Below are 56739 nucleotides of genomic sequence, written 5' to 3' on the forward strand. Positions count from 1 at the left end.
CATCAGCACCTGGTTGTTCCCGGGATCGCCGTTGTCCCACATGATTCCGAGGTCGGTCCCGGTGATCGCGAAACGCTTGATGGTGTCGTTGGGGCTCTGTGGTCCGGTCACCCAGCCGACGAGCGACGTTCCCGGCGGCGGGCCGGGCGCGGGAGCGGGCGGCGCGGGTGCCGGCGCGGGCGCAGCGATTGCCGCCGCGTCAGGAACCGGCTGAGGTGCCGGCGGCGGCGCCACTCCCGCCTGCTGTTGGACCCGTTGCTTCTGGGGCACGAACGAATTGAGGATAGATCGTGACAGCCGGCCCAGGTTGGGCAGCGGCGCGCTGTCGTTGGCCTTGGAGGGTCGATGCCCGATCGGCGGGCCGCTGACTCCCGGCACCTCTGGAGTCGCCGCGGCGTTCGGCGCCGAGGGAGGTTGGGCCTCCGCTGCAGCTCCTGTGCACGGCTCCGCAGAGGCCGGTGGTGCGACGACGATCCCGAACACGAGGCCGACAGCGGCCGCCGACGCCACCGGTATCGATGCGATTCGAGCAAACGGCGACATGTCACACCTTTCAAGGAGCAGAACGTCGCAGTTGACGTCCCGCGCTAGCTGATGTGACGATAGTGATTGTTGGGGCTATAGGGATCAGTGATGTGCTGAAAGGTATGTTTCCGTGACCGTGTCGAAACCCTGGGAGGCTCCGCACGCGGTCACGGGCACCCCTTCGCGTCTTACATGGATGTAATTCAGCTAGAGCTTGCTCGCCGCGAAAGCCGCTGCGCGGTCGGTCATTCCGTTCTTGTTGTAGAGGCTGTGGTTGGCGCCGTCGCCGGTGCCCGAGCAGATCGGGTCGTCGGCGATACACAGGTCGATCGTCTTGGCCGCATAGAGGTCGCCGATCTCAACCGGCGGGGTCCCGATGAGCTCCATGAACTTCGGCGACGGCTTCCCGAGGAGCACGACCGCGGCAACGTGGTCGGCAACCTCGGGCGGCATCGGATCGGGCACCTCCGACGCATCCGCTCCGCTCGGCACGGCCTCTGAGGTGACGAAGCCGGCTACGGCCGCGCCCTGGGAGAACCCGCCAAGGACGATCTTCGTGTCGGGACAGCCCGCCGCCGTTGACTCGATGCGATTGGCCGCATCCCTGATGCCCTGGACGGCGGTGGGGAAGTCGGTACTGGCGGGGTAGTTGACCGGATAGACCGATACCGACTTACCGGCCGCCTGCGAGCGAAACGCATCGACGAACGACTGCCCGATCCCACCGAGACCAGGAGGTTCGAATGTGCCGCGGGCGAATACCACCTCGACATCGGGACACGGGTCGGCGGCCGCGGATGGGAAAGGTATGGCGGGCAGCGCCCCGGTCATCACCGCCGCAACACCAAGCATCCGGGTCAGTTGGCGTGGGCTCACTCTTGCCACTCTGACACACGCTGCAGGACGCCCATCATCGAACTCTGGCTGCAGCGGTGCTGTCTTTCGTCGCACTTGCCGGTGCGCCGTCGGCGCACGCCGACCAGGTGGCCTACCTCGTTAACGTGACGGTCCGTCCCGGGTACAACTTCACGAATGTTGCCGCCGCGCTCGGCTACGGGTAGAGCGTCTGCGACCGGGTGGGCGCGAAGAGGGCCTACACGCAACTCGTCGACGAGGTGAAACGCGACTTCGACACCATGGACTACTACCAAGACGCCTATTGGATCAATCAGGCCGTCAACGAATTGTGCCCGGCGCAGATCTGGCAACTGCGGCAATCGGCGGCCGGCTACACCGTGCCTGCCTGAAACGCCGAAAACGGCGGCGCCCCAGGGACGCCGCCGCCGTGCGAACCTAAAAGCTAGCTGATTACGGGCAGCTGACCTCGATCTCGAAGGGCTTGTTCACTGGCTGCATCGGGTTGGCCATGTCCATGCCGATCGCGTTGCCGGAGATCTTGTAGGTGCTGCCGTCCTTCTCGGCCTTGGCGTCACCTTGGCCGGCATTCTCCTGGAAGCCCAGCGTAACGCCGTTGACGTTGCCGAGGCCGACCGAGTGGACGGTCGGGCTGTCGCCCGAGCTGACGACTGCGCCGATACCGGTCGTGGCGTCGCCGATCGCGATGTTGACGTTCTCGCCCATCGTGCTGCAGACGACTGTGCCCTGAACGGACTGGTCTTTACCGTCGATCGTTACGGTGCTCTTGCCCTCCGCTGAAGCAGCCGATGACGTATCTCCGCTGGTCGACGACTTCTTGTCCGATGAACAGCCGGATAGTCCGGCGATGACAATCGCCGCGCCGCCTATCGCGACCACGAAACCACGTTTCACCACTGTTCTCCTTTAGTTGTCGCGGACCGTCAAGATCGGCGGACCGTCCCACAGAGTATGGGGGCTGCCCACCTGCGGTCTCGGGATTACAAGGAATTTGCCTCGTGACCGCCTGCTGATTGAATACACGTCGTGGCGGAGCCGTCTTTCAGCGTCGAAGCGGAAATTCCGGGGCGGTTGGGGCGTGCCGGTGTCATCCGAACACCGCACGGCGACATCCACACTCCCGCGTTCATCGCCGTCGGCACGCAGGCCACGGTGAAGGCCGTCCTTCCCGAGGCGATGAAAGAGCTTGGCGCACAAGCTCTTCTGGCCAACGCCTACCACCTGTATCTGCAACCCGGTGCCGAGATCATCGATGAGGCAGGGGGACTGGGCACATTCATGAACTGGCCCGGTCCGACATTCACCGACAGCGGCGGCTTCCAGGTGCTGTCGCTGGGCGCCGGCTTCCGCAAGGTACTCGCGATGGACACCGAGCGGGTGCAGGCCGACGACGTCATCGCCGAAGGCAAGGAGCGGCTGGCCCGCGTCGACGACGACGGCGTGACCTTCACGTCGCACCTTGACGGATCGACTCACAGGTTCACCCCCGAGGTGTCGATCCGGATCCAGCACCAGATCGGCGCCGACATCATCTTCGCGTTCGACGAGCTGACCACCCTGGTGAACACCCGCGGCTACCAGGAGGAATCCGTGCAGCGCACGCACCGATGGGCGGTGCGCTGCCTCGCCGAACACCGCAGGATGACCGCGGCTCACCCGGATCGCCACCCGCAGGCGCTCTTCGGCGTGGTGCAGGGCGCGCAGTACGAAGATCTGCGGCGAGAAGCGACGCGCGGGCTGGTGTCCATCGTCGACGACGAGGGCCGTGGCTTCGACGGCTACGGCATCGGCGGTGCGCTGGAGAAGCAGAACCTCGCCACGATCGTCGGCTGGGTCAGCAGCGAGCTGCCCGCAGACAAGCCGCGCCATCTGCTGGGGATCAGCGAGCCCGACGACCTGTTCCATGCGGTCGAAGCCGGCGCCGACACGTTCGACTGCGTGTCACCGTCGCGCGTCGCGCGCAACGCCGCGGTGTACTCCGCGACCGGCCGCTACAACATCACCGGCGCCCGCTACCGCCGCGACTTCACACCCATCGACGCCGACTGCGACTGCTATACATGCGCGCACTACACCCGCGCCTACATCCATCACCTGTTCAAGGCCAAGGAAATCCTGGCCGCGACCCTGTGCACGATCCACAACGAGCGGTTCATCGTCAGGCTCGTCGACCGGATCCGCACGGCCATCAAAGCGGGTGAGTTCGATGAACTGCGCAGCGCTGTGCTGGGTCGCTACTACCAGTGACGCCCAAACTCACAAATGGGCGAAAAAGTGCGAGTAAGGCGCGCCAAAACGTCGATCTCGGCGCCCGGCGGGGCACCCGTCTAGAGCTGCACTTCCTCCAAGACCCGCGCAGTCGGAGGGCCCACCAAAGCCGGCGCCGAATTCGGCGATGCCCAGATCTGGTTGATCAGGAATTCACGGAACGTCGTTGCCGCATCGAGATTCCCGAAACTGAGATTGATCACGACGTAATTCGGGTCGTCGCTCGGCCGGTACACCTCGGTGCGTATGACACCCGCCGCTTCGCGGGCGGGCGCCATCTTGTTGAACGCATCGAGCCAGACCGCCAGTTCGCTGATCTCATGCTCGATATGCAAAACGGGCATGTCAACAGTGTGGACTACCTTCGTGGGTATGACTTCCACCTTGCTTGATGCGCGAGTCGCGAGCACCCTCGACCGGATGTTCGCCGAGGCGGACGCGCAGATGCCGATGCTGGGCGAGCTGTTCGGCCAGCACGCGGTGCCTGCCGAGTCCAGTGCGCAGGACCGCGCCGACGCGCTGAGCGAGTTCTACCTACCGGTCACTCCCGAGGCGGGCCGTCTCCTCTACACGCTGGTTCGGGCGTCGCGTCCGACGACCGTGGTGGAGTTCGGCATGTCGCTGGGCATATCCGCGATTCACCTGGCGTCGGCAGTACGCGACAACGGCGAAGGGCGGGTGGTGACCACCGAACTGAGCGCCGACAAGGTCGCCGTGGCCACCCGCAACTTCGCCGACGCGGGATTGGACGACGTGATCACGGTGCTGCACGGCGATGCGCTGGATACCCTCGCGTCGACCGAGGGTCCGGTGCAGTTCGTCCTGCTCGACGGATGGAAGGACCTCTATATGCAGGTGCTCAAGGTGCTCGAGCCCCGGCTGTCGCCCGGGGCACTCGTCGTCGCCGACAACACCAGCATGCCGGGCCTGGAGCCCTATCTCGACTACATGCGCGATCCCGCCAACGGCTACGTCAGCGTGAACTTCCCGGTGCGGGATTCCGACACCATGGAGATCTCCTGCCGGGCGTGATCACGTGACCAGTTCGTCGATGACCTCTTGCGCCGCGCGCTCGCCCGCGTCGACCGCGCCCTCCATGTAGGCGCTCCAATACCTGGCGGTGTCGGTGGACGCCCAGTGGATGGTGTCGATCGGCGCGGTGAGCGCAGGCCCGTACTTGGCCCACACGTGCGGCCCGTGGTTGGCGTTGTAGCAGCCACGCGTCCACTGCCGATCGGACCACTCCCCGTCGACGTAAAACTCTGGGCGCGAGGCTTTCTGGCCGTAATGGCGTACGAGTTCAGCGGTCAGCGCCGCCCGGCGCTCCGGCTGGGGCAGCCGGCCCACAGTGCGGGCCTCGTCGCCCTCGAGGAACAACAGGATGACGCCGTGATCGTCGCCGGGAATGCAGGTGTCGTTGGACATTCGCGCCGGGCCGACATCGGAGATGAGCTGACCGTTGAATCCGTCTGCGCGCCAGAAGGGTTCGTCGTAGACGAAGACGCCTTCATCGCGGACCCGTTCGGCAGCCGCTGCGTCAGCTGGTCACGGACGCCGGAAAGTGGTGGGTCGTAAACGATCCGGGCCGCCAGCGTCGGTGAGATCGCGACGATGGCCCGGCGGCCACGAGCGACCCGGCCGCCGCGGCAGTGCACGGTGACGCCGTCGGCGGCGTGTTTGATCAGCAGCACAGGCGTTTCGAGCACGATGTGGTCTTCGATGAGCGCAGCCAGCCGCTTCGGGATTCGCTCGTGCCGCCGACGAACCGGGTGGTCTGGGCGCCGCCTTCGGACTCCGCGAAGAGGTCCGACGTCACCCCGCACGTTTGAATGGTGAACAGCAGATGCAGGAACGACACCTCGGCGGCCAACACGTCGAGGCGGCGCAACACCAACTCCAGTTCCTTGCGCTCGGAGGCGAACCGCGCGTGAAACTCGTTCTCCCGCAACACCCCGGAGCCGGCCAGCTCGTATGACGTTTCGCCCTGGTCGTACTGGGGATAGGTCTGCACGCCCAGTTCGGCGGCCAATCGGAACATCCGTTCATGGGTGTCGCCGATCATTGCGCGCCGAGTTCGACGGGCACCCCGGCGATGACCTCCTCGGTCAGAATCCGCCCGCCCACGCGCTCGTCGGCCTCCAACACCAGGGGCGTGAGCCCGGCCTCGAGCACTCGCCGGGCTGCGACCATGCCGGATATGCCTGCCCGACGATGATGACGTCGGCGTCCCAGTTGGTCGGTTGCACCATCGTGGCCTGAGCTCTCCCGCCAGCCGGGGGTACTCGCGCTTCAAGCTGAGGAACGTGTCTGAAGCCGACACGCCGAGGTCCTTACCGTAGATTGCGCATGCCCGCAGTGGCCGGCGCCGAGCGCGCGCAGAATGCCACGCTTTTACGCGTGTCGTGCAACAGACACGCACGGTCGCGGAGTGGGAGGTAGCGCCGGAGCGGGAAGGTTGCGGCTCTTACAACGGGTTGAGGATTCGGTCGAGGAACTGGCGCGTCCGCTCCTCTTTCGGATCGCCGATCACCTCGGCGGGCGGCCCCTTCTCGAGGATGACCCCTCCGTCGGTGAACAGCACCTGGTCGGAAACCTGCCTGGCGAACTGGATTTCGTGGGTGACGATGACCAAGGTCCAGCCCTCGACGGCGAGGTCCCTGATGACCGACAGTACTTCGCCGACCAACTCCGGGTCCAGCGCCGAGGTCGGCTCGTCGAACAACACCACCTTGGGCTTGAGCGCCAACGCCCGCGCGATGCCGACCCTCTGCTGCTGGCCACCGGACAGCTGGAACGGGTACTGGTCCCGCTTCTCGGCCAGCCCCACTTGTTGCAGCAGTTCGACAGCCTCGGCCACCGCCTGGTCCTTCGGCCGCTTCTGCGCGATCACCGGTCCCTCGATGACGTTCTCCAGGACCGTCTTGTGCGGAAACAGATTGTGGGACTGGAACACAAAGCCGCTTTGCGCCCGGTACCGCTGCAGCCGGTCCTTGGCGACCGGCTTGGAGAAGTCGATCTCGACCCCGTCCTCTCCACCGACGCTGATGACTCCGGCATCCGGCACGTCAAGTGCGTTGAGCGCGCGCAGCAGCGTCGTCTTGCCAGAACCCGACGGGCCGATGATCGCCGTCGCCGATCCGCGCGCGACGGTGAACGAGACCCCTTTCAGCACTTGGTTGTCGCCGAAGGCCTTCTGCACATCCTCGGCGACGATCCTGTTCTCACGAGGCTCCGTCATCGCGCCACATACCTTTCCAGCCGACGTTCAAGACGGCTCTGACCGAACGAGAGCACCAGGCAGATGACCCAGTAGTAAACCGCGGCGGTGCCGTACAGAGCGAAGAACTCGAAGGTCGGCGCCGCGATGATCTGTGCTTGCCGCAGCAACTCGGTGACCAGAATCGTCGATGCCAGCGACGTGTCCTTCACCAGCGAGATCAGCGTGTTCGACAGCGGCGGCACGGCGACCCTGGTGGCCTGCGGCAGGATGATGCGCCTCAGCGAGTCGACGTAGTCCAGGCCGATCGTCTCGGCGGCCTCCCACTGTCCCTTGGGAATGCTTTGGATAGCGCCGCGAATAATCTCCGCGGCGTAGCCGCCGACGTTGAGCGAGAACGCGATGACCGCCGCGGGGAAGGGATCGATTCTGACCCCGAGCTCCGGCAGTGCGAAGAACACGATGAACAACTGAACGAGCAGCGGCGTGCCCCGGATCACCGATATGTAGAAGCGGGCGATGTTGCTGACGACCACATTCGACGACAGCCGGGCCAGCGCGACCACGAGCGCGATCACCAGCCCGATGACGAAACTGATGATCGTCAGCGGGATCGTCTTGGTGATCGCGGCCTTGGCCAGTGGCCCGAGGCTGTGGAGGATCAGCCGCCAGGTCGATCGCGGTTCGGCCTGCGCCCCGGAGGCGGCGGGCGCGCCGGAGGCGTTGGTCTTCAAGTACTTCTGCGAGATCTCGGCGAGCGTCCCGTCGTTGCGCAGTTCATCGATGGCCTTGTTGAGATCGGGCAGCAGCCCACTGTTCTTACGGGCGGCGAAGCCCTGTTCGCTCTTCTCGCCGACGTTCCCGGCGATCTTCACGGTCTTGTCATCGGTCTCGGCCAGATACGCGTACACCGCGATGCTGTCGTTGACGACGACGTCCACCCGGCCCTGGTTGAGCAGCTTGATGGCCTGGGTGAAACCCTCGACGGCTTCCACTCGGGCGCCGGCTTTACGCGCGATCTCCGACCAGTTGCTGGTCGCGTTCTCGGCGGCCACCTTGCCCTTCAGGTCGGCGAGCGACTTGATCGAATTGTCGTCGGCGCGGGTGACGATGACGCCCTCGCCGACCGAATACGGTTCGGAGAGGTCGTATTTCGCCTTGCGTTCGTCGTTGATCGTCACCTCGTTGGCGACGACGTCGAAGCGGTTCGCCTCCAGGGCCGCGAACATCGAATCCCACGGCGTCTCCACGAATTCGACTTTCACGCCGAGTTTGTCCGCTACCGCCTTCGCGACGTCGACGTCGTAGCCGACGAGTTCGCCGGTGGCGGCGTCGTGGTAGCTGAACGGGGAGTAGACCCCTTCGGTGCCGACCCTGAGCACACCCGAGGATTTGACCTGGTTCTCGCCGGACGAGCCGCCGCACGCTGCGAGCGCCAAGACGGCGACCAGCAGCATCAGGGCCAGCACGGGTTTTCTGACGAAGCGCACCGGCGGACGCTAACAAGTCGCTGCAGGTTCACCAAGGGTTCTGCTCAAACGCGACGCTATATATGATCCGGCTCGATGCCAGAGGAACTGTCCGCCGAGCAGGCCGCGGCGCGTCTCGACACCGATGACACGTTGGGTATGCCGCTCGGTCCCGGCCAGCGGCCCGCGTTCCTGCGTGCGCTCGGCGAACGGGAGGACTGGACCGACCTTCGCGTCTACGGTGCGCTGCTGGCGGTCGGCACCGAACTGTTCTCGCGGCCGGGCGTGCACTACGTGTCGGGCTTCTACGGTCCGCTCGAGCGGGCCCTGCGCGACATGGGCGGCGACATCGAATTCACCCCGGCCGACTTCCGACGATTCGGTCCGCTGCTGGAGGCCCAGTCCCCGCGAGTGATGACGACGGTCGCTACCCCGCCGGACGCCGACGGCTGGTGCTCCCTGTCGTTGCACGCAGGCGGCACGATCGGCGAACTGCACCGCGCAGGTGACGACCCGCAACGGCTACTGGTCGTCGAGGTGTCCGAGGCCTACCCCCGGACGTTCGGGCTCGGCGACCAGCATCGGCACGCCCTGCACGTCGACGAGATCGACGTCCTGGTGCGCTCGACCGACGCTCCGCTCGCGCTGCCCGGCGGGGAAGCGCCGCCCACCGACGTCGACAAGGCGATCGCGCGGCACGCCCTCGACTACATGCCGTCCGGCGCCACGTTGCAGACCGGCATCGGCTCGATCCCCAGCCAGATCGCCACGCTGCTGGCCGAAGGCGACGGTCGCGATTACGGGCTGCACAGTGAGATGTTCACCGACGGCTGCATGAGGCTGCACAGCGCGGGCAAGGTCACCAACGCGGCCAAAGGGCAGTACAACGGCGTCAGCGTGACGACGTTCGCATTCGGTTCGCCGGAGCTCTACTCATGGCTCGACGGCAACGAGGAGGTGGCGTTCCTGCCGGTCGAGGTCGTCAACTCGCCGGAGGTGATCGCCGCCAACAATTTGATGGTCACGATCAACGGTGCGCTCGCCGTCGACATTCAGGGCCAGGTGGTTGCCGACACCATCTCGGGCGGCCAGTTCAGCGGGATCGGCGGCGCCGAGGATTTCGTCGCAGGCGCCGGCCTCGAACTGTCCGACCGCTCGCTGATCTGCCTACCCTCGACGTTCGAAAAGGACGGCGTGTTGCAGTCGCGGATCGTGCCATGGTTCGGCCCCGGTGCCGTGATCATGACGCCGCGGCATCAGGTCGACGTGATCGTCACCGAGTACGGCGCGGCCGAACTCGAGGGGAAGACGGTCCGGGAGCGTGGCAAGACGCTCGCGGCGATCGCGCACCCGCAGTTCCGCGACGACCTGTTGGCTGCCGCGGAGCGGGCGGCGAAGGGACGCTCGCCGGTCACGTAGCCGGCGAGTAGATCCACGGTTCGCGCGGCAGCCTGGCCGGCTCGAAGCGCGCCAGCATCTCGTCCAGCGATGTCGTCTGCCACCCCAGCGATGCCGCGATCTGTTCGAGTGCGCGAGGCACGCCGATCTCGGCCAGCGTCACCGCGCCGTCGCGCTTGGCCAGCCGCGCGCCGTCCGCGTTGAGCACCAACGCGACGTGCGCGTACGTCGGCTCCGGCAACCCGAGCAGGTTCGCGAGGTAGGCCTGGCGCGGCGACGAAGCCAGCAGATCGTCGCCGCGGACCACTTGGTCGACGCCCTGTGCGGCGTCGTCGATGACGACCGCCAGGTTGTATGCGGCCACCCCGTCGCCGCGACGGACCACGAAGTCGTCGACGATCCCGGTGTATTCGCCGTGCAGCACGTCGTGGACGCTGTAGGTGGCGACGTCGGTCCGCAGGCGCAATGCGGGCGGGCGGCCGGTGGCGTGCCGTCGGGTTTCCCGCTCTGCGTCGGTGAGATCGCGGCAGATACCGGGGTAGGCGCCCTGCGGGGCGTGCGGCGCTCTCGGTGCCTGCTGGATATCCCTTCTGCTGCAATAGCATTCGTAAAGCAAACCCCGCATCGCCAGCGCGTCGACCGCATCGTCGTAGCGTTGCGGATGCTGCGTCTGCCACTCGGCGGGCTCGTCCCACGTCAGGCCGATCGCCGCGAGGTCGTCGAGCTGGCGGGTGGCGATGTCGGCATGGGTTCGGTCGTCGAGGTCGTCGACGCGCATCAGGAACCGCCTGCCGGTAGAACGCGCGAAGAGCCACGCGAGCACGGCGGTTCGCAGATTGCCGATGTGTAGGTCGGCCGACGGGCTGGGAGCGAACCGGCCCGCGCCGGGTGAGGTCACGCCCGCAACTTAGCGGACCCGCGCGAGGCCGGCGTTATCGCTCACGCTCCCACGGCGGGGTTTCGCCCATCTTCTTGTAGTACTTGGCCAGGTGGTTTTTCACCTGGTCGACTTCGTCGGCCGGAATGTTGATGCCGCCGCGTGCGCCGTCGACGACCGCGGCTGCGGCCATCACCGCGCGGGGCACGGCTTTCAGCTCGCCGTCGACCACGTCGGCGATCAGCAGTTTGTAGGCGGTGAAGTTGTCCTTCTTGTCGCTGTCGTACCAGACGTGGGCGTTCCGGTACTTCTCGTTGGGTTTGTCATCGGCGCCGGCCCACTTGCGGACCCGTTTCTCCGCCGCGTCGCCGTCCCACTCGCGGTCGCGATCGGCGAGCGGCAGATCTTGGAATGCAGTCACAGCCATGCCCGCAAGCGTGCCCGCACCTGATACCGGTTAAACCGCGAGTGCGTTGGTAAAGGCGCTGCAGAACCAGTCGACGTCGGCCATGGAGAAGACCAGTGGCGGTCGAATCTTCAAGACGTTGCCGTCGTGCCCGCACACCGAGATCAGCACCTGCTTCTCCCGAAGCGCGTTGACGAGCCGGCGGGCCTGCGCGCGGTCGGGTTCCTCGCCTCCCGCGGCGACCACCTCGACGCCGACGTAAAGGCCCGCACCGCGGACGTCGCCCAACCGGGGGTCGTCGATGGCCGACAGCCCGGCCCGCAGCGCGTCGCCCACCGTCGCGGCATTGGCCATCAGATGTTCCTGCTCGATGACGTCGAGGACAGCCGACGCCGCGGCGATCGACACCGGGTTGCCGCCGAAGGTGTTGAAGTAGGGCACTCGCGTCGCGAACGGTTCGAGCACGTCGGCCCTGGCCGCCATCGCTGCTATCGGAATGCCGTTGCCCATCGGCTTGCCGGTGGTCACGATGTCGGGGACCAGGCCGTGCCGGTCGAAGCCCCACATCGACGTGCCCGTGCGGGCGAAGCCCGGCTGCACCTCGTCGGCGATGAACACCCCGCCGCGGCCGCGCACCTCGTCCACGGCGGGGCTCAGCACGGACGTGTCGGCATAGATTCCGTCCGACGAGAAGATGGTGTCGACAATCAGGCAGCTGACGCCGTAGCCCGCCTCGATCAGGTCGTCCGCCGCGCGTGCCACGTCCGCGGTGAAGCGTGCCGACAGCTCATCGGCGGACTCTCGGTAGGTGTCGGGCGGGTCGACGAGACGCACGTTCGCGCCGACACTGGTGGCGCCGCCGAGCGATGGCGAGATCGCAGTCGTCGAAGCCGTGTTGCCGTGATAGGCGTCGCGGGCGATGACGACACCCGTTGCACCGGTGCGCATTTCGGCGACCCGCAGTGCCAGGTCGTTCACCTCCGACCCGGTGCAGGCGTACATCACCTGGTCCACGTCGCCCGGCATGGTGGCCAGCAGCCGTTCGGAGTAGTCGACGATGCCGCGGTGCAGATACCGGGTGTGCGTGTTCAGCGTCGCCATCTGCCGGGAGACCGCAGCGACCACGTGCGGATGGCAGTGCCCGACGCTGGCCACGTTGTTGTAGGCGTCCAGATAACGGACGCCGTCGGCGTCGAACAGGTGGCTGCCCTCCCCGCGCACCAGGTGTACCGGCTGGTCGTAGAACAACCGGTAAGCGGGTCCCAGCAGCCGCTCGCGGCCGGCGATCAACGGGTCGTCCGTGCCGCCGGCCCGATAGCTGTTGGAGTCCATGATGTTCGAAAAGCTCACGGCCAGTGCCTCCGGCATCGCAGGTGGTTGATGCCAGTCTGCTGCATAAGCGACGGTAGGTCACACTGTGGGAGTGTCAGGACTGCCGCCCGATCACGATCTGTACGCGCGCGGCGCGTTGCCGTTCTACGGGCTCGATGCCGATGCGCCGCTGCGACTGCTCAGCCTGTCGGAGAACGCCACGTACCTGGTCGACGATGTCGACCCGGTCGTGCTGCGGGTACACCGTGCCGACTACCACTCACTGCAGGCAGTCCGTTCAGAGCTGGCCTGGATGGCCGCGCTACGGGAGCAGACCGATGTGGTGACGCCGCAGCTGATCCCGGCCTGCGATGGCAGTGAGGTGGTCACCGTCGTCCGCAACGACCGTCCGCTCAACGTAGACGCCGTGACCTACGTCGCCGGTTGCACCGCGGAGGAAAGACCTGAGGCGGTCGGGTTCGACCAGCTCGGGCGAATCACCGCCGCCATGCACGACCACGTCGAGGGCTGGAGGGCGCCGAACTACTTCACCCGCTTCTCCTGGAATGCCGACACCATGATCGGCCCGGACGGCCGATGGGGGAACTGGCGGCATGCGCCGGGGCTGACCGAAACCGGGGAGGCGATGGCCGGAAGCGCTGTGACGGAGCTGCGACGCAGATTGGCCGACTTCGGTTGTACGCCTGACCGGTTCGGTTTAATACACGCTGATCTGCGAATGGCGAATCTGATGATCGATCCGGACGTGGCCGCAGGGCCCATCACCGTCATCGACTTCGACGACTGCGGATGGTCGTGGTATCTGGCCGATCTCGGTGCCGTGGTGTCGTTCATCGAGGACACTCCCGCGGCCGAGGCGATGATCGCGGGATGGCTGGCGGGATACCGCGAAAGTCGGGAACTGCCCGTCGAGCATCTCGACATGATCCCCTCGTTCGTGATGCTGCGACGCCTGCAGCTGACGGCATGGGTGGCGTCACATGCCCACGCCGACAGCGCCATCGAGTTCACCGAAGGCTTCGCCGACGGGACGGCGCGGCTGGCCGAGCGCTATGTGAAGGACAGGGACTGGCTGCGCGACGCCGTCTACCCGTAACGACCCGCCGAATCCGCCGCCAGACCGTCCAGCGCCTCATCGACGCAGTCCTTCCAGCATCCGGGCTGGATGCGGTGCACCGCCGAGTCGCCCTGAAAGGCGCTGGAAACCACCACATCCGGGGTCAGACTGCGCAGCAGCCGCAGGCTCGCGGCCAGCGCGTCGGCGTCGCCGATGCCGGGGATGTAGCCGGCCCACCAGTTCCCGTAATCGCCGAACACCAGGGTGTCGCCGGTGAACAGGTAACCGCCCTCGGCGCCGTTCACGAGATAGCAGGTGCTGCCCGGTGAGTGGCCGGGCGTCGGGATGACCTCGATCCCGTTGACGTCGATATGACGGCTGCCGATCGGCACGTCGACATGGGCGTGCCGGCCGATCTCCAGCAGCTCGGTGACGGGCGCGTGCAAGGACGAGTCGAAGTGGCCGGCGATCTTTGCGAGCATCGGGCCGGCTTCGTCGCGGTGCGAAAGATACTGGTTGGAGACGCCGCCGAGCTCATCGAGTTCGGTGAAGTCGGCATCCGTTGCGGTGGAATAGAACAGCGTGTTGCGGCCGGTCCACAGGAATGCGTGAGTGGTCAGCCCCGGAAACGGTGAATCGGTGCGGGTCTGCCATAGATCACTCAGAACTTGTTGCATACGACCACCCTGCGACCTGAACCGAAGTTGAGGTCAAGCGTCACAAACCGGGGACGATATCGTCGAGGGCGAAGGTGACCGGCCGATCGAGTTGGGCATAGGTGCATGAGCGTGCTTGGCGGTCGGGCCGCCAACGGTTGAATTGTGCGGTGTGGCGGAACCTTTCGCCTTCCATGTGGTCGTAGCGGACCTCGACGACCCGCTCGGGCCGCAGCGGCACGAACGAAAGATCCTTTCCCGCGTTCCAGCGGGAACCTTCGTTCTTGCGTGGGGTGCGTTCCCCGGCGAAATGGGCGGCCCAGTTCCAGGGGTGCTGTTCGAAGGTGGTGACGAGCGGCTGCAGTTCGATGAGCAGTTGCCGTCGCTTCGCCATCGGAAAGGCGCCGATGACGCCGACGGACGCGAGTGTGCCGTCGTCCTTGAAGAGTCCGAGCAGCAGCGAGCCGATCGCGTCCGTACCGGACTTGTGCAGCCGGTAGCCCGCGACGACGCAGTCGGCGGTGCGCTGGTGCTTGATCTTGAACATGATGCGTTTGTCCGGCTGGTAGGGGATGGTCAGCGGCTTGGCGACGATCCCGTCTAGACCCGCGCCCTCGAACTCGGAGAACCATCGCTGCGCCGTCGTCATGTCGGTGGTGGCGGGAGTGACGTGGATCGACGGGCTCGAGCCTGTCCTGCTCCTCGCGTGTTCGGCATCGGCCAAGGCATCGACGAGGGTGGCGCGGCGCTCGGTGAACGGGCGCTGCGTGTAGTCCTCGTCGCCGAGGGCGAGCAGATCGAACGCGATGAACGATGCCGGTGTCTGCCCGGCGAGCAGCCGCACCCGTGATGCGGCGGGATGCAGCCGGAGCTGAAGCGCCTCGAAATCCAGCCTGCCGCCGGCGGCGATGACGATCTCGCCGTCGATGACGCACCGGTCGGGCAACTCCGCGACGGCGGCTTCCACCAGCTCGGGGAAGTAGCGGGTCATCGGGCGCTCGTTGCGGCTGCCCAGCTCCACCTCGTCACCGTCGCGGAAGAGAATCGACCGAAACCCGTCCCACTTGGGCTCATAGGAGGCGTCGGGCGGGATCGTCGGCACCGATTTCGACAGCATCGGCGACACCGGCGGCATGACGGGCAGGCGCATCGGCCCATTCTCGCTCGGCTGCCCGATGACATTGCCCGGTGTCGGCTGTCTACAGGAGTATGGAAAGTGTGGACCTCCCCGTGCAGCCACCGATCGATCCCATGCTCGCCAAGGCCCAGGCGAAGGTGCCCGTCGAGGCGGGGGTGTGGTCCTACGAACCGAAATGGGACGGCTTCCGGGCGCTGGTGTTCCGCGACGGCGACGACGTCGTGCTGCAGTCGCGCAACGGCAAGGACCTCGGCCGGTACTTCCCCGAGCTGCTCGACGCACTGCGCGACGAAGTGGCGCCGCGCTGCGTGCTCGACGGTGAGATCGTCGTCCCGCGCGAGATCGGTGGCCGCATCCGCCTCGACTGGGAGTCGCTCAGTCAGCGCATCCACCCGGCCGCCAGCCGCATCAAGATGCTTTCCGAGCAGACCCCTGCGCATTTCATCGGCTTCGACGCGCTGGCCACCGGTGACGCGTCGCTGCTCAAGCAGCCGTTCCGGACGCGACGAGAAGCGCTGTGTCACGCGGTCAAGGAAATGCAGTGGTGTCACGTCACCCGCACCACCGAAGACCCTGAGCTGGGCGTGCAGTGGCTGACGAGGTTCGAGGGCGCGGGCCTCGACGGGGTGATTGCTAAACGTCTCGACGGCCCGTACCTGCCGGGCAAGCGCGAAATGGTGAAGGTCAAGCACGCCCGCGACGCCGATTGCGTCGCCATCGGCTACCGCATACACAAGAGCGGGGAGGGTGTCGGTTCGATCCTGCTTGGGCTCTACCGCGACGACGGTGAACTCCAGATGGTCGGTGGCGCGGCATCATTCACCGCGAAGGACCGGTTGAAGCTGCTCGCAGATCTGGAACCGCTGCGAGAAGGCGACGGAATGCGCGAAGGCGACCCCAGCCGATGGAACTCAACGGCCGACAAGCGCTGGATCCCGGTGCGGCCGGAAAAGGTATGCGAGGTCGCCTACGACCAGATGGAAGGCAATACCGAGCACGGGCAGCGCTTCCGGCATGCCGTCAAGTTCGTCCGCTGGCGGCCCGAACGTGATCCGGACAGCTGCACTTTCGACCAGCTCGACGCGCCGGTGAACTACGATCTCTACGACGTGTTGGAGTCCTGAAATGGCAACGCCTGCAGAAGAACTCGATGTAGAAGGTGTCAAGGTTCGCTTCACCAACCCGGACAAGGTGTACTTCCCGAAGCTGGGCCGCGACGGAACCAAGCGCAAGCTGGTCGAGTACTACCTGGCCGTCGCGACCGGGCCGATGCTGACCGCGCTGCGGGACCGGCCCACCCATCTGCAGCGGTTCCCCGACGGCATCGACGGCGAGGAGATCTATCAGAAGCGGGTGCCGCAGAAACACCCCGACTATCTGGAGACCTGCGTCGTCACTTTCCCGTCCGGCCGAACGGCCGATGCGCTCAAGGTGACGCACCCGTCGGCGATCGTGTGGGCCGCGCAGATGGGCACCATCACCCTGCACCCGTGGCAGGTGCGCTGCCCGGACACCGAACATCCCGACGAACTGCGCATCGATCTCGACCCGCAGCCGGGCACCGGATTCAGGGAGGCCGGCGCGATCGCGGTCGACGTGCTCAAGCCCTTGCTCGACGAACTGGGGCTGATCGGCTTCCCGAAGACGTCCGGCGGTCGCGGTGTGCATGTGTTTCTGCGCATCAAGCCCGACTGGGACTTCATCGCGGTTCGGCGTGCCGGTATCGCGCTGGCCCGTGAGGTGGAGCGGCGGGCCCCCGACGCCGTCACGACGTCGTGGTGGAAGGAAGAGCGGGGCCGGCGGATATTCATCGACTACAACCAGAACGCGCGCGACCGCACGTTCGCATCGGCGTACTCGGTGCGCAAGACGCCGATCGCGACGGTGTCGATGCCGGTGACATGGGATGAACTGCGCGAGGCCGACCCCGACGACTACACCATCGCCACCGTGCCGGACCTCGTGAAGGAGCGGGGCGATGCGATGGCGGACCTGGACGCCGTCGCGCAGTCGATCGAGCCGCTGCTCGAGATGGTCAAGGCCGACGAGGAGCGCGGTCTGGGCGACCTGCCGTATCCACCGAGCTACCCGAAGATGCCGGGGGAGCCGCCGCGCGTGCAGCCCAGCAAGAAAGTGGCGGCCAATTGGGACGAGGACGGGAACCCGGTCAAGGACGGTTGATGGGCGAAACCTGTCGGCATCCTTCGAAATCGTAGGGAAACACCCGATATTTGGGGGCGCGTTACGGGCATAGCATCACGCATCAGTAAGGCACCGCGCAGGATTCGTCATGCCGTCAACCATCGGAAAGCCGGTCGCTATCTTCGCCGCAGCGACGGCGCTCGGCTCATTCGGAGTGCTCGCGACGGCGGCCTCGGCGCAGGCGGCACCGTCTGCGGTTCGTACGTTCGCGCGCGACACCCTGGTCGGCAATCGAAGCGGCGGCCAGATGGTGACGCCTGATACGCAGGTGGCCGGCTGGGCGTGGGGATCATTCTCCAGCAAGCCGTAGGCGCCTTCGCGGAAGCGCTCCAGGGGCGCAACTCGTCAGCCCGTCAGCGCCGTTGAGCGGTCGGGAACCGGAACCGGGCCAAGCCCTGGTCGCGTGCCGTGCCCACCCAGATCTCACGGCCGACCTGCAACGCGGTCGTCGCCGCGCCGAAGGTGTCGGGACCGTAATCGATGAGCTGTTCGGTTGCGAGTGTCTTGGGGTCGACGGCGAGCACCCGCGACGGGATGCCCAGCCGGGGATTCGAGCTGAGATGGCCTTCGAGGAGTTCCTGCATGCTGGTGCCGTAGGTGCCCGCGGCGAGAAGCCGGCCCGACGCCGCCCAGGTCAGGTTGTCGACCATCATGTCGACCTGCACGGAGGTCGGCTCCGGGTCGCTGCTGCCGCGCCGCACCTTTCTGAGGCAGCGCGAATTCCAGCCGCCGATGTACACCCACGCGCCGTCCGAGGACACCGCGACGCCGTTGGCCGTGTTGATCCGAGTGCCTGGCAGCGTCACCCACCCCCGCTTCGGCGACCACTCCAGCACACCACCCGTATCGGCTCCCGCCATGGCCGACTCGACGCTCACCTCGATGCGACCTTCCGGGTCGCCGGCGGTGCTGACAACGAAGCCGTCGTCGACGGCGGCCACGTCATTGCCGACGGCGCTGCCCGGAAGTCGCACGCCGCCAATCCATTTCAGAGCCGGCCGAGGGGCGTCGAGATCGACGTCGAACACCTCCACCGACTCGTTGCCACCGTGGTTGACCACGTACAGTTCCGTGCGCCCGTCGGGCCGGAGTGTCACGTCGATGCCGTGCGGCCTGAATTTCAAGGGATTGAGATCCGGCTGGTCAACGAACCTCTGAGCGTTCAGGGCGGAAGTGGCGCGGTACGGGAAGATCTCATTGCACGCGCCGTTCGTAACGCTCACCGCATACAGCCGCCCGAGCGGTGCGGTCGGCCCGGTCATACCCGATGTCAGCACCCATTCACCGCCGGGAGCAACCACGAGATCCTCAGCGTTTACCGGCCCCGCGATATAACCGACCAGCTGATCGTGCATATCCGTAACAATTACGCAGTGACGAGGCATCGGCATAGGTATTCGGCTACTTCGTTCTGAGACCTCAAAGGCCGACTCCGATGCGGAACGCTTGGCTGGGCCGATCCGGAGCAAACCAACGCGCGCGTCAGCCCTGGCCTGCCGTCGCGCGCTGTCGCGTCGATGGTTATAGTGATACGCGGACGCCGGAAGATGTGCAGTAACAACCTCTTTGGCCGACGGGGCGCGCCAAACGGTATCCGGCGCCGTGCACCGTTCGAAATAGGCCGAGGGGATTAGCGTGATCAATCTGAAAACAGTTGTCGCAGGAACTTTTCTCACCGCCGGGTTGGCGTTGGGAGCCGTCGGCGTGAGTGCGGGGGCCGCGAATGCGGCACCCGCCGCGCCGGCCATCGCCGGACCGCAGTACATCTCGGAGAACGGACCGGGCCGTGGTCACGGACACGACGACGACTACTGGTGGGACGATCACGGCCCGAGGAACTGGGATCCGGTCGACGCCTGCATCGGCCTGCAGGGCCCGTTCGGATACGTCCAGGGCAGCGCCTGCATCTAGCCGTTCGTCGGTACGACGCCGCGCGCCTGGGGTAGCGGAAGATCGTTGTAGGTCGCTATGCCGGGTGCCGCGGCGACGACGGCAGGGATCGCGTGGATCGGTGGCAACGCCGTCATGATGTGGCCGATGACGAAGAGGTCTTCGATCGACTTCATGTTCTCGATCATGTCCGGCGGCGGCAGGAAGCCGACCTGCATGTTGACGGTGGGACGACCCTCGACGGTGATCTTCCAGCCGTCGCCGTCGAGCTTCCAGTCCGGGTCCAGCGTCTGACCCTTGCGCCACCGCACATTGAGGTCCACGACGGTCCTGCCGCCGACCCGGCCCTGCCAGCTGGCGAACACACCGGCAACGTGACCGGCCTTGATGGTCCACGACGCCATCTCGAGGTCCTCGGTGGTCTGCGCGTACTCGGTTTCGCACACCACCTCGTCCAGCTCGACTCCGAGCGATTCGGCGACCAGCCGCACCGCCTCTTCGAATACGGCCGTGCCGTGCGCGGCCATCGGGCCCAGGTTGGGATCGTCGATGGGAACGCCGAAGCCCGCCGGTCGCTCGGTGTCCGGTGAGTCGTACAGCGTCGTATCGGCGGACTCGGCGACGATCACCTTGTCGACCCGGTCGCAGGCCGACGCCGCGACGATGGCCAACAGGTCGGCGAAGCCGGGACTGACGCCCGATCCGAATATCGTCGAATTGCCCTCTTTGCAGGCCTGCTCGATGCGGTCGCGGCCGGCGCCGAGATTGTGCCCGGTGATGAACGATGCGGACGTCACGACGTTCACCCCGGCCGAAAGGATGCGCACGAGCTCGTCGACGTCGATCCACATCGGGTTGTAGACGACGCAGTCGGGCTTCAATGCCAGCAGCGCGTCCACGTCGTTCGTGGCTGTGACACCGAGCGGTTCGATTCCGACCAGCTCGCCGACGTCGACCCCGTTCTTGTCCTCCGACCAGGCATAGCACCCGATCAGTTCGTAGTTGGGGTTCTTGGCGATCGCTTCTACAGAGCTCTTTCCGACATTTCCCGTCGTCCACTGGACGACCCGGTGAGGGGTGTTTGGCACTCGCTCAGCATAGGGATAGCGGCGCCGTTCCTGCGGTGCCTTTCGGCCACAAAATTGACGTTTACGGTCAGGAAGTCAGCGTCGCCTTGCCGGTGCGCTGCTGGCCGCTCTTGTCGATCCAGGTCAGGTCGACGACATCGCCGGGGTAGTGCCTGTCGAGCACCTGGGTCAGCGACGTGGCCGAGTCAAGCGATACGCCGCCGACGCTGGTGAGGACATCGCCGTTGACGAGGCCGGCCTGCTCGGCGGGACCGCCGCGCAGCGCCTCGCGAATGACGACGCCCGGCACATCGGCATCCTGGTCGCCCGCGGCAACACCGACGCCGAGCAGCGTCGGGGGACCGACGTGCACGGTGTCGGACATTGTGCGCGAACGGATCTGGTCGGCGATGCCCAGCGCCTGGTTGATGGGTATGGCGAACCCCTTGCCGCCGGGCGCGAACCGGTAATTCACGGTCGCGGCGGTGATAACGCCGATCACCTGCCCCGCGCCGTTGACGAGTGGTCCACCGGAGTCGCCCGCGCGAACGGGCGCCGCAACCTCGATCAGGCCGTTCAGTTGGTCGGAGCTACCGGTGAGCGCGTCCTTGGCGTCGATCGTGCGGTCCAGCCGCGTGATGCTGCCTGGTTCACGCGTCGGCGGGCTGCCCGGGTTGGCGTTGCCGATCGCAACGGCCGGCTCTCCGATGGCGATCGACGACGAGTTGCCCAACGGCGCTACCGGCAACCCGGATGCGCCGCGAAGCTGCAGAAGGGCGATGTCGTGCGCGCGGTCGTAGCCGACGAGATCGGCTCCGAAGGACTGGCCGGTCCCGACGTTGTGTCCGGTGATGACGTCTGCGCCCTGAACCACATGGAAGTTGGTCAGGACCTCGCCGTTGGGGTTCAGCAGGAAGCCGGTGCCCGCACCGATCGCGTGTTGGTAGTCGATGGTGGTGTCGATTTGGACGACGGCGGGCTCGACAGCCGCGATCGCAGTGTCCAGTGGGTCCGCAGAAGCGATCGCCGGGCGGATCGGCGCGACGAGTGCCATCACGGCGACGAGCGCGATCAGCAAGCGACACGGGTGCAAGCGGGCCATATGGGAACTTTCGGCTCGGGGCGGAATCTCATTACATCGTGGCAATGAGTGTTCCCTTGTCGACGAGGAGCTAATCGTCCAGAGCGACGCCGCCACGCGACCGCCTGCGCTTACGCAGGCCGATCTTTCCTGGTGAACGGCGGTTGCGCAGACCGCCGTTGGTCGATTCCGCGCCGTTGTCCTCATCGGAGGCCTCGGCCTGGGATTCGGCTTCGGCTTCGGATTCGGGCCCGGATTCGGATTCGGATTCGGCCCCGGGCGGGGCCTCCTCCGCTTTCGCGTCGTCCTCGGAGGTTTCGGCCGTGAGCTCGGCGGGCTCCGCGGATTGCTCCGATTCGGTGGCTTCGCCGGTGGTCGCGTCGTCGTCCGCTGTGGTGGACTCGACGGCGTTCTCGCTGTCAGCGGCCGCCTCCTCGGCGGCCTTGCGGCGCCGTCGGCTCTGCTTCTTCGCAGCCTTCGGCTTGAGCGGTTTCGGCGGAGGCGGCGGCAGTTCGGCCACGAATGCCAGGTAGAACGCGAACACGCCGAGCAGCGCAACCGCCGCGGCGGCACCGTAGACACCAAACAGCCAGCGTCCGGCGCTGTCCAAGCTGAGCCAGATCTCGCTGATGGCGGTGCCGATGATCAGCACGCCTGCCAGCACATGCAGCCCCACCGACGATGTGCGAAGGCTCAGGGCCAGCTGGGGCGTGCCCAACTCCGGCTTGCGGGTACGCAGCAGCGTGAACACCACCGGCAGCCCCGCCAGGCCGATCAGCGCACCTGCGGCGATGCGCAGCACCGTCCCCAGCGTGTGCGAAGTCGTGCCCCTCAGCTCCGGCCACCGCGGCAGGACGAAGAAGAAGTACAGAACGCCGGCGGCGATCGAGAACGTCGCGTGCCAGGCCACCGCAATTTTGCGGTTCATACTCCTCCTCGAATTTTTAGGGCCGAGGAGCGACCAGCTCATCACTGCCCACTGGTCGTTCCTCGGACCGAGTGCGGAGGATGCGGGATTTGAACCCGCGAGGGCTATTAACCCAACCCGCGTTCCAGGCGAGCGCCATAGGCCACTAGGCGAATCCTCCGCGGGCCATGGTAACCGACCTGCCTAACACGCCCGTCCAGTCGGTTCTCCACCACGTATTACACTCGCTGTGGACCCCGCGCGGCGTCTATCCTGTGAACTCCCCCAGGGCCGGAAGGCAGCAAGGGTCAATGGGCTCTGTCGGGTGCGCGGGGTCCCCTTCTTTCAGACCTTGAGGACCCATCGTGTCGTTTCACTCGCTCGGCCGCGAGGAATTGCAGGCGCAGCATGAATCGCAGCAGGCCGATTACGCCGAGTTACAGGCCAAGCAGCTCAAACTCGACCTGACCCGCGGCAAGCCGTCGCCGGCGCAGCTCGACCTGTCCAACCCGCTGCTGAGCCTGCCAGGAGACGACTATCGCGACGGGGACGGCACCGACACCCGCAACTACGGCGGCCTGCACGGCCTGCCAGAGCTCCGGGGCATCTTCGGCGAGCTGCTCGGCGTCCCGGTGCAGAACCTGATCGCGGGCAACAACGCAAGCCTGGAGCTGATGCACGACGTCGTGGTCTTCTCGCTTCTGCACGGCGGCGTCGATTCGTCGAAGCCGTGGATCCAGGAGCCGGCCGTGAAGTTCCTGTGCCCGGTGCCCGGCTATGACCGGCACTTCGCGATCACCGAGAGCCTCGGCATCGAGATGATCAACGTTCCGATGCTCGAGGACGGCCCCGACGTCGACCTGATCGAGGAACTCGTCGCCGCGGATCCGGCCATCAAGGGGATGTGGTGTGTGCCGGTGTTCTCGAACCCGACCGGCGTCACGTTCGCCTGGGAGAAGGTGCGCCGTCTAGTGCAGATGCGCACGGCCGCAAATGATTTCAGATTGTTCTGGGATAACGCCTATGCGGTGCACACCCTCACACACGATGCGGTGCAGCAGATCGACGTGCTCGGTCTGGCCGCCGCCGCGGGTAACCAGAACCGGCCCCTGGTGTTCGCCTCGACCTCCAAGATCACCTTCGCCGGCGCGGGCGTCAGCTTCTTCGGCGGATCGCTGGCCAACATCGCGTGGTACCTGCAGCACTCAGGCAAGAAGTCGATCGGCCCCGACAAGGTCAACCATCTGCGCCACCTGCGGTTCTTCAAGGACGCCGACGGCGTGCGCCTGCAGATGCAGCGCCACCAGCAGCTGCTCGCCCCGAAGTTCGCCTTGGTGCAGGACATTCTGACCGAAAGGCTCGGCGCGTCGAAGATCGCGTCGTGGACGGACCCGAAGGGCGGCTACTTCGTCAACCTCGACGTGTGGCCGGGCACCGCCCGCCGCACCGTATCGCTGGCGAAGGATGCGGGTATCGCCGTCACCGAGGCGGGTGCGTCGTTCCCGTACCGAAAAGATCCGGAGGACAAGAACATTCGGATCGCGCCGACCTTCCCGTCACTGCCCGACCTGAGGGAGGCCATCGACGGCCTGGCCACCTGCGCGCTGCTGGCCGCCACCGAAGCCCTGCTCAAGGACTGACCCCATTTGTGAATCTGACGACGCTAGTCGCCGAAAACCGTCGTCACAATCACAAACCGAACCCACGAGAGCGCAGCGCGTTCTCTACTCTCGCGACGTACGCGGCGCGTCGATAGCGCAGTAGATCTCTGCTGACGCGGACGATCAACCAGCCGAGCTCCGTCAGGGCGAACTGCTTGTCGATATCGCGCTGTCGCACCGCGGGATCTGTCCAATGTTGAGCCCCGTCGTACTCGACTCCTACCATCACGTCGTCGTACGCCATATCCAGGCGCGCGACGAACTGGCCATATTCATCGAATACACGGAACTGCGTCACCGGCGAGGGCAGACCCGCGTCGACCAGCACCAGTCGGGCGATGGTCTCCTGAGGCGACTCAGCGCCGGCATCCATCAACGGAAGGACGCGCAGCAGCCTCGGATTACCGCGGGCTGCCGGGTGGGCGGCCATCACCGCTTCGACGTCGACTCGCTTCACATCTGTGGCGTTGGCAAGGGCATCGAGTCGTTGCACTGCCGCGATCGGAGACCTGATGTGACGGCCGAGGTCGAACGCGGTCCGGGCGGGTGTGGTCACCTGCATACCGTTGTGCTCGATGATTTCACCGGCGAGCACCGCCTCCGTCCTGACGATGAGATCGGGCGGCGGCCTGCGGTTGTCGTGGATGAGCTCCGCCGGCTCTGACGGGTCGATCCACTTGGCGCCCAGCACAGCCGAAGCCGATAGGCTCGCGACGATGCCGTGGCGCTTCGACCACAGCCACGCGGCCTGCGCTCGCTGTCGCGCCGACGGGACGGCGTCGCGCGGCACGTAGATATTCGGATACACAGGCCGGTGAAGGCGGCGCATCGTCCGCTCGGAGATGACGCCCGACGACAATGCTTCGCTTCCCACGTACGGCCACGGCACCTCGATCACGAGCACTACGGTGCGCTCGGTCACCGACGGATCAGCTTCGCCGCCGCAGGCTGTCCACAGCGCGATTGCGCGATCCATGGCGGCCGCCCGTGTGTCCGCGCGGCTCGGTAGCCTGCTGTGCGTGGCGCTCTACCGCAAGTACCGACCGGCAACCTTCGCGGACGTGGTCGGGCAGGAGCATGTCACCGAGCCGCTGTCCACGGCGCTCTCGGCAGGCCGCATCAACCACGCGTATCTGTTCTCCGGGCCGCGGGGCTGCGGCAAGACGTCGTCGGCGCGGATTCTGGCCCGCTCACTGAACTGCGAGCAGGGCCCGACGCCGACCCCCTGCGGCGTCTGCGACTCGTGCGTCGCCCTGGCCCCCAACGGACCCGGCAGCGTCGACGTCGTCGAACTGGACGCCGCCAGCCACGGCGGTGTCGACGACACCCGCGAGCTTCGCGACCGTGCGTTCTATGCCCCAGCGCAATCGCGATACCGCATCTTCATCGTCGACGAAGCACACATGGTGACGACGGCGGGCTTCAACGCGCTGCTGAAAATCGTCGAGGAGCCGCCCGACCACCTGATCTTCGTATTCGCGACCACCGAACCGGAGAAGGTGCTGCCGACCATCCGCTCGCGCACCCACCATTACCCGTTCCGGCTGTTGGCGCCGCGCACGATGCGCTCGCTGCTGGAGCGGATCTGCGAGCAGGAGGGGGTGGCGGTCGACGAAACCGTCTACCCGCTGGTGATCCGCGCGGGCGGCGGCTCACCCCGTGACAGCCTTTCGGTGCTCGACCAGTTGCTGGCAGGCGCGGACGGCAATCGGATCGCCTACCCGAGGGCGCTGGCGCTGCTCGGCGCCACCGACGTCGCGCTGATCGATGACGCCGTGGACGCGCTGGCCGCCGGAGACGCCGCCGCCTTGTTCGGTGCGGTCGAGTCGGTCATCGACGCCGGCCACGACCCACGGCGGTTCGCCACGGATCTGCTGGAACGCTTCCGGGATCTGATCGTGCTGCAGGCGGTGCCCGACGCCGCAGCCCGCGGAGTGGTCGACGCGCCCGGCGACGTGCTGGAGCGGATGCGCGACCAGGCCGCCCGCCTCGGTGCGGGCACGCTGACGCGCTTCGCCGAAGTGGTGCACGCCGGTCTCGGCGAGATGCGCGGAGCCACGGCGCCGCGACTGCTGCTCGAAGTGGTGTGCGCGCGGCTGCTGCTGCCGTCGGCGCATGACACGGAATCGGCTCTGCTGCAACGGCTCGAGCGGATCGAGACGCGGCTGGACATGTCCATTCCCGCCGACAGCGCTACCGCCGGCGCGCAGCCGACTCAGTCGGTCAGGCCGCAGAAGCAGTTCGTCCGCAAGGCGAAGGCCGCCACGCCGGCGCAGCAGGAGGCCGCGCCCGCACCGGTGTCGACGCCCGAACCGGCGCAGCCTGAGCCCGCGCCCGAACCGGCAGCGCCGCCGCCGTCACCGCCGCCTGTGCAGCCGCCGTCCGACCCGGTGGTGCAGGCGCCCGCCGCCGCGCCGACCGCGCCTGTTGCTGGCGAACCGGATGCCGCCGCCATCCGCAGACAGTGGTCGACGGTGCTGGACAAGGTGCGCGAGCGCAGCCGCTCACTGGCGGTGATGCTGGCCGGTGCCGTCGTGCGCACCGTCGACGGCGGGACGCTGATGTTCAACCACGAGTCGGCGCCGCTGGCGAAGCGGCTCAACGAGCAGCGCAACGCCGACGTCGTCGAAGAAGCGCTGAAGGATGCGCTCGGCGTGGGGCTGAAGGTGCGCTTCGAAGTCGGCTCAGCCACCGAACCAACGGCCGCGGCGACGTCCGCGGAGGCCGTGGTCACGCAGGTTCAGCGTGACGAGGAGGACATGCTGGCCGAGGCGGGCAGCGACAGCTCCGAAATCGTCCGGCGCGATCCGGAGGAAGCCGCTCTCGAGCTACTGCAGAACGAACTCGGCGCCCGCCGCATCGACGGCGGCTAGCCCCTCAGGCCGTCCACCACTGCCGCAGCGGCAGCCCGCCGTCGTTGCCGGCCTCGTCGAGCTTGACCGCCAATACCTGGTGCAGCTGAACGACATTGGTCTCGAAGCCCAACCGCGAGCCGGCCATGTAAAGGCCCCACACCTTGGCGGTGGGCAACCCGACCTCCTCGACGGCCTCGTCCCAATGCTCGACGAGATTGCGGCACCAGTCGCGCAGCGTCAACGCATAGTGATGACGCAGGTTCTCCTCGTGCACGACCTCAAGGCCAACATCCTGCGCCTCGGTGATGATCCGGCCGGAGCCGGTCAGCTCACCGTCGGGGAAGACGTAGCGGTCGATGAAGCCGCCGGCGTTCGCCGTGGCCCGGTTGTCCGGCCGCGTGATGCAGTGGTTGAGCAGTAGCGCGCCGGTGCGCATCTTCGACTGCAGGAATCCGAAGTAGGAGGGGTAGTTCTGAACCCCGATGTGCTCGGTCAGCCCGATCGACGACACCGCGTCGAAACCGGTTTCGACGACATCGCGGTAGTCGCCGTGGCGGACCTCCGCGAGGTCGGTCAGGCCTTCGTCCGCGATGGCCTTCTGCGCCCAGGCCGCCTGCTCCTTGGACAGCGTCACGCCGATCGCCTTGACGCCGTGGCGGGCCGCGTAACGGGCCATGCCGCCCCAACCGCAGCCGACGTCAAGCAGCCGGTCACCCGGGTTCAGCCGCAGCTTGTCGAACACCAGCCGATACTTGTTCTCCTGCGCCTCCTCCAACGAGGCATCGGGGGTGGGATAACACGCACAGGTGTATGTCATCGAAGGTCCGAGTACCCACTCGTAGAACGTGTTCGACACGTCGTAGTGGTGGTGGATCGCCTCGGCATCGCGAGTCTTGCTGTGCCGCAGACCTTCTGCCATGCGCCGCCAGCGAGGCAGCGCCTCCTGCGGCGGCGGCGCGATCGGCTTGAGGTGCTCCAGGCCGATGGAGCGGAGGATGTTGGCCAGCACCCTGGCGGGTGGCCGCTTGAAGTCCATTTTGTCGGCGAGTGCTCTGAGCAGTTCGTAGGGGTCGCCGGGATGCACACCGTGCAGTTCGACGTCACCGGAGACGTAGGCCCTGGCGAGTCCCAGTTCGCCGGGCGCTGTGGCGAGATAGGTCGTGCCGCGAGGCGTCAGCAGGTCCAAACCAATCGTGGCCTCTTCAGGCCCGGACGAACTTCCGTCGTAAGCGGTGAATTTCAGCGGCATCCGACCCGCCGCGAAGATTTCCAAAATCTCGGCCAGCGTCAACCTTTTGTCCGGCGCCGGTGTCTCGCGCTCTTTGTATGTCGTCATCGTCTTTGCACCGCCTTCGCGTATAGGTCGAGGAGACGTGAATCGGGATCGTATGCCTTCTTTGCCGTTTTATAGGCTTCCCCGCCGTAGAGTTCGTCGAACTCGTCCTGAGAATAAAATGCGTCGGAGTACAGCGATTTATGCCCCTCCAGTTCGCTGATCCTGCGCTCGATCAGCTTGTTGGTGTGTCCCTCCTCCGGTCCGACCGGCACCGACGACCAGAACCCGACGTTGACGTACGTGTGGTGGGGCCGGATCGGGTAGAGCGGCCAAGGGCCTCCCGATTTAGCGCCGTCGCGTAACCGCAGCGGGCACAGCCAGATCGGCTCGATCGGCACATTCTGCAAGAACCAGTCGAGGAATTCGGCACATCGCTCGATCGGCACCTCGACGTCCTGCACGACGCGTTCGAGCGGTGGCCTGCCGTTGCGCTTCTCGATCCGGTCGGCGATGTCGAAGCGCTGGTCGAGGCCGATCAGCTTCCAGTAGAAGCTGCTGCGCCGGTACCGCCGCGGCCACAGCCGCCGGAGTTTCGGGTTCTGCGCACCGAACGCACGCGAACACCAGAACCAGTCGGTGTCCCACCGCCACAGGTAGTCGTGAATCGTCAGCCGGTCATGCTTCTCGCCGCCATCGTGCTGGATCGACCGGTAGTAGATGGGCTGGCCGGTGTAGTCGCTGACGGGGCCGGGCGTCGACGTCTGCACGCCGATACACAGGTAGCTTTCGTCCGCGCTGAACACCACGCCGTCGAGGTAGTCGACCGGTGTGCCGTCGATGCCGCCGGTCTCGATGATGCGGTCCATCGCCGCGATCAGGTCGGGCAGTGAGTGGAATCGCAGGTGCCTCAGCGTGACGAACGGCTTGACGGGTTCCAGCTCGATCTTCAGTCTCACCGAATAACCCAATGTGCCATAGGAATTCGGGAATGCGCGGTACAGGTCGGCATTCTGCTCAGGAGACGCGGTGACCACCTCGCCGGTGCCGGTGAGGATGTCCATCTCCAGCACGGACTCGTGCGGCAGGCCGTTGCGGAACGACGTCGACTCGATGCCGAGCCCGGTGACGGCGCCGCCGAGGGTGATGGTCTTCAGCTGAGGGACGACGAGCGGCGACAACCCGTAGGGCAGCGTCGCGGCGACGAGGTTTTCGTATGTGCACATGCCCGAGACGTCGGCGGTCCTCGCGTCGGGGTCGACCGAAATCACGCCAGTCAGTCCCGAAGTGTCCAGGCCCTTGGCGTTGCTCTTCGCGCGAGCCCGGAACAGGTTGGACGTCGGTTTGGCGAGGCGGACGGTGGCCGTCGGAGGGATGGCACGGTAGCTGGCAAGCAGCCGCTGCACGCCGGCGGCGTGGGCAGCTCGTGCGTCGGTTGCCGGAACAGACACGCATATACGCTAGTCCGCGGTTGCGGCCGATGCGACCGCACCACGATGAGGGAAGGCACAGGAGATGGGACAGGTTAGTGCGGCCAGCAGCGTCTTGATCGACGCAGCGCCGGAGAAGGTGTTGGCGGCTGTGGCGGATTACACAACGGTCCGGCCGAAGATCCTCTCGGCGCATTACCGCGACTACACGGTGCTCGAGGGTGGCCAGGGCGCGGGCACCGTGGCGAGCTGGAAGTTGCAGGCCACCAAGTCTCGGGTGCGCGACGTCAAGGCCGACGTGGACGTCGCGGGCCACACCGTCATCGAGAAGGACGCCAACTCGTCGATGGTGACCAACTGGACCGTCGCACCTGCCGGACCCGGCTCGTCCGTCACCGTCAAGACGTCGTGGCAGGGCGCGGGCGGAATCGGCGGCTTCTTCGAGAAGACGTTCGCTCCGCTGGGGCTGAAGAAGATCCAGGCGGAGGTGCTGGACAACCTCAAGAAGGCCGTGGAAGCAAGCTAGCGGCTACACGACGGGCTGGGTGGCGAGGAAGCCCGCGATGCCGCGAACCACGGCGTCGGCGTATTTCTGCCTGCCCTCGGGTGTGGTGATCAGGCCCGCGTCCGCGGGGTTCTTCATATTGCCCAGCTCGATCAGGATCGACGGATACTGCGCCAGGTTCAGCCCGGCGATGTCCGAGCGGGGGTTCAGCCCGTCGGTCCCGATATAAGTCGAGGGCACCAGGCCGGCCGCCCGCAGCTGATCCCGCATGGTCTGGGCGAACTGCACCGACGGCCCCGCCTGAACCTGGTTGAGCGGCGGCGACGAGTACAGCACGTGGAAACCGCGGCCGGTCGGCGGACCGCCGTCGGCATGGATGCTGACGATGGCATTGGGTTTCAGCGCGTTGGCCATCGCCGCCCGCTCGTCGACGCAGGGGCCCAGCCCCGTGTCGTTGCCGCGCGACAACGCGGTCCGGACGCCCAGCGTCGACAGCTCTTGGCGGATCCGCAGCGTGGTTTCCCAGGTGAATGAGTGTTCGGGGTAGCCGTCGTTGGTCGAGCTGCCGCTTTCCTGACAGTTCTTGGTGCCGCCGCGGCCGGTGGGCACCTGGCGGCCGATCGAGCCGTCGTTGGCTCCGTTGTGGCCGGGGTCGAGGAACACGATCTTGCCCGCGATGTTGGCGGGCGCGGCGGATGCGGGGCTGGCGAGCGTCGACGCGGCGACGACTAGGCAGGCAGCCGCGGTGGCGCCGACACGCAGGATCGCTGACACGTGCACCGGGCCAAGGTAGCCGCTGGGCGTCTAGGCTTGAAAGGCCGAAACGCCGCGTGCCGGCGAGCGCAACCAAGTCGAGACCAATATGCAAGGGGACTGTCATGCAACCCGGAGGCCAACCCGACATGTCGGCGCTCCTGGCGCAGGCGCAACAGGTGCAGCAGAAGCTGATGGAGGCCCAGGAGCAGCTCGCCAACGCCGAGGTGCACGGCCAGGCCGGTGGCGGGCTGGTCCAAGTCACCATGAAGGGCAGCGGCGAAGTGGTGGGCGTGTCCATCGATTCGAAGGTCGTCGACCCGGACGACGTCGAAACGCTGCAGGATCTGATCGTGGGTGCGCACGCCGACGCGGCGCGTCAGGTCACCTTGCTGGCCCAGGAGCGGCTCGGGCCGCTGGCCGGTGGCATGGGCGACCTAGGTTTACCGGGGCTCTAATTGTTCGAGGGCCCGGTTCAGGATCTGATCGACGAGTTGGGCAAGCTGCCCGGCATCGGTCCGAAGAGTGCGCAGCGCATCGCCTTCCATCTGCTGTCCGTCGAACCACCGGATATCGACCGGTTGACCGCCGTGCTGGGGAAGGTGCGCGACGGGGTGAAGTTCTGTGCGGTGTGCGGCAACGTCTCTGACGACGACCGGTGCCGGATCTGTTCGGATTCGCGCCGCGATGCGTCGCTGGTGTGTGTCGTCGAGGAGCCGAAGGACGTTCAGGCCGTCGAACGCACACGCGAATTCCGCGGCCGCTACCACGTCCTGGGCGGCGCGCTGGACCCGTTGTCGGGCGTGGGTCCCGAGCAGCTGCGTATTCGCGAGTTGCTCAACAGGATTGGCGAGCGCGTCGACGGCGTGGACATCGCCGAGGTGATCATTGCGACCGATCCCAACACCGAGGGTGAGGCGACGGCGACGTATTTGGTGCGCATGCTGCGCGACATTCCCGGGCTGACCGTCACGCGCATCGCCTCGGGTCTGCCGATGGGCGGCGACCTGGAGTTCGCCGACGAGCTGACGCTGGGTCGCGCGCTGTCCGGCCGCCGCGTGCTGACCTAGGTCACCTGAGTCACATCGATCAACGTTCCGCAGAGGTTTTCTCGCACTTTCCCTGCCAAACGTTGAACGGTGTGACTTGTCGGTGCACGCGGGCACGATGCGTGTATGGCAGAGGTGTTCATCGGCAGTGAAGAACTGGTCGCTGGTCGGGTGACCCGTCACGGGCTCCAACGTTGGTACAGGCCGGTCTATCGGGGCGTGTACGCGCCGAAGGACGCGAACTTGTCTCTCCGCGACCGAGCGATCGCCGCCTGGCTGGCGTCGGACCGTAAAGGAGTGGTGGCAGGCGTGGCGGCTTCGGCCCTGCATGGCGCTCCCTGGGTGGATCCCGATGTGCCCATCGAACTCGTCGGGGTGAAAATCCGCCCACAGCCCGGGCTCGTCCCACGGGCCGACCGCATCGCAGACGACGAGATAACGCGGGTGGCAGGCCTTCCCGTGACATCGAGAACCCGCACGGCTTTCGACATGGGGCGCCACCTCGAGCGGACGGAGGCGGTCACCCGCCTCGACGCGCTGATGTGGAATCAGGAGTTCTCGCGCGCGGATGTCCGGGCACTCGGCGATCGATATAGGCGCGCCGCTGGTCTTCGGAGGCTGCTCGAACTACTTCCGCTCATCGACGGCGGAGCGGAGTCGCCGCCCGAAAGCACGGTGCGATTGTGGTTGTCGGATGCCGGGTTCCCGCAGCCCGAAACGCAGATTCCAGTTCTGCAGGGCAGTACCGCTCCGGTGGCGTTCCTCGACATGGGATGGCGTGACTTCATGGTCGCCGTCGAGTACGACGGGGATCACCATCGCAAAGACCGACGGCAATACGTCAAGGACATCGCCAGGCTGCGAATGCTCGAAGCGCTCGGCTGGATCGTCATCCGGGTGATCGCCGAGGACAAACCCAGCGACGTGATAGCGCGAGTCGAAGCGGCCCTTGTCCGCCGGGGCTGCTGTATTGAGATCGACGAATTACAGCGATTCACCCGCACTTTCGCTGCCTAGCGCCCCCTACACGCGGCGGGGTGCGGCGAGGCGTTCGCGGCGTAGCTCGTCGACCTCCGGCAGGTCCAGCGGCGCGAGGTCGCCGACGACGCGGGCCAGCAGGTGATCCGCGAGCTGAGGATTTCGCGCCAAACACGGGCCGTGCAGATAGGTGGCGATGACGCTGCCCTGCACGGCACCGTCGACACCGTCGCCCTCGCGATTGCCCGCGCCCGACACCACCCGGGCCAACGGCTGCGCATCCGGCCCCAACACCGTGCCGCCGCGGTGGTTCTCGAAGCCGGTCAGCCGCTCGGTGAGCCCGGCCGGCAACGGCTGACTCACCACCTCACCGATGGTGCGCCTCGGCTGCGGTGAGGTCGTCAGGTCCAGTAGCCCCACGCCGTCGACCCGCTCACCCGCCGATGTCTCATACCAGTGCCCGAGCACCTGGATCGCCGCGCAGATCGCCAGCACCGGAGCACCCTTCACCGCCGCCTCCTGTAGACCGGGATACCGGATCAGGTGGCGGGTCGCGAGCCGCTGCGCATAATCCTCTGCTCCGCCGAGCGCGTAGATGTCCAGGGTCGAGGGCACCGGGTCGTCCAGCGTGATGTTGACGACTTCGGCATCGAAACCCCGCAGCTGCAGCCGTTTTCGCAGCACTACCGAGTTGCCGCCGTCGCCGTATGTCCCCATCACATCGGGCAGCACCAGCCCGATCCGCACCGTCGAGTCAGCCACGGCCGCCCCTCCCGAAGGTGCGGTTCAAAGCCAAAAACGCGGTGTAGTTCGCGACCACCTCGACGTGACCGGGCGGACACGACGTGATGGCCTCGACGACGTCATGCACCAATGTGTGCTCGACGCCCGCGTAGCCGAGCCGCACGGCCAGGTCGGTGCCGCGCTCACCGGCGGCGATCACCGGATGGGCCTGCGAGTGTGTCACGAAGTGCTCGAAGTTGACGTCCCACAGCCACGACAGGTCCTCCCCGTCGGGCACCTGGCCGTTGACCGAAATCACCACCGAGCCCGCGTCGGTGTCGACCATCGACAGCGCTTCCTGCCAGCCCGCCGGGTTCTTCGCCAGCAGCATCCGCACGGTGTGCGCGCCGAGTTGGACAGTCCTGTAGCGGCCCGCGACCTCGTCGACACCGGACGCCGCCGTCACCGCCGCCGCCGGGTCGGCTCCCATCGCGACCGCCGCGGCCACCGCCTGCGTCGCGTTGCCCCGGTTCACCGTTCCCGGCAACGCCAGCCGCATCGGCACCGAAAACCCGTCGGGCCCGTAGATCGTCGTGTCGTCGTATGACCACTGCGGCGTCGGCCTCTTGAAATCCGTTCCCGTCGAGTACCAGTGCGTACCGTCGCGGACGATGATCTCGCCGCTGCGCGGACAGCTCACCGAATCGTTCGCCCAACTGCCGCCGGCGGCGACCCACACCACGTTCGGGCTGTCGTACGCCGCCGACGTCATCAGCACGTCGTCGCAATTGGCGACGACGACGGTGTCGGGGTGGCGGGCCAGCCCGGCCCGCAGCGTGCGCTCGATGTGATTGATCTCGCCGACCCGGTCCAGCTGGTCCCGCGACAGGTTCAGCAGCACGATCACCTTCGGGTCGACCGCATCGGCCACGTGCGGCACATGCATCTCGTCGACCTCGAGCGCCGCAAGTTGCGCCTCACGCGCGCCGGCCAGCGCGGCGACCAGTCCGGCGTCCATGTTGGCGCCCTCGGCGTTGGTGGCGACCGTTTGATGTCGCCGCCCTCGCGGCTCCGAAGGCCCCAGCGTGCCCAGCGCCGCAGCCGTCATCCTGGTGGTCGTGGACTTGCCGTTGGTGCCGGTCACGATGGCCGTTCGCCGGCTTTCGGCCAGCTGACGGAGGATGGATTTGTCCAGCGTCATCGCGACGAGGCCGCCGATCATCGCGCCTGCGCCGCGGCCGGTCACCCGCGACGACCAGCGTGCGGCGGCTCCAGCCGCCAGCGCGATACGTCCACGAGAGGTGACCATGACCGGCATTTTAGGTGCCCGACACGCGGCGCCACCGGCCGAGCCATGTCGGATTGCCGTGCCATCCTGACGATGTGAGCCACAGTTGGGGCCGGCCGGCTGCCGAACCCGGCGCGGGCTGGGCGGTCGTCGACGTGGAAACGTCAGGCTTCCGACCGGGGCAGGCCCGCATCGTCTCCGTCGCCGCGCTGGCGGTCGGCGACGACGGCAACGTGGAGCGCAGTGTCTCCAGCCTGCTGGATCCCGGTGTCGATCCCGGGCCCACCCATGTACACGGTCTGACCGCGGAGATGCTCGCCGGTAAGCCGTCCTTCGCCGACGTCGCCCCCGACCTGATCGAGGTACTGCGCGGCCGCACCCTCGTCGCGCACAACGTGGGGTTCGACTACTCGTTTCTGGTCGCCGAGGCGGAGCTGGCCGCGGTGGAACTGCCGATCGACTCCGTCATGTGCACGGTCGAATTGGCCCGGCGGCTCGCCCTCGACTGCGACAACATGCGGCTCGAGACGCTGGCGGAGCACTGGGGCGTCAGCCAGATGAGGCCACACGACGCGCTGGACGACGCCCTGGTGCTGGCGGGGATCCTCAAACCGGCACTCCTGCGCGCGCGTGAACGCAAGGTCTGGCTCCCGCTGCGACCCGTGCAGCGGCGGCAGTGGCCCAGCGGGCTCGTCACCCATGACGAGCTACGCCCACTCAAGATGATCGCGTCGCGGCTGCCGTGCCCGTATCTGAATCCGGGCCGCTTCGTTCGCGGGCGGCCCCTCGTGCAGGGCATGCGCGTGGCGCTGTCGGCCGAGGTGGCGCGCACCCATGAGGAGCTCGTCGAGCGCATCCTGCACGCCGGGCTGGCCTACACCGACGCCGTCGACCCGGAGACCTCGTTGGTGATCTGCAACGAGGCCCGACCCGAGCAGGGCAAGGGCTACCAGGCCAATGAACTGGGCGTGCCGCTGGTCTCCGACGCCGACTTCATGGACTGCCTCGACGGCGTGATCGGCGGCACCGGCGTCGAGGAGTTCACCGACCACACGCTCGACGGCGGCCAGTTCGCCCTCTTTTGAGGCTCACTCGGGCCGCGGCGTCCCCAGCGACCGTCCGGCCGTAAACGTCACGGGCAGCCTGCCCACGCCGTCCATCGTCGGATTGCCCGCATATCTGCGGACGCCGTCGAGGTCGATTTCGTAGTCGGGCATGCGCTCGAGGACCGCCTTCACCATCACCTCGAACATGACGCGTGCCAGCGGCGCCCCGATGCAGCGATGCGGCCCGAGCCCGAACGCGACGTGCCGGTTGGGTGAGCGGTCGAACATCACGGCGCCGGGACACTCGAACTCCTGCTCGTCGTGGTTGGCCCCGATCCAGCTGATGAGGACCCGGTCGTTGCGCCGCAGTCGTTGGCCGGCGAGCACCGTGTCACGGCTGACGGTCCGGCTCAGCTGCTTGTTGACGGAGAAGTATCGCAGAAACTCCTCTGCCGCGGGCCGATACAGTTCTGGGCGGTCGATGAGCTGGCCGCGCAGATCCGGATCACTGCCGAGATGCAGCAGGCTCAGCGCGGTCAACGACGTCGTCGTGTCGACCCCGCCGCCGATGAGATTCCAGAGGATGTCGAGCAGTTGGCTGTCGTCCAACCGCTTGCCGTCGATGTCGAACTGAACCAGGAAGCTCGTCAGGTCGTCGCGAGGGTCGGCCCGTCGGGCCGCGATGAACTCCAGGAGACCGTCCAGCATCGCCGGAACCTGGGCGATCGCTTTGTTGTATTCGGTGCCACCGGCCGCTGCCATCACCGAGTGAAAGAGGTTCGCGTAGCGCTGCCAGTTGTCGTAGGGCAGACCCATCAACCGCATCGTCAGGATGGCAGGCACCGGGCTGGCGTAGTCGAGCACCAGATCCATCTGGCCGTCGGCTATCCGTTGGTCGAGGAACCAGTGCACGGACTGCTCCATGAACGGGCGCATCTTCTCGACGGCGCCGGTGGAGAAGAACGGCGTGAGCGCGCGCCGCAGTGCGAGGTGATAGGGGCCGTCGACCTCGCCGACGCCGAGCGGTGGTTGGCCTTCCGGGCGCGGCACGCCCATTTCGCCCTGGTAACTCACGCCGTCGGCAGCGTCGGGTTCGTACTTGTGGGCGAAGGTCTCGCCGTCGCGCGCCACCTCGGCGACCGAGGCGTAGTCGCTGACGAACCAGAACCCGCCGTAGTTCTCGTTCCACGCGACCGGACAACGGCGGCGTAGGTCGGCATTGATCCCGAGTTCGTTGCGGTGGTAATCGTCGGAATGATGATCGAAGTCAACGATTGCGTCGGTGCTGACGTCGGGACGGCCCATTGCGCTATCTTTGCATCCTTAGAGAGGTGGCGTCGTGCCCCATCACCGAACGGTTTTCAACCACGTCGGCCTGTGCGTCGCCGATCGCGAACGGTCGCGCCGGTTCTACGAGGGTCTGCTCGGATTCCAGTTCTGGTGGGACCTCGAACTGCCCGACGAGGGCACCGCCGCGCTTCTGGCGCTGGATCCGCCGATCGGAGTCCGGGCGACGTATCTGATCCGTGACGGCTTCGTGCTGGAGCTCATCGACTACTCCAAGCGCGACGCCCGAAGCGGATCCCAGCGGGTGATGGACGAGGTGGGTCTGACCCATATGTCGCTGTCGGTGTCCGATCTGGCCGACGTGCTGGCGCAGGTCGAGAGCTTCGGCGGAACCGTCATCAAGGAGTCGACGACCGAGCACTTCGCGATGATCCGCGATCCCGACGGCCAGCTCATCGAACTGCTGCCCGACACCTGGCCGGCCAATCTGCCACCGCGCCCGTAGCGGCCTGTTGTGCGCGGCCTAGCGTGCGGCGCGGTTGACCGCCGACACCACCGCGCGAAGCGACGCTGTGGTGATCGACGTCGCGATCCCGACCCCCCACACGGTCTTGCCGCCGACGGACGCCTCCACATATGCGGCCGCCTGCGCCTCTTCACCCGCCGAGAGCGCGTGTTCGGAATAGTCCAGTACCGAGACGTCGAAACCGATGGTGCTCAACGCATCGACGAACGCAGCAAGCGGCCCGTTGCCCGACCCGACGATCTCGCACTCGTCACCGTTCACCTCGACGACGGCCTCGATGGTGTCGGTGCCCCCGTCGACCTCGGAGGCGATCACCTTTTGCCGCATCCGCTCGAGCGGCCGCAGCGGCGTCAGGTATTCCTCGGCGAAGACGTCCCACATCTCCTTCGGGGATACCTCGCCGCCCTCGCCGTCGGTGATCTTCTGGATCGCCTGACTGAACTCGATCTGCAGTCGCCGCGGCAGCGCCAGCCCGTGGTCGGCCTTCATGATGTAGGCCACGCCGCCCTTGCCGGACTGCGAGTTCACCCGGATGACCGCCTCGTACGTGCGACCGACGTCGCGCGGATCGATCGGCAGATACGGGACTTGCCACAGGAGGTCGTCAACATCGGCGTCCTGTTCGTCGGCCGACACCTTCATCGCGTCGAGACCCTTGTTGATCGCATCCTGGTGGCTGCCGGAGAACGCGGTGTAGACGAGATCGCCGCCGTACGGATGACGTTCGGGTACCGGCAGTTGATTGCAGTACTCGACGGTGCGGCGGATCTCGTCGATGTTGGAGAAGTCGATCTGCGGGTCAACGCCGCGAGAGAACAGGTTCATGCCCAGCGTCACGATGCAGACGTTGCCGGTGCGCTCGCCATTGCCGAACAGGCAGCCCTCGATGCGGTCGGCGCCGGCCTGATAGCCCAATTCGGCTGCCGCGACGGCTGTTCCGCGATCGTTGTGCGGATGCAGGCTCAAAACGATCGAGTCCCGCGGGTTCAGATGCCGGTGCATCCACTCGATCGAGTCGGCGTACACGTTCGGGGTGGCCATCTCGACGGTGGCAGGCAGGTTGACGATCAGCGGCACGTCCGGAGTGGGCGCAATGATGTCGGCGACGGAGTTGCAGACGTCGACGGCGTACTCCAGTTCCGTGCCGGTGTAGGACTCCGGGCTGTATTCGAAGCGCCACAGCGTGCCGGGATACTTCTTGGCCTGCTCGACGCACATGCGCGCGCCGTCGGTGGCGATCGCCTTCACGGCCTCCCGGTCAGCGCGGAAAACGACGCGGCGCTGCAGGATCGACGTCGAGTTGTAGAAGTGCACGATGGCACGGGGTGCGCCCTCACACGCCGTGAACGTCCGCTCGATCAATTCGGGGCGACACTGGGTGAGCACCTGGATGGTGACGTCGTCGGGGATGGCGCCGCTGGTGATGATGTCGCGGACGAAGTCGAAGTCGGTCTGGCTGGCCGACGGGAAGCCGACCTCGATCTCCTTGTAGCCCATGCGCACCAGCAGGTCGAACATGCGGCGCTTGCGGGCGGGGCTCATCGGGTCGATCAGCGCCTGATTGCCGTCGCGAAGGTCGACGGCACACCACATGGGGGCGCGGTCGATGACCGTGTCCGGCCATGTGCGATCGAACGGAACGGACGCGGTGCCCAACGCCGGACTCCCGCCCGGCACCTCGTCGGTGAAGCTGCGGTAGCGGCTGACCGGCATCGCCGATGCGCGCTGCGTGTTCCATGTCGGCTGGCCGGCGTTCGGTGCGCCCGACGGCTTGGTGATCTGGCGTACAGACGCGAAGGCGTCAGGGGAATCGGGTGTGGATTTCGAGAAGGTGGTCACGGTCATTGCTCCGGGAGTAATAGGGACTCGACCGGCGCATCGCGACTACCCGCGACGGGAAGCCGGTCTGGATCAGACCCCGTCGCGGCTGCCGAGAAGGAGCACCCGCTGCACGTCGACCACTGTAGCAAGCCCGGCTGGCATGCCAAAACCCCACGTTCTAGACCCCGAGGCTGCTGGGAGATCGCATTTTCGACGCGAACCGCGATCTATGAGCAGTCTCGGCGATGGTGCTAGACCTGCGCATCGGGGAAGGCGATGACGGAAAGGAAGCGGATCGGCACCTCGATCAGGTCGACGGGACCGTGCGCACCCTCCCCGTCGATCTGCAGCGAGTCGCCCGGCTCCAGCCGATACACCGAACGGCTGTGGCTGTAATCCGTGACGCCCTCGAGCATGAAGATGAACTCGGTGCCGGGATGCTGGAACAGCGGGTATGTCTTGCTCTTCGCCGACAGCGTGACGTGCAGGCACTCCAGCCGCTTGTGCTCACCGCGCAGCGACCCCAGCAGCTGGTAGGAGTGGCCCTCCTTGGTGCCGTTGCGCACAATGCGCGCGCCCGTGCCGGCCTTCACGAACGCGGCGGGCCGCTCGACCTCCGCGCCGCGGAACAGGGTGGTGACGGGCACATCGAAGCCCTTGGCCAGCAGCGCCAGCGTGGACAGGCTGCACGACGTCTGAGCGTTTTCGATCTTGCTCATCATCGCCTTTGAAATGCCCACTCGCGCAGCCATTTCCGCGACCGTATAACCGTGTTGCAGACGCAGCTGGCGCACATTGCGACCGATCGCGGCCTCGAACTCGAGGTCCTCCACCGGCGCGCTGGGATCCCGGTCACGGGCGGTGCCCGATTCGTTGCGTAGCAGCGGGATGTCGCTCACAACATTCCTGTCTAGCGCATCTGGCCGGCGCCGACGTACGGATACGGCGTCTTCAGCAGGTCGTTCTCGGCGAACCGGGAGAGACGGAAATCGGACTCGGGGATGCGCGGGTCGGCGCTGTGGCCGTCGACGACGAGATCCGCGATCAGCCGGCCTACCGCGGGCGAGATCTTGAAGCCGTGTCCGCTGAATCCCGCCGCGACGACGAGTCCCTCCAGCGGCGCTTCGCCGATCACCGGATTCCAGTCGGGCGTGACGTCGTAGCAGCCCGCGTAGCTGGTGCGGATAGCCGCGCCGCTGAACCCGGGAAACCTGGTGCCGACCTTGTCGACGGTGAGGTCGACGAACGACTCGGTGGCGCGGTTGAGGTAGTTGTCGGGGTCGGCCTCCTCCACCTCGGAGAGGTCGCTGTTGCCGAACAGAATGTCGCCGCCCACCTCAGGGCGGACGTACTGCAGCGAGACGAGGTCGGAGAACACCGGGACGCTGCCCGTTTCGACGCCGGGGGCGATGGTGACGATCTGCTCGCGGACCACCCGGATGGGCACGTCGACCCCGTACGGCGCGAGGAACGGCTTCGTCCAGACCCCGGTGGCGACCACAACGGTGCCCGCGGAGACGGTGCTGCCGTCGGCCAGCCGAATGCCCGTGACGGCGTCGCCGTCGACCAGCAGGGCGGTCACTTCGGCGCCCTGGCGGATCCGGACGCCGGCCCCGCGCGCGGAGGCCGCGAAGGCCTGCGCGGTCTGATACGCGTCGCCGTACCCGCCGCGCGGCTCCCAACCGAATGCGGCGAACGGCGAAAGGTCCGCGAACGGCCACATCTCGGCGACGTCGGCGCCGTCGATCTCCTCGGTCTGCACACCGACCGCGCGCTGTGCGGCCAGGCTCTTGCGCATCGACTCGACGTTCGGCTCGCCGACGCCGACGACGTAGCCGGTCTGGCGGAAGCCGATGTCGGTACCGAAACTCTCATCTGCCTTTTCGAACACCTCCAGCCCGACGGCGGCCATCGCCGCCAGCGAGCTGACGCCGTAGTGGCAGCGCACGATGCCGCTGGACTTTCCGGTCATGCCGGATGCGACGGTATTGCGTTCGGCGACAAACACATCGGTGACGCCGCGCTGGCTCAGGGCCCACGCGGCAGCGGCGCCTTCGATACCGCCACCGACGATGACGACATCCGCCGTCTCGCTCACGTGCCCGGTATCCAATTGGTCCCCGCCAGCGGCACCCGTGCCATGGCCGCCGCCTCGATGGTCACCGCGACGAGGTCCTCGGGCTCGAGATGCAGCACATGCGCCTTGCCGCAGGCACGGGCGATGGTCTGCGCCTCCATCGTGAGCACCCGCAGGTAGTTGGCCAGCCTGCGACCGCCCTCGACCGGGTCGAACCGCGCCGCCAGCTCGGGATCCTGCGTGCTGATGCCTGCCGGGTCGGTGCCGTCCTGGAAGTCGTCGAAGAAGCCGGCGGCGCTACCGAGCTTCTGGTATTCGGCTTCGTGGCGAGGATGGTTGTCGCCCAGCGCGATCAGGGCGGCGGTGCCGATCGCGACCGCGTCTGCGCCGAGGGCGATCGCCTTGGCGACGTCGGCGCCGGTGCGGATGCCGCCGGACACCACCAGTTGTACGCCCTTCCTTCCCGTCGCTTCGCTCGCCCCGACGCGGTGCACTCCGAGTTCCTGGAGCGCCTGCACGGCCTCGGGGACCGCAGCCAATGTCGGGATGCCGACGTTCTCGATGAACACCTCCTGCGTGGCGGCGGTGCCGCCCTGCATGCCGTCGACCACGACCACGTCCGCGCCGGCATGCACGGCCAGCTTCACGTCGTAGTAGGTCCGGGTCGCGCCGACCTTGACGTAGATCGGCTTCTCCCAGTCGGTGATCTCACGCAGTTCGTTGATCTTGATGGTCAGGTCGTCGGGTCCCGTCCAGTCCGGGTGCCTGCATGCCGATCGCTGGTCGATGCCCTCGGGCAGGGTCCGCATACCGGCGACGCGCGCCGAGATCTTCTGACCGAGCAGCATGCCGCCACCGCCGGGCTTGGCACCCTGGCCGAGCACCACCTCGATCGCATCGGCCTTTCGAAGATCGTCGGGATTCATTCCATAGCGCGACGGAAGATACTGGTAGACAAGGTACTTGCTCTGGCCCCGCTCCTCCGGTGTCATGCCACCGTCGCCGGTGGTCGTCGACGTGCCGACCTCGCTGGCGCCGCGGCCAAGCGCCTCCTTGGCCGGGCCGGACAGCGCGCCGAACGACATGCCGGCGATGGTGACCGGGATGTCAAGGTGCAGGGGATGTTTGGCGTGCCGATCACCGAGGACGACATCGGTGCCGCAGCGCTCGCGGTAGCCCTCCAGTGGGTAGCGCGACATCGATGCGCCGAGGAAGAGCAGGTCGTCGAAGTGGGGCAGGGGCCGCTTGGCTCCCCAGCCGCGGATGTCGTAGATGCCGGTCTGGGCCGCTCGGTGGATGGCCGCGATCGTCTGGCGGTCGAAGGTGGCGGATTCGCGCAGGCCGAGGCGGGCCCGATCATCGGTGGTGTGGTTCATCAGTAGCTCGAAGCGTTGTCGACGTGGAAATGGTAGAGGGCGCGCGCCGAGCCGTACCGCGTGTAGGCGCTGGTGTCGTCGTCGTCGAAACCGGCGGCCTTCAAAAGGTATTCGAGCTCCTCGTGGTGTTCGCGGCCCATCTCCTTGGCGACACAGTCGGCGCCGAGCGACGCCACCTCTCCGCGAACGTAGATCCGGGCCTCATAGATCGAGTCGCCCAGTGCCTCGCCGGCATCGCCGCGGATGACCAGCCGTCCCGCCTGCGCCATGAAGGCGCTCATGTGGCCGACGTTGCCGCCGATCACGATGTCGACGCCCTTCATCGAAATGCCGCAGCGCGCAGCGGCATTGCCGTCGACCACGAGCAGCCCGCCATGAGCGCTGGCGCCCGCCGATTGGGAGGTGTCGCCCTTCACCCACACCGAGCCGCTCATCATGTTCTCGGCGACGCCGGTGCCCGCGTTCCCGTCGATAATGATCTCAGCCTGCTGGTTCATCCCCGCGGCGTAGTACCCGACGTGGCCCTCCACGCTGACCTTCACCGGTGCGTTCACACCGACGGCGACGTTGTGGGCGCCGTCGGGATGGGTGATGGCGAATTCACCGGACAGGTCGGTGGCGTGCAACGCCGCGTTGACCTCCCGCAATTTAGTCTTGCGCAGATCGAACAACCGTGATGACACCGTGGCTGTTACCTGTTCCATGCGTAGATCACCTCAGGCTCCGGCTCCCAGATGGTGGCGCTCTCCACACCGGGAAGTCCGGCGAGCGCGCGGAATTCGCTGCCGACGGCGACCCAGTCATCGGTCTCGGCGATGACCGCGGGCTTGCAGGCGATCGCATCGCGGACCACCGCGAACGAGTCCCGGTTGGACACCAGCAGCGTGTAGAAGCCGTCGAACGTCGCGCACAGTTCCTTGAGCGCCGACTCGACGTCACGGCCGTCGGCCAACTGCTTGGCGATGAATCTCGCGCCGACCTCGGTATCGTTCTCACTGTCGAATTCGATTCCCGCGGAACGTAACTGCCTGCGGATGGTGGCATGGTTCGCGAACGAGCCGTTGTGGACCATGCACTGCTCGGGCCCGACCGTGTAGGGGTGGCAGCCCGCGGGCGTGACCGCCGATTCGGTCGCCATCCGGGTGTGTCCGACACCCTGCCAGCCCTGTGCCTTGGCCAGCCCCCACGCATCGGTCAGCGTGCGCGGGGGCCCGACGCCCTTGAGAACGGCCATGTCCGCGCCGAACCCGCTGATGAGCGCCTGTGGATACGCCGCCTTGACGGCGTCGAGCAGCACCGCGGATGTCGCGTCGGCCGACAAGAGATACGTGCTGTCGACCGCGGCGATGTCGACGTCCCGGCCGAGGTGGCCGCTGACAGCGGCGGCGGCGATGTCCGCGTCCTCGAAGACGTCGACCACCGACACGCAACCGCGGCCGGGAGGTGACCAGACCGGATCGCCGTAGACGGCGACGCCGGCCGAGTCGCTGCCGCGGTTGCCCATCTCACCCAGCATCCCGGTGAGCAGTTCCCCGAGTCTGGGGTACAGCTGCGGGCTCCGCAGATGCAACCCGACGATCCCGCACATGGGTTGACTCCTTTGATGTCTCGTCGTTCAGAAGGCGGTCAGGTAGTTGTCGATCTCCCAGGGCGCGACGGCGCTGTGGTAGGCGAAGAACTCGTCGCGTTTGACGTTCGCGAAGTAGGAGGCGACGCCGTCGCCCGCCGCGTCGAGGACGCCGGTGATCACCGGATCGGCCTCGAACTCGTCGACCGCATGCAGCAGCGTCGGCGGCAGCGGCCGACCCGACGTGCCCCCGCCGACGGGGCCGGGATCTGCGCTGCGCTTGATCCCGTCGATGCCCGCGCCCAGTGCCGCAGCGATGGCGAGGTACGGGTTCGCCGAACCGTCGCCGCCGCGCAGTTCGACGCGTGCATTGTCAGGCACCCTGATGTAATGGGTGCGGTCATTGCCGCCGTACGTCGGCATCCTCGGCGCCCACGATGCGCCCGAGGACGTGCTCGTCGCTCCGGTTCGTTTGTAGGAGTTGACCGTTGGTGCCACCACCGCCTGCAGTGCGCAGGCATGCTCCAGGATGCCGCCGACGAAGTTGTACGCGGTGTCCGAGAGCCCGAGGCCGCGCTCGTCGACCTCGGCGGGGAAGACCGGCGTGCTGCCGCTGGTGAGCGACATATGCAGATGCAGTCCGCTGCCGGTCTTCTCGGCGAACGGCTTCGGCATGAAGGTCGCGACCATGCCGCGCTCGGCGGCGATCATCGACAGCAGATAGCGCAGTGTCACAACACGATCGGCGGTCGTCAGGGCATCGGAGAATTCGAAGTTCTGCTCGAACTGGCCGTTGCCGTCCTCGTGGTCGTTGGCGTAGTTGGACCAGCCCAGCTGGTTCATGGCCGCGGAGATCGCCGTCAGGTGGTCGTACATCCGGGTGACGCCCCTGGCGTCGTAGCAAGGCTGGGCGGCGGTATCGGCGGCGTCGGCGACCGAAAGGCTGCCATCGGCGTTGCGGTGCAGGAGGAAATACTCGACTTCGGCGCCCACCCACGGCTCGAAGCCTGCGTCGGCGGCGCGCTGAATCAGTGACTTGAGAATGACCCGCGGTGCGTAGGGCCACGGCTCACCGTTGACGTGCGGGTCGCAGTGGACGATGGCAAGGCCGTCCTTGATGAACGGGATCGACGTGAACGACGCCGGATCCGGAATGGCCATCAGGTCAGGGTCTTTGGGCTGCTGGCCCATCGCGCCGACGGCATAGCCGGCGAAGCCGACACCCTCGGTGGCGAGCAGGTCGACGGCCTCGACGGGGACGAGTTTCGCGCACGGCTTTCCCCGCAGGTCCACGAACAGCGCGAGGATGAACTTCGTTGCTGACTCGTGAGCCAGTGCGGCGAGGTCGGTGGACATGTGGGGAGCCTTGTCTCTTGTGAGTGGTCAGTGTATCGCGGTATGAAACACGGCGCCGACCAACCGGCCGGCGCGGAAGAGTGGGTCCGCGCCGGCCGGGGCTTGGGTCAGTGCACTCGGTTCTCCCCCTGCCCTTCGGGCGGGAGGTGCCCCCAAACGCGAGCGCTCGTCACGCCGGTTGCAGTTCGTACGACGCTTCGCGGTGGAACGCCGCGTCGATACCCGTTTCTTCTTCGTCGGGCGAGATGCGGATGCCCATCGTCTTCTTGATCGCGAAGGCGATGATGTAGGCGACGACGAACGAGTAGACCATCACCGCACCTGCAGCGACCGCCTGCCGCCACAACTGGTCGAAACCGCCGCCATAGAACAGGCCGTTGGTGGCGTTGGGCATGCTCTCGCTGGCCAGCACACCGATCAGCAGCGTGCCGACGACGCCGCCCACCAGGTGGACGCCGACCACGTCGAGCGAGTCGTCATACCCGAAGCGCTCCTTTAGGCCGACCGCGTAGATGCAGACGACGCCTGCGATCGCACCGAGGATGATCGCTCCGACGGGCGTGACCGCACCGCAGGCCGGTGTGATCGCGACCAGCCCGGTGATCGCGCCGGACGCCGCACCGACGCCGGTGACGTGGCCGTCCTTGACCTTCTCGACCGCGATCCAGGCCAGCGTCGCCGCACAGGTGGCGACGAACGTGGTGACCATGACGATCGCGGCGGAGTTCCCGGCGGCCAGCGCCGAACCGCCGTTGAAGGCGTACCAGCCGGCCCACAGCAGGCCCGCACCGAGCAGCGTCAGCGGCACGTTGTGGGGCTTGCGCAGCTTGCCCCATCCGGCGGACTTGCCCAGCACGATCGCGACGGCCAGCGCGGCCGCACCGGCGTTGATGTGCACCGCGGTGCCACCGGCGAAGTCGATGGCTTTCAGGCTATTGGCGATCCAACCGCCGACGGCGTTCTCGGTGACCACACCGTCGAACGCGAAGACCCAGTGCGCGACCGGGAAGTAGACAAGGATCGCCCATACCGCAGCGAAGATCATCCACGCGCCGAACTTCATCCGATCGGCCACCGCACCCGAGATGAGGGCCACGGTGATCGCCGCGAACAGGGCCTGGAACAAGGCGAACAAAGTTATCGGCAGCCCGCTGATCGTGGTGTCCGGTTTCAAGAGGTCCTTCATGCCCAGGAACTCGGTGAAGCTCCCGACGAAACCGCCGTAGGAAGTGCCGAAGGTCATCGAGAAACCGAACAGCACCCACAGCACGCCGACGATCGCGACGGCGCCGAACGTCATCATCATCATGTTGGTCGAGCTCTTGACGGACACCATGCCGCCGTAGAACAGCGCGAGTCCGGGAATCATCAGCGTGAGGCCGATGATGCAACACAGCATGAATGCGGTGGTTCCTGTATCCACGTCCATATACATCTCCTGAGTGATTGCGGCCTTCGGACGGCCGATCACTGGCAGTAACCGATGTTTCTGTTACGTGGACGGGTTCACGCTGTTGCGTGAGTGTTAATAGTCGGGCTCCCGTTAGAGTTGCCTGCGATGAAGCTCCCTCGGCGGTGGACGTTCACGATCATCGCGGTGGTCGTCGCCGTGATTGCCCTGGCGCTCTCGTACTTCGGCGTGTTCGGTCCGTCGTCAGAGGAGTGCAAGCCGGTCAACGACCTGCTCGCCTTCAACAAGTCGCAGGCCGAGCAGATCGCGGCCAAGACGGGTGACTCCGAGGGCGTCCCGAACGTGGCAGAGGAAGGCGCCTACCAGGCCTGGGCCGACGGCCTGGCCGAACGTGCCCAGAACGTGCACGAACCCGACCTGGCACGAGACGCCACCCAGCTCGCCAGTCTCTCCAACGAGTTCGTCGGGAAATTTTCCGGGCTCCGCAGCGAAGCCCAATCACGTGCGCCAGGTGCGCCCGCGCCCCCCGCGGTGTTCCAGATGGATCTGCTGAACAGCCAGATCGCCGACACCATCAAGAAGTTGTCCGACGCCTGCGGGTGACCCGGGGCCGTAGTCACAACGACAGCGGCCGGCCCCAGTGTCCCGCGAACACGACCTCGTTCAACGGCAGCCGGCTGCGGCCCTTCGCGTCGCGCTCGACGATCTCCGGCGGCGCATTGCCGTAGTCGCCGAGCGAACCGATGGCGACCACCGCAACCGGACGCGCGCCCGCCGGGATGCCGAATACCTGACAGGCGCCGTCGGCGTCGAACCCGGCCATCGGGTGCGCGACCAAACCGCGCGACACCGCCTCGATGGTCAGCTGTGCGATCGCCGCGCCCGCGTCGACCGCCGCGTAGCGGGCGGTGCGTTCGTCCTCACCCTCATCGATGCACACCACGACGAGTGCGCCCGCGGCGTGCGCGTACCGGTTGCCGCGCTTGAGCAGCTCGGTGATGTCGGCGAAGGTCCCGTCGCCACGTAACCCGACCATGAAGCGGACGGGCTGCCGGTGTCCCCACGTCGCCGCCCACCGCGCCGCCTCGAGAACGGCGACCAGCTGCTCGTCGTCCAGCACGGCGTCGGGGTCGAACATGCGTGGACTCCACCGCGCGGCGATGTCCGGGTGGATCGGCACCCGGGTCTCGGCGACTTTCTTGGCTGGCTTGCGGCCCACAGCCGTGACGCTACCGGCGAGGTAAATGAGGTGCGCAGACCCCTTATCCTTGGTGGGATCTTCCACAACACCCGAAAGGTCCGACAGTGGCGCTCGTCGTGCAGAAGTACGGCGGATCGTCGGTTTCTGACGCCGAACGGATCCGCCGCGTCGCTGAGCGCATCGTGGAAACCAAGAAGCAGGGCAACGACGTCGTCGTCGTGGTCTCGGCCATGGGTGACACCACCGATGACCTGCTCGACCTGGCCAGACAGGTCTGCCCGGCCCCGCCCGCGCGGGAGATGGACATGCTGCTCACCGCGGGTGAGCGAATCTCCAACGCGCTGGTCGCGATGGCCATCGACTCGCTCGGCGCCCAGGCCCGATCCTTCACCGGGTCGCAGGCGGGTGTGATCACCACCGGCACCCACGGCAATGCCAAGATCATCGACGTCACCCCCGGCCGGCTGCGCTCCGCGCTCGACGAGGGGTTGATCGTGCTCGTCGCGGGCTTTCAGGGCGTCAGCCAGGACAGCAAGGACGTCACCACGCTCGGTCGGGGCGGTTCGGATACCACCGCCGTCGCACTGGCTGCCGCGCTGAAGGCCGACGTGTGCGAGATCTACACCGACGTGGATGGCATCTTCAGCGCCGACCCGCGGATCGTGCCGAATGCGCGGCACCTCGACACCGTGTCCTTCGAAGAGATGCTCGAGATGGCCGCGGCCGGGGCCAAGGTGCTGATGCTGCGCTGCGTGGAATACGCCCGCCGGTATGACGTTCCGATTCACGTCCGGTCGTCATACACCGACAAGCCCGGCACGCTGGTCAAAGGATCGATGGAGGACATCCCCGTGGAAGACGCCATTCTCACCGGAGTCGCGCACGACCGCAGCGAGGCGAAGGTCACCGTCGTCGGCCTGCCCGACGTTCCGGGCTACGCCGCCAAGGTCTTTCGCGCCGTCGCCGACGCCGATGTGAACATCGACATGGTCCTGCAGAACATCTCCAAGGTGGAGGACGGCAAAACCGACATCACGTTCACGTGCTCGCGCGACAGCGGGCCCGGTGCGGTGGAGAAACTCACGGCGCTGCAGCGCGAGATCGGCTTCACCAAGGTGCTGTACGACGACCACATCGGCAAGGTGTCGCTGATCGGCGCGGGCATGCGCACCCATCCGGGCGTCACGGCGACCTTCTGCGAGGCGCTGGCCCAGGTCGGGGTGAACATCGACCTGATCTCCACCTCGGAGATCAGGATCTCGGTGCTCGTCAGGGACACCGAGCTGGACAAGGCCGTGGCCGCGCTGCACGACGCGTTCGGCCTCGGTGGCGAGGAAGAGGCAGTGGTGTACGCGGGAACCGGACGTTAGGCCGGGGCGAGCGAAGTGACGGGATAGGCAATTGGTCAACATCGGTGTAGTCGGCGCGACCGGACAGGTCGGCCAGGTGATGCGCGCGCTACTCGACGAGCGTGATTTTCCCGCAGCCTCGGTGCGTTTCTTCGCATCCGCGCGTTCGCAGGGCAAGAAGCTGGAGTACCGCGGCCAGCAGATCGAGGTGGAGGACGCCGGGACGGCCGACCCGGCCGGTCTGGACATCGCCCTGTTCTCGGCGGGCGCGACGATGTCGCGGGTGCAGGCACCGCGGTTCGCCGCCGCGGGCGCCGTCGTCATCGACAACTCGTCGGCCTTCCGTAAGGACCCGGACGTGCCGCTGGTGGTCAGCGAGGTCAACTTCGAGAGGGACGTCGCCAACCGGGCTCGATCACTCAAGAAGGGCATCATCGCCAACCCGAACTGCACCACCATGGCCGCGATGCCGGTGCTGAAGGTGCTGCACGACGAGGCAGGCCTGGTGCGCTTCATCGCGTCGACGTATCAGGCGGTCTCGGGCAGCGGCCTGGCAGGCGTCCAGGAGCTTTTCGAGCAGGCTCGTGCCGTCGTCGACGACAGTGAGAAGCTCGTGCACGACGGTGGTGCGCTGGAGTTCCCGCCGTCGAACAAGTACGTCGCGCCGATCGCGTTCAACGTTGTCCCGCTGGCGGGTTCGCTGGTCGACGACGACTCCGGTGAGACCGACGAGGACCAGAAGCTGCGCAACGAGAGCCGCAAGATCCTCGGCATTCCCGATCTTCTGGTGAGCGGCACCTGTGTGCGGGTGCCCGTCTACACCGGTCACTCCCTGTCAATCAACGCCGAGTTCGCCGAGCCGCTGTCGCCGAAGCGTGCCACCGAACTGCTCGCCGGAGCCGCCGGCGTCAAGGTGGTGGACGTGCCGACGCCGCTTGCCGCCGCCGGTGTCGACGAGTCGCTCGTCGGCCGGATCCGCCGGGATCCCGGTGTGCCGGACGGTCGAGGCCTTGCGTTGTTCGTGTCTGGCGACAATTTGCGAAAAGGCGCCGCGCTGAACACCATTCAGATAGCCGAGCTGCTGGCCGCCGAGTTGTGAGCCGCTCTCGCCGAAACTCACGTTTGGGCGGAAATGTTCGAGTAATTCTCGCCATAACGTCGATTTCGGCGCTTGCGGCGCCCGCAGCACATGCAGATCCGCCGTCGCCGATTCCGGAGCCGATCCTGCCGTCGCTGGCCCCGGGTCAGGTGCTGCGCATCGGGCCGACGGCCGGAACCGGAACGCCGACAGGCGATTACGGCATCGGCGCCACCGACCTGTGCGAGTTCATGGAGTTCCCCAGCGGCATCTTGCAGGTGTGCGGTGACAGCTTCGCAGGACAGGGCGTCGGCTTCGGCGGCTGGTATTCGCCGGTCGCGCTGCACGTCGAGACCGACTCGATCGACGACCCCACCGGCGTGCGATACGACGGCGTCACCGGCACCGACAAGCCGCTGCTCGCAGACCGCGCGAAGCCGGGGGAGTCGCAGTTGCCCGCGGGCGTCGTGCAGATCAACCGCGACAACTACATGATGGTGACCACTGCCGAAGATCTGCGGCCCAAGTCATCCCGGATGGTCAAAGCGGATCCGGCGCAAGGGAATTGGCCGACGCTACCCGGCTCGCAACGCGACGCAGGTTTCGAGGGCGGCAGGCAGAGCCAGATCAGCGGCTACTACGACCCCATCCCGACGGCCGACTCGCCTACCGGCTGGGTGTACATCGTGGCCAACAACTTCGACCGCACTGGGCCAGTGGTTCTGTACCGCGCGAAGCGGGAGACGTTCACCGACCGGTCCAGCTGGCAGGGTTGGTCCTCGGACGGCGGCTGGGGCAGGCGGCCCACACCACTGTGGCCGGACAGGGTCGGCGAGATGAGCATTCGGCAGATCGACGGCAAGACGGTGCTGTCCTACTTCAACGCCGGTAACGGCAACATGGAGGTGCGGGTCGCCGAGAACCCCACCGCGCTGGGCACCGCGCCGGTCACCACCGTCGTATTCGCCGGCGAGTGGCCCGATCCTGCCGAAGATCTGCCCCCACCCGAGGTCAACCGATTGGCGCAGCCGTACGGCGGCTACATCTCGCCGGGTTCCACGCTCGACGAGCTGCGGGTATTCATCAGTCAGTGGAACACCCTGCCGCGTGCGCAGGCGCCCTACCGCGTCATTCAGTTCGCGGTGAATCCGCTCAAGCCGGGAGAGCCACTCCCGCTCGGCTAACTCTCCACCACCTGACGCGACGCCTCATTCACAGCTGATTCATATGTAAATCAAGACATGCGCATCACAATCGTTTGCATGCTCGAAGGCATGAGCGAAACAACGTCCACTCCTGAACCCGAAACGGCGCCCGTGACAACAGCTACGCCGGCGTCGCCATCGACCTACGTCGAGCGCGAGCCGCGCCGCTCGAGGCTCAGCGCGGTAGCCGTCTGGGTCGGCATCGTCGCCGGCGTCGTTTTCATCGTCGCGGTCATCTTCTTCAGCGGCTTCATCCTCGGTGCACACGCGGGTGGTCATAAGGGTGGCCACCACCACGGCGGAGGAGACCGCGACTTCGCGAGCATCCACCATGGCGGCCCGGGCGGCGGGTTTGAACGGCAAGGCCCGGGCTTCGGGCCAGGCGGTCCCGGCTTCGAGCGGCCGGAGTCGCCGCAACAACCGCAGACTCCGTCGACCACGGCACCTGCCCGTCCCTAATCGTCAACCGCCGAGTGTGCAGTTCTTCGCGCGCGACCCCACCGCGCAACGCGCAAGCAACTGCACACTCGGCCCTTTTGTCGATGCGTTTTTTGGGGTACTTGTCGAAAGATCGCCGAAATTGAGGAGATGAGTCGATGGCCGACAAGTTCACAACGACCGATTCCGGAGCACCGGCACCCAGCGTCGAACACTCACTGACCGTCGGGCCCGATGGCCCGATTCTGCTGCAGGATCACTACCTCATCGAGCAGATGGCCGACTTCAACCGGGAGCGCATCCCGGAGCGACAGCCGCACGCCAAGGGCGGCGGAGCGTTCGGCCAGTTCGAGGTGACCCAGGATGTCAGCAAGTACACCCGCGCGGCGTTCCTGCAGCCCGGCGCCAAGACCGAGATGGTGGCCAGGTTCTCGACCGTCGCAGGCGAGCGCGGCAGCCCAGACACCTGGCGCGACCCCCGCGGCTTCGCGCTGAAGTTCTACACCAGCGAGGGCAACTTCGACATGGTGGGCAACAACACCCCGGTGTTCTTTGTGCGTGACCCGATGAAATTCCAGAACTTCATCCGCAGCCAGAAGCGTATGCAGGCGACGAACCTGCGCGACCACCACATGCAGTGGGACTTCTGGACGCTGTCGCCGGAGTCGGCGCACCAGGTCACCTGGCTGATGGGCGATCGGGGCATCCCGAAAACCTGGCGCAACATGAACGGTTACTCCAGCCACACCTATAGCTGGCTCAACGCCGACGGCGAATTGTTCTGGGTCAAATACCATTTCAAGACCGACCAGGGCGTCGACTTCCTGACCCAGGAGGACGCCGATCGACTGGCCGGCGAGGACGGCGACTACCACCAGCGCGACCTGTACAGCTCGATCCAGGACGGCAACTTTCCGAGCTGGACGCTGCACGTGCAGATCATGCCGTTCGAGGACGCCAAGACCTACCGGTACAACCCGTTCGACCTGACCAAGGTGTGGCCGCACGGCGACTACCCGCTGCACGAGGTCGGCAAGATGACGTTGAACCGCAACGTCACCGACTACCACGCCGAGATCGAACAGGCCGCGTTCGAGCCGAACAACATCGTGCCGGGTACCGGGCTGAGCCCCGACAAGATGCTGCTGGCCCGCGGCTTCTCCTACTCGGATGCGCACCGCGCCCGGCTCGGGGTGAACTACAAGCAGATCCCTGTCAACGAGCCTCACGTCGAGGTGAACGCCTACTCCAAGGATGGGGCGATGCGGATCCGCAAAGTGAGCGATCCGGTCTACACACCGAACTCGATGGGTGGACCCGAAGTGGACGCGAGACGCGCGGCCGAGGTGCACTGGGCGGCCGACGGTGACATGGTCCGCACCGCCTACGCACTGCGCCAGGACGACGACGACTGGGGCCAGGCGGGCACGATGGTCCGTGAGGTGCTCGACGACGAGCAGCGAGACCGCTTGGCGCACAACATCGTCGGTCACGTATCCGATGGAGTGCGCGAGCCTGTGCTTTCCCGGGTCTTCGAGTATTGGCGCAACGTCGACCCCGACCTCGGTAAGAAGGTCGAGGAAGGCGTGCGCGGCAACGAGTGACCGGGGCGTCTTGCCGTCACCTCGCGGGCTGGCATGATCGACCCCATGAGCATCGAAGTCGTTTTCACCGCAGAGTCAACCGCAACCGGAGGTGGCCGCGACGGCCACGTGAAGGCGTCGACCGGCAGGATCGACCTGGACACCCGCCCGCCGAAGGAGATGGGCGGCAACGGCGAGGGGACCAACCCAGAAGAGCTGTTCTCTGCCGGCTACGCCGCGTGTTTCCTCGGCGCGCTGAGGCTGGTCGCCCGCAACGAGAAGATCGACCTCGACGACGCCACAGGCATCACGGCGCAGGTCGGCTTCGGCAAGGATTCGGAAGGCGGCTTCGGCATCAACGCGCACCTGATCGGGTATCTGCCCGGCCTCGAGCAGAGCGCCGCCGAGGAATTGATGGAGAAGGCGCACGGCGTGTGCCCGTATTCGAAGGCGACCCGCGGCAACATCGACGTCAAGCTGTCGGCGAAGGTCTAGCCGTATGACGCCCCGGCGGCCGCGCAGCGGCCGGCGGAGAACGCTGGTCGCCCTGGCCGGCGTCGGTCTGGTCATCGGGCTGGCGGTCGCCGCTCCGGCGGAAGCGCGCCCTTCCGATCCGGGAGTGGTGAACTACGCCGTTCTGGGCAAGGGGTCGGTCGGCAACATCGTCGGCGCCACTTTGCGGTTCGAGTCCACCTTCACCGACCCGTTCCAGTCGTTCTACGTCGACGACCCGGCGTGCAACAACTGGGCCGACATCGGTCTGCCCGAGGTCTATCTCGATCCCGACCTTGCGTCGTTCAACGGCGCCTCTGCGCAGGAGTCGGCGACCGACATGACGCACTTCGTCAAGCAGGCCGTCGGTGTGTTCGCCACCAACGACGCCGCCGCCCGGGCCTTCCACCGGGTGGTGGACCGGACCGTCGGGTGCTCGGGCCTGACCACGGCCATGCACCTGGACAACATGACCACCGAGGTGTGGACATTCACCGGTGGGCCTGCGTCGGCCACCGACGCGGACTGGGTCAAGCAGGAGGCGGGAACAGACCGGCGGTGCTTCAATACGACTCGCTTGCGGGAGAATGTTCTGCTGCAGGCGAAAGTCTGCCAGCCAGGCAACGGCGGGCCCGCGGTGAACGTGCTGGCAGGCGCGATGCAGAACACACTGGGGCAGTAGCACCCGGCCTGTCCGGGTAGACGTCATCGATCTGTCAGGCCAAGAATCGCGCTGCACAAAGATTTTTGTCAGTCCGCTCTGCAAGATGGAGAGAAGGCCGCGACCGCTGCAGACCCGAGAGGGATGGCAGGTATGACCAACACCATGCCGACCGACCTGGACGAAGGACACCCAACCGACACCGCCGGGACCGAGTTGACCAGCGCCAATAGTGCTGCGCTGATGATCGGCGAGTCGTGTCTCACCGACGGCCCCGTCGGCCGGGTCGGGCTGGAAATCGAGGCGCATTGCTTCGATCTCGCTGATCCGTCGCGTCGCCCGGCATGGGACGAGATAACCGGGGTCATCGCGGGCATCGGAGCCATGCCCGGCGGAAGCCCGATCACCGTCGAGCCCGGCGGGGCGGTGGAACTGTCCGGGCCGCCGTTCGACGGCGTGCTGTCCGCGATCACCGCCATGGCCGCTGACCGGGCAGTACTGCAGTCGGCGTTCGCCGAGGCCGGTCTGGGTCTGGTGCTGCTCGGCGCCGATCCGCTGCGGCCGGCCAAACGCGTCAACCCCGGCGACCGCTACCTCGCCATGGAGGAGTTCTTCGTGGCCAGCCAGACCGGCGCAGCCGGGGCGGCGATGATGACGTCGACGGCGTCGGTGCAGGTCAATCTCGAGGCAGGGCCACAGGCCGAATGGGCGGCACGGGTCCGGCTGGCGCACGCGCTGGGCCCGGTGATGGTCGCGATCGCGGCCAACTCGCCGCTGCTCGGCGGCAAGTTCACCGGCTGGCGCAGTTCGCGGCAGTGGGTGTGGAGTCAGCTGGACTCGGCTCGGTGCGGCCCGATCCTCGGTACCGACGGCGAGCACCCGGCAAGCGACTGGGCGCGCTACGCGATGAAGGCCCCCGTCATGCTGGTCCACCCCACGCCGGAGATGGACGCGGTGCCGGTGACCGACTGGGTGCCGTTCGCAGACTGGGCCGACGGCCGCGTGCTGCTCGGCGACCGCCGTCCCACCGTCGCCGACCTGGACTACCACCTGACGACGCTGTTCCCGCCGGTGCGGCCGCGGCGGTTCCTGGAGATCCGCTACCTCGACAGCGTGCCCGACGCGCAGTGGCCCGCTCTGGTCTTCACCCTCACCACGCTGCTCGACGATCCCGTCGCGGCAGACATCGCCGCCGAAGCCACCGAACCCGTAGCGACGGCATGGGACCGTGCCGCACAGATCGGGTTGGGCGATCGGCGGCTGCACGAGGCCGCGACCCGCTGCGTGCAGGCGGCGGCCGAACGGGCCCCTGCCGAAGTCGAGGAATCCATGCAGCGGCTGGTGCGTTCGGTGGAGCAGGGACGCAGTCCGGCCGACGACTTCT

The 56739-nt window shown here is 66.7% G+C and carries 57 protein-coding genes, 1 tRNA gene, 1 other RNA gene and 3 pseudogenes (1 of these 62 only partly in view); 27 read left to right on the plus strand and 35 right to left on the minus strand.

What is annotated here, in order from left to right:
* Positions 1-543: pseudogene (locus tag QOC76_RS15865) on the minus strand (DUF4185 domain-containing protein); the annotation flags it as partial.
* 189 nt (positions 544-732) lie between these two features.
* The gene (locus QOC76_RS15870) at positions 733-1401 is read right to left on the minus strand and encodes a cutinase family protein (RefSeq protein ID WP_526357964.1); all 669 of its coding nucleotides are present in this window, start codon (positions 1399-1401) and stop codon (positions 733-735) included.
* Between the two features lie 44 nt (positions 1402-1445).
* Here QOC76_RS15870 and QOC76_RS15875 point away from each other — a divergent pair.
* Positions 1446-1772: pseudogene (locus QOC76_RS15875) on the plus strand (DUF732 domain-containing protein).
* 61 nt (positions 1773-1833) lie between these two features.
* Here the strand turns inward: QOC76_RS15875 and QOC76_RS15880 are convergent.
* Complete coding sequence (locus QOC76_RS15880; protein ID WP_526357966.1) at positions 1834-2295, minus strand: lipoprotein LpqH; 462 nt, start codon at positions 2293-2295, stop codon at positions 1834-1836.
* A 132-nt stretch (positions 2296-2427) separates the two neighbouring features.
* Between QOC76_RS15880 and tgt the strand changes: the two genes are divergently transcribed.
* On the plus strand, positions 2428-3648 hold the full coding sequence (tgt, locus tag QOC76_RS15885) for a tRNA guanosine(34) transglycosylase Tgt (protein ID WP_526357968.1): 1221 nt from the start codon (positions 2428-2430) through the stop codon (positions 3646-3648).
* Between the two features lie 80 nt (positions 3649-3728).
* Here the strand turns inward: tgt and QOC76_RS15890 are convergent, their stop codons facing one another.
* Positions 3729-4013, minus strand: a complete 285-nt coding sequence (locus QOC76_RS15890; RefSeq protein ID WP_526357970.1) for a hypothetical protein — start codon at positions 4011-4013, stop codon at positions 3729-3731.
* A gap of 28 nt (positions 4014-4041) precedes the next feature.
* Between QOC76_RS15890 and QOC76_RS15895 the strand changes: the two genes are divergently transcribed.
* Positions 4042-4701 (plus strand): O-methyltransferase, encoded by a 660-nt coding sequence (locus QOC76_RS15895; RefSeq protein WP_526357972.1) that lies wholly within the window; start codon positions 4042-4044, stop codon positions 4699-4701.
* Here QOC76_RS15895 and QOC76_RS15900 read toward each other — a convergent pair.
* The 5 genes and pseudogenes from QOC76_RS15900 to QOC76_RS15920 all read right to left on the minus strand — a co-directional run bounded on the left by QOC76_RS15900 (position 4702) and on the right by QOC76_RS15920 (position 8343).
* A pseudogene (locus tag QOC76_RS15900) lies at positions 4702-5375 on the minus strand (flavin monoamine oxidase family protein).
* On the minus strand, positions 5351-5731 hold the full coding sequence (locus QOC76_RS15905; RefSeq protein ID WP_526357974.1) for a hypothetical protein: 381 nt from the start codon (positions 5729-5731) through the stop codon (positions 5351-5353). Before QOC76_RS15905 ends, QOC76_RS15900 begins: the two are co-directional and overlap by 25 nt.
* Entirely contained in the window at positions 5728-5859 is a 132-nt protein-coding gene (locus tag QOC76_RS15910; protein ID WP_526357976.1) for an FAD-dependent oxidoreductase, read from the minus strand. Before QOC76_RS15910 ends, QOC76_RS15905 begins: the two co-directional genes overlap by 4 nt.
* A gap of 274 nt (positions 5860-6133) precedes the next feature.
* Complete coding sequence (locus QOC76_RS15915) at positions 6134-6907, minus strand: amino acid ABC transporter ATP-binding protein (protein WP_526357978.1); 774 nt, start codon at positions 6905-6907, stop codon at positions 6134-6136.
* Positions 6904-8343 (minus strand): ABC transporter permease subunit, encoded by a 1440-nt coding sequence (locus QOC76_RS15920; protein WP_526358127.1) that lies wholly within the window; start codon positions 8341-8343, stop codon positions 6904-6906. Before QOC76_RS15920 ends, QOC76_RS15915 begins: the two co-directional genes overlap by 4 nt.
* 108 nt (positions 8344-8451) lie before the next feature.
* Between QOC76_RS15920 and QOC76_RS15925 the strand changes: the two genes are divergently transcribed.
* A complete protein-coding gene (locus tag QOC76_RS15925; RefSeq protein WP_526357980.1) occupies positions 8452-9774 on the plus strand; it encodes an acetyl-CoA hydrolase/transferase family protein in 1323 nt (440 codons plus the stop codon).
* Here the strand turns inward: QOC76_RS15925 and gluQRS are convergent.
* Genes gluQRS through QOC76_RS15940 form a run of 3 tightly spaced genes read right to left on the minus strand, consistent with a single transcriptional unit; the run spans position 9767 to position 12386 of the window.
* Positions 9767-10651, minus strand: a complete 885-nt coding sequence (gene gluQRS / locus QOC76_RS15930; protein ID WP_526357982.1) for a tRNA glutamyl-Q(34) synthetase GluQRS — start codon at positions 10649-10651, stop codon at positions 9767-9769. The genes QOC76_RS15925 and gluQRS overlap by 8 nt on opposite strands.
* A gap of 34 nt (positions 10652-10685) precedes the next feature.
* Positions 10686-11057, minus strand: a complete 372-nt coding sequence (locus QOC76_RS15935) for a hypothetical protein (RefSeq protein ID WP_526357984.1) — start codon at positions 11055-11057, stop codon at positions 10686-10688.
* Positions 11058-11087: 30 nt separating this feature from the next.
* Positions 11088-12386, minus strand: a complete 1299-nt coding sequence (locus tag QOC76_RS15940) for a class-III pyridoxal-phosphate-dependent aminotransferase (RefSeq protein ID WP_526357986.1) — start codon at positions 12384-12386, stop codon at positions 11088-11090.
* Positions 12387-12459: 73 nt separating this feature from the next.
* Here QOC76_RS15940 and QOC76_RS15945 point away from each other — a divergent pair, with 73 nt between their 5' ends.
* On the plus strand, positions 12460-13464 hold the full coding sequence (locus QOC76_RS15945; protein WP_526357988.1) for a phosphotransferase enzyme family protein: 1005 nt from the start codon (positions 12460-12462) through the stop codon (positions 13462-13464).
* Here the strand turns inward: QOC76_RS15945 and QOC76_RS15950 are convergent.
* Positions 13455-14102 (minus strand): MBL fold metallo-hydrolase, encoded by a 648-nt coding sequence (locus QOC76_RS15950; RefSeq protein ID WP_526357990.1) that lies wholly within the window; start codon positions 14100-14102, stop codon positions 13455-13457. The two genes, QOC76_RS15945 and QOC76_RS15950, sit on opposite strands and share 10 nt — an antisense overlap.
* Before the next feature lie 40 nt (positions 14103-14142).
* The gene (locus tag QOC76_RS15955) at positions 14143-15231 is read right to left on the minus strand and encodes an ATP-dependent DNA ligase (RefSeq protein ID WP_526357992.1); all 1089 of its coding nucleotides are present in this window, start codon (positions 15229-15231) and stop codon (positions 14143-14145) included.
* A gap of 59 nt (positions 15232-15290) precedes the next feature.
* On the opposite strand from QOC76_RS15955, the gene QOC76_RS15960 reads away from it, so the two are divergent.
* The 3 genes from QOC76_RS15960 to QOC76_RS15970 all read left to right on the plus strand — a co-directional run bounded on the left by QOC76_RS15960 (position 15291) and on the right by QOC76_RS15970 (position 17731).
* Positions 15291-16343: an ATP-dependent DNA ligase gene (locus tag QOC76_RS15960; RefSeq protein ID WP_526357994.1), complete on the plus strand. Its 1053-nt coding sequence runs from the start codon at positions 15291-15293 to the stop codon at positions 16341-16343.
* A gap of 1 nt (position 16344) precedes the next feature.
* Positions 16345-17400 carry a non-homologous end-joining DNA ligase gene (gene ligD / locus QOC76_RS15965; RefSeq protein WP_526357996.1) on the plus strand — a complete coding sequence of 352 codons (1056 nt, stop codon included), beginning with the start codon at positions 16345-16347 and terminating at the stop codon, positions 17398-17400.
* Positions 17401-17509: 109 nt separating this feature from the next.
* The gene (locus QOC76_RS15970; RefSeq protein ID WP_526357998.1) at positions 17510-17731 is read left to right on the plus strand and encodes a hypothetical protein; all 222 of its coding nucleotides are present in this window, start codon (positions 17510-17512) and stop codon (positions 17729-17731) included.
* A 43-nt stretch (positions 17732-17774) separates the two neighbouring features.
* Here the strand turns inward: QOC76_RS15970 and QOC76_RS15975 are convergent, their stop codons facing one another.
* A complete protein-coding gene (locus QOC76_RS15975) occupies positions 17775-18776 on the minus strand; it encodes an SMP-30/gluconolactonase/LRE family protein (RefSeq protein WP_526358000.1) in 1002 nt (333 codons plus the stop codon).
* 280 nt (positions 18777-19056) lie between these two features.
* On the opposite strand from QOC76_RS15975, the gene QOC76_RS15980 reads away from it, so the two are divergent.
* Positions 19057-19332 carry a hypothetical protein gene (locus QOC76_RS15980; protein WP_526358002.1) on the plus strand — a complete coding sequence of 92 codons (276 nt, stop codon included), beginning with the start codon at positions 19057-19059 and terminating at the stop codon, positions 19330-19332.
* On the opposite strand, the gene QOC76_RS15985 is transcribed toward QOC76_RS15980, so the two are convergent.
* The 4 genes from QOC76_RS15985 to QOC76_RS16000 form a co-directional block, all read right to left on the minus strand.
* The gene (locus tag QOC76_RS15985; RefSeq protein ID WP_526358004.1) at positions 19329-20399 is read right to left on the minus strand and encodes an NAD(P)H-dependent amine dehydrogenase family protein; all 1071 of its coding nucleotides are present in this window, start codon (positions 20397-20399) and stop codon (positions 19329-19331) included. The two genes, QOC76_RS15980 and QOC76_RS15985, sit on opposite strands and share 4 nt — an antisense overlap.
* Positions 20400-20466: 67 nt before the next feature.
* Positions 20467-21480 (minus strand): S1C family serine protease, encoded by a 1014-nt coding sequence (locus QOC76_RS15990; RefSeq protein ID WP_526358006.1) that lies wholly within the window; start codon positions 21478-21480, stop codon positions 20467-20469.
* Positions 21481-21550: 70 nt separating this feature from the next.
* On the minus strand, positions 21551-22387 hold the full coding sequence (gene lucA / locus QOC76_RS15995; RefSeq protein ID WP_526358008.1) for a lipid uptake coordinator LucA: 837 nt from the start codon (positions 22385-22387) through the stop codon (positions 21551-21553).
* A 74-nt stretch (positions 22388-22461) separates the two neighbouring features.
* A tRNA-Ser gene (locus tag QOC76_RS16000) sits at positions 22462-22547 on the minus strand.
* Positions 22548-22615: 68 nt separating this feature from the next.
* Between QOC76_RS16000 and ffs the strand changes: the two genes are divergently transcribed.
* Together ffs and QOC76_RS16010 are read left to right on the plus strand one after the other, a co-directional pair.
* Positions 22616-22710, plus strand: an RNA gene (ffs, locus tag QOC76_RS16005) — signal recognition particle sRNA small type.
* 21 nt (positions 22711-22731) lie between these two features.
* Positions 22732-24006, plus strand: coding sequence for an aspartate aminotransferase type Ic (locus QOC76_RS16010; RefSeq protein WP_526358010.1), 1275 nt, complete (start codon positions 22732-22734; stop codon positions 24004-24006).
* 49 nt (positions 24007-24055) lie between these two features.
* Here the strand turns inward: QOC76_RS16010 and QOC76_RS16015 are convergent, their stop codons facing one another.
* A complete protein-coding gene (locus QOC76_RS16015; protein WP_526358129.1) occupies positions 24056-24925 on the minus strand; it encodes a type IV toxin-antitoxin system AbiEi family antitoxin in 870 nt (289 codons plus the stop codon).
* Positions 24926-25046: 121 nt separating this feature from the next.
* Here QOC76_RS16015 and QOC76_RS16020 point away from each other — a divergent pair, with 121 nt between their 5' ends.
* Entirely contained in the window at positions 25047-26900 is a 1854-nt protein-coding gene (locus tag QOC76_RS16020; protein ID WP_526358131.1) for a DNA polymerase III subunits gamma/tau, read from the plus strand.
* A 4-nt stretch (positions 26901-26904) separates the two neighbouring features.
* On the opposite strand, the gene QOC76_RS16025 is transcribed toward QOC76_RS16020, so the two are convergent.
* Both QOC76_RS16025 and QOC76_RS16030 read right to left on the minus strand, forming a co-directional pair.
* Positions 26905-28218 (minus strand): SAM-dependent methyltransferase, encoded by a 1314-nt coding sequence (locus tag QOC76_RS16025; protein ID WP_526358012.1) that lies wholly within the window; start codon positions 28216-28218, stop codon positions 26905-26907.
* Entirely contained in the window at positions 28215-29606 is a 1392-nt protein-coding gene (locus QOC76_RS16030) for an FAD-binding oxidoreductase (protein ID WP_526358014.1), read from the minus strand. Before QOC76_RS16030 ends, QOC76_RS16025 begins: the two co-directional genes overlap by 4 nt.
* Before the next feature lie 64 nt (positions 29607-29670).
* On the opposite strand from QOC76_RS16030, the gene QOC76_RS16035 reads away from it, so the two are divergent.
* Positions 29671-30111: an SRPBCC family protein gene (locus QOC76_RS16035; RefSeq protein WP_526358016.1), complete on the plus strand. Its 441-nt coding sequence runs from the start codon at positions 29671-29673 to the stop codon at positions 30109-30111.
* Between the two features lie 3 nt (positions 30112-30114).
* On the opposite strand, the gene QOC76_RS16040 is transcribed toward QOC76_RS16035, so the two are convergent.
* Positions 30115-30864 (minus strand): Rv3717 family N-acetylmuramoyl-L-alanine amidase, encoded by a 750-nt coding sequence (locus QOC76_RS16040; protein ID WP_526358133.1) that lies wholly within the window; start codon positions 30862-30864, stop codon positions 30115-30117.
* A gap of 104 nt (positions 30865-30968) precedes the next feature.
* Here QOC76_RS16040 and QOC76_RS16045 point away from each other — a divergent pair, with 104 nt between their 5' ends.
* From QOC76_RS16045 to QOC76_RS16055, 3 genes are all read left to right on the plus strand, one after another.
* Positions 30969-31301, plus strand: a complete 333-nt coding sequence (locus tag QOC76_RS16045; protein WP_526358018.1) for a YbaB/EbfC family nucleoid-associated protein — start codon at positions 30969-30971, stop codon at positions 31299-31301.
* Complete coding sequence (gene recR / locus QOC76_RS16050) at positions 31302-31913, plus strand: recombination mediator RecR (RefSeq protein WP_526358020.1); 612 nt, start codon at positions 31302-31304, stop codon at positions 31911-31913.
* 105 nt (positions 31914-32018) lie between these two features.
* Positions 32019-32909 (plus strand): hypothetical protein, encoded by an 891-nt coding sequence (locus QOC76_RS16055; RefSeq protein WP_526358022.1) that lies wholly within the window; start codon positions 32019-32021, stop codon positions 32907-32909.
* A 6-nt stretch (positions 32910-32915) separates the two neighbouring features.
* Here QOC76_RS16055 and QOC76_RS16060 read toward each other — a convergent pair whose 3' ends face one another.
* Together QOC76_RS16060 and QOC76_RS16065 are read right to left on the minus strand one after the other, a co-directional pair.
* A complete protein-coding gene (locus QOC76_RS16060) occupies positions 32916-33632 on the minus strand; it encodes a type 1 glutamine amidotransferase (protein WP_526358024.1) in 717 nt (238 codons plus the stop codon).
* Positions 33625-34902 carry a MurT ligase domain-containing protein gene (locus tag QOC76_RS16065; protein WP_526358026.1) on the minus strand — a complete coding sequence of 426 codons (1278 nt, stop codon included), beginning with the start codon at positions 34900-34902 and terminating at the stop codon, positions 33625-33627. The genes QOC76_RS16060 and QOC76_RS16065 overlap by 8 nt, the downstream gene beginning before the upstream one ends.
* A 74-nt stretch (positions 34903-34976) precedes the next feature.
* Between QOC76_RS16065 and QOC76_RS16070 the strand changes: the two genes are divergently transcribed.
* Entirely contained in the window at positions 34977-35966 is a 990-nt protein-coding gene (locus tag QOC76_RS16070; RefSeq protein ID WP_526358028.1) for a DEDDh family exonuclease, read from the plus strand.
* Positions 35967-35969: 3 nt separating this feature from the next.
* Here QOC76_RS16070 and QOC76_RS16075 read toward each other — a convergent pair whose 3' ends face one another.
* Positions 35970-37232: a cytochrome P450 gene (locus QOC76_RS16075; protein WP_526358030.1), complete on the minus strand. Its 1263-nt coding sequence runs from the start codon at positions 37230-37232 to the stop codon at positions 35970-35972.
* 34 nt (positions 37233-37266) lie between these two features.
* On the opposite strand from QOC76_RS16075, the gene QOC76_RS16080 reads away from it, so the two are divergent.
* Complete coding sequence (locus QOC76_RS16080) at positions 37267-37719, plus strand: VOC family protein (protein ID WP_526358032.1); 453 nt, start codon at positions 37267-37269, stop codon at positions 37717-37719.
* 18 nt (positions 37720-37737) lie between these two features.
* Here the strand turns inward: QOC76_RS16080 and leuA are convergent, their stop codons facing one another.
* From leuA to QOC76_RS16120, 8 genes are all read right to left on the minus strand, one after another.
* A complete protein-coding gene (leuA, locus tag QOC76_RS16085) occupies positions 37738-39585 on the minus strand; it encodes a 2-isopropylmalate synthase (protein WP_526358034.1) in 1848 nt (615 codons plus the stop codon).
* 227 nt (positions 39586-39812) lie between these two features.
* Positions 39813-40460 (minus strand): helix-turn-helix domain-containing protein, encoded by a 648-nt coding sequence (locus tag QOC76_RS16090; protein WP_526358036.1) that lies wholly within the window; start codon positions 40458-40460, stop codon positions 39813-39815.
* 11 nt (positions 40461-40471) lie between these two features.
* On the minus strand, positions 40472-41659 hold the full coding sequence (locus tag QOC76_RS16095; protein WP_526358038.1) for an NAD(P)/FAD-dependent oxidoreductase: 1188 nt from the start codon (positions 41657-41659) through the stop codon (positions 40472-40474).
* Positions 41656-43014 carry an FMN-binding glutamate synthase family protein gene (locus QOC76_RS16100; protein WP_526358040.1) on the minus strand — a complete coding sequence of 453 codons (1359 nt, stop codon included), beginning with the start codon at positions 43012-43014 and terminating at the stop codon, positions 41656-41658. Before QOC76_RS16100 ends, QOC76_RS16095 begins: the two co-directional genes overlap by 4 nt.
* Positions 43014-43718: a protein glxC gene (locus tag QOC76_RS16105; RefSeq protein WP_526358042.1), complete on the minus strand. Its 705-nt coding sequence runs from the start codon at positions 43716-43718 to the stop codon at positions 43014-43016. The genes QOC76_RS16100 and QOC76_RS16105 overlap by 1 nt, the downstream gene beginning before the upstream one ends.
* On the minus strand, positions 43706-44602 hold the full coding sequence (locus QOC76_RS16110) for a class II glutamine amidotransferase domain-containing protein (RefSeq protein ID WP_526358044.1): 897 nt from the start codon (positions 44600-44602) through the stop codon (positions 43706-43708). Before QOC76_RS16110 ends, QOC76_RS16105 begins: the two co-directional genes overlap by 13 nt.
* A 27-nt stretch (positions 44603-44629) precedes the next feature.
* Entirely contained in the window at positions 44630-45937 is a 1308-nt protein-coding gene (glnT, locus tag QOC76_RS16115; RefSeq protein WP_526358046.1) for a type III glutamate--ammonia ligase, read from the minus strand.
* 169 nt (positions 45938-46106) lie between these two features.
* The gene (locus tag QOC76_RS16120; RefSeq protein ID WP_526358135.1) at positions 46107-47360 is read right to left on the minus strand and encodes an ammonium transporter; all 1254 of its coding nucleotides are present in this window, start codon (positions 47358-47360) and stop codon (positions 46107-46109) included.
* Positions 47361-47495: 135 nt separating this feature from the next.
* Here QOC76_RS16120 and QOC76_RS16125 point away from each other — a divergent pair, with 135 nt between their 5' ends.
* Entirely contained in the window at positions 47496-47951 is a 456-nt protein-coding gene (locus tag QOC76_RS16125) for a hypothetical protein (protein ID WP_526358048.1), read from the plus strand.
* A gap of 13 nt (positions 47952-47964) precedes the next feature.
* On the opposite strand, the gene QOC76_RS16130 is transcribed toward QOC76_RS16125, so the two are convergent.
* Complete coding sequence (locus QOC76_RS16130) at positions 47965-48567, minus strand: nitroreductase family protein (RefSeq protein WP_526358050.1); 603 nt, start codon at positions 48565-48567, stop codon at positions 47965-47967.
* Between the two features lie 86 nt (positions 48568-48653).
* On the opposite strand from QOC76_RS16130, the gene QOC76_RS16135 reads away from it, so the two are divergent.
* From QOC76_RS16135 to egtA, 8 genes are all read left to right on the plus strand, one after another.
* Positions 48654-49919 (plus strand): aspartate kinase, encoded by a 1266-nt coding sequence (locus tag QOC76_RS16135; RefSeq protein WP_526358052.1) that lies wholly within the window; start codon positions 48654-48656, stop codon positions 49917-49919.
* A 31-nt stretch (positions 49920-49950) separates the two neighbouring features.
* On the plus strand, positions 49951-50997 hold the full coding sequence (locus QOC76_RS16140; protein WP_526358054.1) for an aspartate-semialdehyde dehydrogenase: 1047 nt from the start codon (positions 49951-49953) through the stop codon (positions 50995-50997).
* A 23-nt stretch (positions 50998-51020) separates the two neighbouring features.
* Positions 51021-52160 (plus strand): DUF4185 domain-containing protein, encoded by a 1140-nt coding sequence (locus QOC76_RS16145; protein WP_526358056.1) that lies wholly within the window; start codon positions 51021-51023, stop codon positions 52158-52160.
* Between the two features lie 90 nt (positions 52161-52250).
* Entirely contained in the window at positions 52251-52640 is a 390-nt protein-coding gene (locus QOC76_RS16150; RefSeq protein ID WP_526358058.1) for a hypothetical protein, read from the plus strand.
* A 137-nt stretch (positions 52641-52777) separates the two neighbouring features.
* Positions 52778-54223, plus strand: coding sequence for a catalase (locus QOC76_RS16155; RefSeq protein ID WP_526358060.1), 1446 nt, complete (start codon positions 52778-52780; stop codon positions 54221-54223).
* Positions 54224-54268: 45 nt separating this feature from the next.
* Complete coding sequence (locus QOC76_RS16160) at positions 54269-54697, plus strand: organic hydroperoxide resistance protein (protein WP_526358062.1); 429 nt, start codon at positions 54269-54271, stop codon at positions 54695-54697.
* 4 nt (positions 54698-54701) lie between these two features.
* Entirely contained in the window at positions 54702-55376 is a 675-nt protein-coding gene (locus QOC76_RS16165; protein WP_526358064.1) for a sensor domain-containing protein, read from the plus strand.
* A 132-nt stretch (positions 55377-55508) separates the two neighbouring features.
* Positions 55509-56739, plus strand: the 5' portion of a protein-coding gene (gene egtA, locus QOC76_RS16170) for an ergothioneine biosynthesis glutamate--cysteine ligase EgtA (RefSeq protein ID WP_526358066.1). The gene runs 65 nt beyond the window's last position; the window shows 1231 of its 1296 coding nt (coding positions 1-1231); its start codon is at positions 55509-55511; the stop codon falls past the right edge of the window.

This window comes from Mycobacterium sp. (assembly GCF_032159565.1).
Lineage (GTDB): Bacteria > Actinomycetota > Actinomycetes > Mycobacteriales > Mycobacteriaceae > Mycobacterium.

Bases quoted from the DNA above. Each gene is read 5' to 3' on its own strand.
- QOC76_RS15910 (WP_526357976.1), bottom strand. From the start codon at position 5,859: ATGGTCGCAGCCCGGCGAGTGCTCGAGGCCGGGCTCACGCCCCTGGTG.
- QOC76_RS16055 (WP_526358022.1), top strand. From the start codon at position 32,019: ATGGCAGAGGTGTTCATCGGCAGTGAAGAACTGGTCGCTGGTCGGGTG.
- QOC76_RS15890 (WP_526357970.1), bottom strand. From the start codon at position 4,013: ATGCCCGTTTTGCATATCGAGCATGAGATCAGCGAACTGGCGGTCTGG.
- ligD (WP_526357996.1), top strand. From the start codon at position 16,345: ATGGCAACGCCTGCAGAAGAACTCGATGTAGAAGGTGTCAAGGTTCGC.
- QOC76_RS15960 (WP_526357994.1), top strand. From the start codon at position 15,291: ATGGAAAGTGTGGACCTCCCCGTGCAGCCACCGATCGATCCCATGCTC.
- QOC76_RS15990 (WP_526358006.1), bottom strand. From the start codon at position 21,480: ATGGCCCGCTTGCACCCGTGTCGCTTGCTGATCGCGCTCGTCGCCGTG.
- QOC76_RS16155 (WP_526358060.1), top strand. From the start codon at position 52,778: ATGGCCGACAAGTTCACAACGACCGATTCCGGAGCACCGGCACCCAGC.
- QOC76_RS16110 (WP_526358044.1), bottom strand. From the start codon at position 44,602: ATGTGCGGGATCGTCGGGTTGCATCTGCGGAGCCCGCAGCTGTACCCC.
- QOC76_RS16075 (WP_526358030.1), bottom strand. From the start codon at position 37,232: ATGGGCCGTCCCGACGTCAGCACCGACGCAATCGTTGACTTCGATCAT.
- QOC76_RS15915 (WP_526357978.1), bottom strand. From the start codon at position 6,907: ATGACGGAGCCTCGTGAGAACAGGATCGTCGCCGAGGATGTGCAGAAG.
- QOC76_RS16165 (WP_526358064.1), top strand. From the start codon at position 54,702: ATGACGCCCCGGCGGCCGCGCAGCGGCCGGCGGAGAACGCTGGTCGCC.
- QOC76_RS16065 (WP_526358026.1), bottom strand. From the start codon at position 34,902: ATGGTCACCTCTCGTGGACGTATCGCGCTGGCGGCTGGAGCCGCCGCA.
- leuA (WP_526358034.1), bottom strand. From the start codon at position 39,585: ATGACCGTGACCACCTTCTCGAAATCCACACCCGATTCCCCTGACGCC.
- QOC76_RS15975 (WP_526358000.1), bottom strand. From the start codon at position 18,776: ATGCACGATCAGCTGGTCGGTTATATCGCGGGGCCGGTAAACGCTGAG.
- QOC76_RS15950 (WP_526357990.1), bottom strand. From the start codon at position 14,102: ATGCAACAAGTTCTGAGTGATCTATGGCAGACCCGCACCGATTCACCG.
- QOC76_RS15895 (WP_526357972.1), top strand. From the start codon at position 4,042: ATGACTTCCACCTTGCTTGATGCGCGAGTCGCGAGCACCCTCGACCGG.
- QOC76_RS16035 (WP_526358016.1), top strand. From the start codon at position 29,671: ATGGGACAGGTTAGTGCGGCCAGCAGCGTCTTGATCGACGCAGCGCCG.
- QOC76_RS16150 (WP_526358058.1), top strand. From the start codon at position 52,251: ATGAGCGAAACAACGTCCACTCCTGAACCCGAAACGGCGCCCGTGACA.
- QOC76_RS16160 (WP_526358062.1), top strand. From the start codon at position 54,269: ATGAGCATCGAAGTCGTTTTCACCGCAGAGTCAACCGCAACCGGAGGT.
- QOC76_RS15955 (WP_526357992.1), bottom strand. From the start codon at position 15,231: ATGCGCCTGCCCGTCATGCCGCCGGTGTCGCCGATGCTGTCGAAATCG.
- QOC76_RS15935 (WP_526357984.1), bottom strand. From the start codon at position 11,057: ATGGCTGTGACTGCATTCCAAGATCTGCCGCTCGCCGATCGCGACCGC.
- QOC76_RS15925 (WP_526357980.1), top strand. From the start codon at position 8,452: ATGCCAGAGGAACTGTCCGCCGAGCAGGCCGCGGCGCGTCTCGACACC.
- QOC76_RS16105 (WP_526358042.1), bottom strand. From the start codon at position 43,718: ATGGAACAGGTAACAGCCACGGTGTCATCACGGTTGTTCGATCTGCGC.
- QOC76_RS16100 (WP_526358040.1), bottom strand. From the start codon at position 43,014: ATGAACCACACCACCGATGATCGGGCCCGCCTCGGCCTGCGCGAATCC.
- QOC76_RS15970 (WP_526357998.1), top strand. From the start codon at position 17,510: ATGCCGTCAACCATCGGAAAGCCGGTCGCTATCTTCGCCGCAGCGACG.
- QOC76_RS15905 (WP_526357974.1), bottom strand. From the start codon at position 5,731: ATGATCGGCGACACCCATGAACGGATGTTCCGATTGGCCGCCGAACTG.
- glnT (WP_526358046.1), bottom strand. From the start codon at position 45,937: ATGTCCACCGACCTCGCCGCACTGGCTCACGAGTCAGCAACGAAGTTC.
- QOC76_RS16045 (WP_526358018.1), top strand. From the start codon at position 30,969: ATGCAACCCGGAGGCCAACCCGACATGTCGGCGCTCCTGGCGCAGGCG.
- QOC76_RS16025 (WP_526358012.1), bottom strand. From the start codon at position 28,218: ATGACGACATACAAAGAGCGCGAGACACCGGCGCCGGACAAAAGGTTG.
- QOC76_RS16125 (WP_526358048.1), top strand. From the start codon at position 47,496: ATGAAGCTCCCTCGGCGGTGGACGTTCACGATCATCGCGGTGGTCGTC.
- QOC76_RS15920 (WP_526358127.1), bottom strand. From the start codon at position 8,343: ATGCTGCTGGTCGCCGTCTTGGCGCTCGCAGCGTGCGGCGGCTCGTCC.
- lucA (WP_526358008.1), bottom strand. From the start codon at position 22,387: ATGAACCGCAAAATTGCGGTGGCCTGGCACGCGACGTTCTCGATCGCC.